47 protein-coding genes and 1 pseudogene (2 of these 48 cut by a window edge) are annotated in these 57,671 nt (G+C 60.7%); 24 read left to right on the forward strand and 24 right to left on the reverse strand.

The features are described from left to right. The 5 genes from ACQKP4_RS03080 to ACQKP4_RS03100 form a co-directional block, all read left to right on the forward strand. Positions 1-777, forward strand: the 3' portion of a protein-coding gene (locus ACQKP4_RS03080; RefSeq protein ID WP_427630299.1) for a LysR substrate-binding domain-containing protein. Its footprint begins 171 nt before the window's first position; 777 of the gene's 948 nt are visible here — the last part of the coding sequence; its start codon lies off the left edge, out of view; its stop codon occupies positions 775-777. A 213-nt stretch (positions 778-990) separates the two neighbouring features. Beyond that, a complete protein-coding gene (locus ACQKP4_RS03085; protein ID WP_054049780.1) occupies positions 991-1,398 on the forward strand; it encodes an HPF/RaiA family ribosome-associated protein in 408 nt (135 codons plus the stop codon). A gap of 452 nt (positions 1,399-1,850) precedes the next feature. Further along, complete coding sequence (locus tag ACQKP4_RS03090) at positions 1,851-2,156, forward strand: DUF3649 domain-containing protein (RefSeq protein ID WP_427630301.1); 306 nt, start codon at positions 1,851-1,853, stop codon at positions 2,154-2,156. Continuing rightward, on the forward strand, positions 2,153-3,733 hold the full coding sequence (locus tag ACQKP4_RS03095; RefSeq protein ID WP_427630303.1) for a PepSY-associated TM helix domain-containing protein: 1,581 nt from the start codon (positions 2,153-2,155) through the stop codon (positions 3,731-3,733). The genes ACQKP4_RS03090 and ACQKP4_RS03095 overlap by 4 nt, the downstream gene beginning before the upstream one ends. Beyond that, positions 3,734-4,060: a DUF3325 domain-containing protein gene (locus tag ACQKP4_RS03100; protein WP_427630305.1), complete on the forward strand. Its 327-nt coding sequence runs from the start codon at positions 3,734-3,736 to the stop codon at positions 4,058-4,060. Between the two features lie 218 nt (positions 4,061-4,278). Here the strand turns inward: ACQKP4_RS03100 and ACQKP4_RS03105 are convergent, their stop codons facing one another. Next, positions 4,279-5,154: a helix-turn-helix domain-containing protein gene (locus ACQKP4_RS03105; RefSeq protein ID WP_427630307.1), complete on the reverse strand. Its 876-nt coding sequence runs from the start codon at positions 5,152-5,154 to the stop codon at positions 4,279-4,281. A 139-nt stretch (positions 5,155-5,293) separates the two neighbouring features. On the opposite strand from ACQKP4_RS03105, the gene ACQKP4_RS03110 reads away from it, so the two are divergent. Beyond that, positions 5,294-6,196 carry a DMT family transporter gene (locus ACQKP4_RS03110; protein ID WP_427630308.1) on the forward strand — a complete coding sequence of 301 codons (903 nt, stop codon included), beginning with the start codon at positions 5,294-5,296 and terminating at the stop codon, positions 6,194-6,196. 39 nt (positions 6,197-6,235) lie between these two features. Here the strand turns inward: ACQKP4_RS03110 and ACQKP4_RS03115 are convergent, their stop codons facing one another. Together ACQKP4_RS03115 and ACQKP4_RS03120 are read right to left on the reverse strand one after the other, a co-directional pair. Then, entirely contained in the window at positions 6,236-7,210 is a 975-nt protein-coding gene (locus tag ACQKP4_RS03115; RefSeq protein WP_427630310.1) for a 2-hydroxyacid dehydrogenase, read from the reverse strand. A 300-nt stretch (positions 7,211-7,510) separates the two neighbouring features. Next, the gene (locus tag ACQKP4_RS03120) at positions 7,511-8,479 is read right to left on the reverse strand and encodes a LysR family transcriptional regulator (protein WP_427630312.1); all 969 of its coding nucleotides are present in this window, start codon (positions 8,477-8,479) and stop codon (positions 7,511-7,513) included. Positions 8,480-8,918: 439 nt separating this feature from the next. On the opposite strand from ACQKP4_RS03120, the gene ACQKP4_RS03125 reads away from it, so the two are divergent. The 4 genes from ACQKP4_RS03125 (at position 8,919) to ACQKP4_RS03140 (ending at position 13,875) form a co-directional block, all read left to right on the forward strand. After that, positions 8,919-10,427, forward strand: coding sequence for an efflux transporter outer membrane subunit (locus tag ACQKP4_RS03125; protein ID WP_427630313.1), 1,509 nt, complete (start codon positions 8,919-8,921; stop codon positions 10,425-10,427). Between the two features lie 148 nt (positions 10,428-10,575). After that, a complete protein-coding gene (locus ACQKP4_RS03130) occupies positions 10,576-12,768 on the forward strand; it encodes an FUSC family protein (RefSeq protein ID WP_427630315.1) in 2,193 nt (730 codons plus the stop codon). Then, complete coding sequence (locus ACQKP4_RS03135; RefSeq protein WP_007896379.1) at positions 12,758-12,958, forward strand: DUF1656 domain-containing protein; 201 nt, start codon at positions 12,758-12,760, stop codon at positions 12,956-12,958. The genes ACQKP4_RS03130 and ACQKP4_RS03135 overlap by 11 nt, the downstream gene beginning before the upstream one ends. A gap of 53 nt (positions 12,959-13,011) precedes the next feature. Further along, positions 13,012-13,875, forward strand: a complete 864-nt coding sequence (locus tag ACQKP4_RS03140; protein WP_427630317.1) for an efflux RND transporter periplasmic adaptor subunit — start codon at positions 13,012-13,014, stop codon at positions 13,873-13,875. 148 nt (positions 13,876-14,023) lie between these two features. On the opposite strand, the gene ACQKP4_RS03145 is transcribed toward ACQKP4_RS03140, so the two are convergent. The 3 genes from ACQKP4_RS03145 to ACQKP4_RS03155 form a co-directional block, all read right to left on the reverse strand. Further along, positions 14,024-14,422 (reverse strand): DUF4440 domain-containing protein, encoded by a 399-nt coding sequence (locus ACQKP4_RS03145; protein ID WP_427630319.1) that lies wholly within the window; start codon positions 14,420-14,422, stop codon positions 14,024-14,026. 143 nt (positions 14,423-14,565) lie between these two features. Then, positions 14,566-15,390, reverse strand: coding sequence for an SDR family oxidoreductase (locus ACQKP4_RS03150; RefSeq protein ID WP_427630321.1), 825 nt, complete (start codon positions 15,388-15,390; stop codon positions 14,566-14,568). A gap of 34 nt (positions 15,391-15,424) precedes the next feature. After that, positions 15,425-15,889: a multidrug transporter gene (locus tag ACQKP4_RS03155; protein WP_427630322.1), complete on the reverse strand. Its 465-nt coding sequence runs from the start codon at positions 15,887-15,889 to the stop codon at positions 15,425-15,427. Positions 15,890-16,054: 165 nt separating this feature from the next. Between ACQKP4_RS03155 and ACQKP4_RS03160 the strand changes: the two genes are divergently transcribed. Together ACQKP4_RS03160 and ACQKP4_RS03165 are read left to right on the forward strand one after the other, a co-directional pair. Further along, the gene (locus ACQKP4_RS03160; RefSeq protein ID WP_427630324.1) at positions 16,055-18,874 is read left to right on the forward strand and encodes an RHS repeat domain-containing protein; all 2,820 of its coding nucleotides are present in this window, start codon (positions 16,055-16,057) and stop codon (positions 18,872-18,874) included. Positions 18,875-18,969: 95 nt separating this feature from the next. Next, positions 18,970-21,711 (forward strand): RHS repeat domain-containing protein, encoded by a 2,742-nt coding sequence (locus ACQKP4_RS03165; RefSeq protein ID WP_427630326.1) that lies wholly within the window; start codon positions 18,970-18,972, stop codon positions 21,709-21,711. A gap of 74 nt (positions 21,712-21,785) precedes the next feature. Here ACQKP4_RS03165 and ACQKP4_RS03170 read toward each other — a convergent pair whose 3' ends face one another. From ACQKP4_RS03170 to yaaA, 13 genes and pseudogenes are all read right to left on the reverse strand, one after another. Further along, on the reverse strand, positions 21,786-23,237 hold the full coding sequence (locus ACQKP4_RS03170; protein WP_427630328.1) for a mannose-1-phosphate guanylyltransferase/mannose-6-phosphate isomerase: 1,452 nt from the start codon (positions 23,235-23,237) through the stop codon (positions 21,786-21,788). A gap of 209 nt (positions 23,238-23,446) precedes the next feature. Further along, positions 23,447-24,103 carry an alginate O-acetyltransferase AlgF gene (locus ACQKP4_RS03175; RefSeq protein WP_427630330.1) on the reverse strand — a complete coding sequence of 219 codons (657 nt, stop codon included), beginning with the start codon at positions 24,101-24,103 and terminating at the stop codon, positions 23,447-23,449. Positions 24,104-24,120: 17 nt separating this feature from the next. After that, a complete protein-coding gene (locus ACQKP4_RS03180) occupies positions 24,121-25,296 on the reverse strand; it encodes an alginate O-acetyltransferase (RefSeq protein ID WP_427630332.1) in 1,176 nt (391 codons plus the stop codon). A gap of 11 nt (positions 25,297-25,307) precedes the next feature. Next, complete coding sequence (locus ACQKP4_RS03185; RefSeq protein ID WP_427630334.1) at positions 25,308-26,873, reverse strand: MBOAT family O-acyltransferase; 1,566 nt, start codon at positions 26,871-26,873, stop codon at positions 25,308-25,310. Positions 26,874-27,134: 261 nt separating this feature from the next. Next, positions 27,135-28,256, reverse strand: a complete 1,122-nt coding sequence (locus tag ACQKP4_RS03190) for a mannuronate-specific alginate lyase (RefSeq protein ID WP_427630336.1) — start codon at positions 28,254-28,256, stop codon at positions 27,135-27,137. A gap of 8 nt (positions 28,257-28,264) precedes the next feature. After that, positions 28,265-29,713 (reverse strand): alginate O-acetyltransferase, encoded by a 1,449-nt coding sequence (locus ACQKP4_RS03195; RefSeq protein WP_427630337.1) that lies wholly within the window; start codon positions 29,711-29,713, stop codon positions 28,265-28,267. A 10-nt stretch (positions 29,714-29,723) separates the two neighbouring features. After that, a pseudogene (gene algG / locus ACQKP4_RS03200) lies at positions 29,724-31,319 on the reverse strand (mannuronan 5-epimerase AlgG). 26 nt (positions 31,320-31,345) lie between these two features. Further along, positions 31,346-32,833 carry an alginate export family protein gene (locus ACQKP4_RS03205; RefSeq protein ID WP_427630339.1) on the reverse strand — a complete coding sequence of 496 codons (1,488 nt, stop codon included), beginning with the start codon at positions 32,831-32,833 and terminating at the stop codon, positions 31,346-31,348. Then, entirely contained in the window at positions 32,830-34,329 is a 1,500-nt protein-coding gene (algK, locus tag ACQKP4_RS03210; protein ID WP_427630341.1) for an alginate biosynthesis TPR repeat lipoprotein AlgK, read from the reverse strand. The genes ACQKP4_RS03205 and algK overlap by 4 nt, the downstream gene beginning before the upstream one ends. A gap of 15 nt (positions 34,330-34,344) precedes the next feature. After that, positions 34,345-35,514 carry a PilZ domain-containing protein gene (locus tag ACQKP4_RS03215; protein ID WP_427630342.1) on the reverse strand — a complete coding sequence of 390 codons (1,170 nt, stop codon included), beginning with the start codon at positions 35,512-35,514 and terminating at the stop codon, positions 34,345-34,347. A 36-nt stretch (positions 35,515-35,550) separates the two neighbouring features. Continuing rightward, positions 35,551-37,032, reverse strand: coding sequence for a mannuronan synthase (gene alg8 / locus ACQKP4_RS03220; RefSeq protein WP_427630344.1), 1,482 nt, complete (start codon positions 37,030-37,032; stop codon positions 35,551-35,553). Positions 37,033-37,135: 103 nt separating this feature from the next. Beyond that, the gene (locus tag ACQKP4_RS03225) at positions 37,136-38,452 is read right to left on the reverse strand and encodes a nucleotide sugar dehydrogenase (protein ID WP_427630346.1); all 1,317 of its coding nucleotides are present in this window, start codon (positions 38,450-38,452) and stop codon (positions 37,136-37,138) included. 813 nt (positions 38,453-39,265) lie between these two features. Continuing rightward, positions 39,266-40,045, reverse strand: a complete 780-nt coding sequence (yaaA, locus tag ACQKP4_RS03230) for a peroxide stress protein YaaA (protein WP_427630347.1) — start codon at positions 40,043-40,045, stop codon at positions 39,266-39,268. A 255-nt stretch (positions 40,046-40,300) separates the two neighbouring features. On the opposite strand from yaaA, the gene ACQKP4_RS03235 reads away from it, so the two are divergent. The 6 genes from ACQKP4_RS03235 (at position 40,301) to ACQKP4_RS03260 (ending at position 45,547) form a co-directional block, all read left to right on the forward strand. Next, positions 40,301-41,425, forward strand: coding sequence for a polysaccharide deacetylase family protein (locus ACQKP4_RS03235; RefSeq protein WP_427630349.1), 1,125 nt, complete (start codon positions 40,301-40,303; stop codon positions 41,423-41,425). Positions 41,426-41,762: 337 nt separating this feature from the next. Next, positions 41,763-43,157, forward strand: coding sequence for a PhoH family protein (locus ACQKP4_RS03240; protein ID WP_427630351.1), 1,395 nt, complete (start codon positions 41,763-41,765; stop codon positions 43,155-43,157). 159 nt (positions 43,158-43,316) lie between these two features. Next, on the forward strand, positions 43,317-43,790 hold the full coding sequence (gene moaC / locus ACQKP4_RS03245; protein WP_178129077.1) for a cyclic pyranopterin monophosphate synthase MoaC: 474 nt from the start codon (positions 43,317-43,319) through the stop codon (positions 43,788-43,790). Beyond that, positions 43,787-44,029, forward strand: coding sequence for a molybdopterin converting factor subunit 1 (gene moaD / locus ACQKP4_RS03250; protein ID WP_427630353.1), 243 nt, complete (start codon positions 43,787-43,789; stop codon positions 44,027-44,029). The genes moaC and moaD overlap by 4 nt, the downstream gene beginning before the upstream one ends. A 3-nt stretch (positions 44,030-44,032) precedes the next feature. Further along, the gene (gene moaE, locus ACQKP4_RS03255) at positions 44,033-44,485 is read left to right on the forward strand and encodes a molybdopterin synthase catalytic subunit MoaE (RefSeq protein WP_427630355.1); all 453 of its coding nucleotides are present in this window, start codon (positions 44,033-44,035) and stop codon (positions 44,483-44,485) included. Between the two features lie 285 nt (positions 44,486-44,770). Next, positions 44,771-45,547, forward strand: a complete 777-nt coding sequence (locus tag ACQKP4_RS03260) for an ABC transporter substrate-binding protein (protein WP_427630357.1) — start codon at positions 44,771-44,773, stop codon at positions 45,545-45,547. A 142-nt stretch (positions 45,548-45,689) separates the two neighbouring features. Here ACQKP4_RS03260 and ACQKP4_RS03265 read toward each other — a convergent pair whose 3' ends face one another. The 5 genes from ACQKP4_RS03265 to ACQKP4_RS03285 all read right to left on the reverse strand — a co-directional run bounded on the left by ACQKP4_RS03265 (position 45,690) and on the right by ACQKP4_RS03285 (position 51,011). Next, the gene (locus tag ACQKP4_RS03265) at positions 45,690-46,331 is read right to left on the reverse strand and encodes a helix-turn-helix transcriptional regulator (RefSeq protein WP_427630359.1); all 642 of its coding nucleotides are present in this window, start codon (positions 46,329-46,331) and stop codon (positions 45,690-45,692) included. A gap of 90 nt (positions 46,332-46,421) precedes the next feature. Then, complete coding sequence (locus ACQKP4_RS03270; RefSeq protein ID WP_427630361.1) at positions 46,422-47,549, reverse strand: NAD(P)/FAD-dependent oxidoreductase; 1,128 nt, start codon at positions 47,547-47,549, stop codon at positions 46,422-46,424. Between the two features lie 145 nt (positions 47,550-47,694). Continuing rightward, positions 47,695-48,642 (reverse strand): ornithine cyclodeaminase family protein, encoded by a 948-nt coding sequence (locus tag ACQKP4_RS03275; protein WP_427630363.1) that lies wholly within the window; start codon positions 48,640-48,642, stop codon positions 47,695-47,697. 128 nt (positions 48,643-48,770) lie between these two features. After that, entirely contained in the window at positions 48,771-50,258 is a 1,488-nt protein-coding gene (gene rhlB, locus ACQKP4_RS03280) for an ATP-dependent RNA helicase RhlB (RefSeq protein WP_427630364.1), read from the reverse strand. Between the two features lie 96 nt (positions 50,259-50,354). Then, complete coding sequence (locus tag ACQKP4_RS03285; RefSeq protein ID WP_427630366.1) at positions 50,355-51,011, reverse strand: alpha/beta hydrolase; 657 nt, start codon at positions 51,009-51,011, stop codon at positions 50,355-50,357. 466 nt (positions 51,012-51,477) lie between these two features. On the opposite strand from ACQKP4_RS03285, the gene ACQKP4_RS03290 reads away from it, so the two are divergent. From ACQKP4_RS03290 to ACQKP4_RS03315, 6 genes are all read left to right on the forward strand, one after another. After that, entirely contained in the window at positions 51,478-52,509 is a 1,032-nt protein-coding gene (locus ACQKP4_RS03290) for an amino acid ABC transporter substrate-binding protein (RefSeq protein WP_427630368.1), read from the forward strand. Positions 52,510-52,574: 65 nt separating this feature from the next. After that, a complete protein-coding gene (locus tag ACQKP4_RS03295; RefSeq protein ID WP_427630370.1) occupies positions 52,575-53,756 on the forward strand; it encodes an amino acid ABC transporter permease in 1,182 nt (393 codons plus the stop codon). A 10-nt stretch (positions 53,757-53,766) separates the two neighbouring features. Further along, positions 53,767-54,864 carry an amino acid ABC transporter permease gene (locus ACQKP4_RS03300; RefSeq protein WP_427630372.1) on the forward strand — a complete coding sequence of 366 codons (1,098 nt, stop codon included), beginning with the start codon at positions 53,767-53,769 and terminating at the stop codon, positions 54,862-54,864. An 11-nt stretch (positions 54,865-54,875) separates the two neighbouring features. Beyond that, positions 54,876-55,640 (forward strand): amino acid ABC transporter ATP-binding protein, encoded by a 765-nt coding sequence (locus tag ACQKP4_RS03305; protein ID WP_427630374.1) that lies wholly within the window; start codon positions 54,876-54,878, stop codon positions 55,638-55,640. Positions 55,641-55,908: 268 nt separating this feature from the next. Further along, positions 55,909-56,568: a FadR/GntR family transcriptional regulator gene (locus tag ACQKP4_RS03310; RefSeq protein ID WP_427630376.1), complete on the forward strand. Its 660-nt coding sequence runs from the start codon at positions 55,909-55,911 to the stop codon at positions 56,566-56,568. Then, positions 56,558-57,671, forward strand: the 5' portion of a protein-coding gene (locus ACQKP4_RS03315) for a CynX/NimT family MFS transporter (RefSeq protein ID WP_427630377.1). It continues 200 nt past the right edge of the window; only the first 1,114 of its 1,314 coding nucleotides appear in the window; it begins with the start codon at positions 56,558-56,560; its stop codon lies off the right edge, out of view. The genes ACQKP4_RS03310 and ACQKP4_RS03315 overlap by 11 nt, the downstream gene beginning before the upstream one ends.

A 57,671-nucleotide genomic window follows, 5' to 3' on the forward strand; every position in this document is an offset into this window, starting at 1 on the left:
CGCGCGCGCGGCGTGGAGCTGAGCGCCGAAGGCCAGCGACTGGCCATCACGGTCAATGAGGCTTACGGCAGCATCGATGCAGAGTTGCGGCGCCTGGACGCGGGCATGATCAGCGGGATTTTGCGGCTGCGTTCGATTCCCTCATTCCTCAGTAAATGGCTCACCCCGCGCTTACCGCGTTTGCAGCAACGTTTTCCGGACATTCAGTTGCGGCTTGTTGCCGAGGACAGCAGCGTGCCGTTGCATGAGGGCGACTTTGACCTGGCCGTCGATCTGAATGACGGCAGCTACCCCGGCCTGTTATCCACAACCTTGCTCGACGAACAGATTTTCCCGGTGTGCGCCCCGAGTCTGCTGCGCGGGCGACCGCCGCTGCACGGTCCTGCCGACCTTTCGCACTTTCCATTGCTGCACGACATCACCGCCTGGCGCGGCAGTTATGAGTACGCGGAGTGGGAGTTCTACCTCAACGCCATCGGCTTCGAAGGTGCGGACGTGCGGCGCGGGCACACCTTCAATCGCAATCACCTGACCATCGAGGCGGCGATCGCGGGCATGGGCGTGGCGATTGCGCGGCGAACCCTGTTGAACGATGAGCTGGAGCGGGGGACGTTGATCGTGCCGTTCGGACTGGCGGTGCCCAATCACAAACGTTATGTGCTGCTGTATGCACCGGGGGCGCTGAGCCATCCGGGGGTGCGTGCGGTGCATGACTGGCTGGTGGAAGAGGCGGGGATTTTTCGCAGCCTGCACCCGCTGGCGGAGCAGCAGATGTGAGCAATTGTGACTGAGGAGCGGGGCGACCCAACTCCCGACCTTAACAGCGCTTTTGCCGGTTGTCCGGCTTTTTTTGCGAATCGAAATTTATCTTTTTTTAGGGGTTGAAATGTTCTTCGCGCAGACCGATTGTGTAAGCAAGAGGTCACGGTGATGACGCCCAAGGGCCAGCCGACCGGCCTCTCGCGAGCTAGCTGAAATAAGGGATGAACTATGCAAATCCAAGTCAACAGCGATAACCATATTCAAAGCAGCATCCGACTGGAGGAGTGGGTACGTACTACCATCGAGAGCACGCTCGAACGTTATGAAGAGGACCTGACCCGCGTCGAGGTCCACCTGCGGGACGAGAACGGCGACAAGCCCGGTCCGCACGACATGCGCTGCCAGCTGGAAGCGCGGCCAAAAGGCCACCAACCAATTTCCGTCACTCACAAAGCGGACACCCTGGAGCAAGCGATCGACGGTGCCGCCGAAAAACTCGAACATGCGCTAGAGCATCTGTTCGGCAAACTGCGGGGCAAACCACGTGCCGCGGTAGTGCCGTTCGAACGAGTAGCCGCCGATGCGCTGCTTGAAGACGAGTTTCTCGAGAACGAACAGGCTGCACAAAATGGCTGACGCCTGATTCACTTTTTACCTTTCCACTGACAAACGGGTCTGCTTATGCAGGCCCGTTTTTGTTTCAGCTTTTTGTGATTCTCTGCTGGTTGGCGAATACCTGTGGCAAGGGGGCTTGCCTGTGGTTAGGAGTTGGCCTGTGGTGAGGGGGCTTGCCCCCGTTCGGCTGCGCCAGCAGTCGTAAGCTTTTGGGGTCGCTTCGCAACCCAACGGGGGCAAGCCCCCTCGCCACAGCAAGCCCCATCACCACAGGCAAACTCATAACCACTGGCAAGCCCCCTCACCACAGGCAAGCCCCACCACCAAAGGCAAGCCCCCCTCACCCCAAGGTTTCAGTCCCTCCCACATCCGGCAATCCGATCTATTTTGCGTATGAGAATATTTATCATTAATATTGCGCGCTTGCTGGTCCCGTGACGTTCACGGGCCTCACCCGGTTTCAAGGTCGAAACATGAAAGGCAAAACCCGTACGCTTCCCGTTTCCTACCGATTGGCCGTCGCGTCTCGCGTGCTGGCGGCGTTGTTGGGCGGTTACATCCTCTCGGCGCTTGCCAGTGTGAGCCTGGCGCTGTGGTTGCCGATGGCCCGCGCCGAAGCCGTGGTGACGGGCATGATGAGTTCGTTCCTGGTGTATCTGGTGGCGGTGCTCTGGTGTTTTGCCTGCCGCAGTGCGTGGCAAGCCTGGTTCGGGTTGATCCTGCCGAGCCTGGTGCTGGCGGCGGTGTCCGGCGTCGCGTACTGGATGGGCCGGGTATGAAAGAGGGATTTCGTCAGGCGATGGCCTGGTTGCACACCTGGACCGGGCTGATCTTCGGCTGGTTGCTGTTCGCGATTTTCCTGACCGGGACCCTCGCGTATTTCAAGGACGAGATCAGCCACTGGATGCAGCCCGAAGTGCCCGCACGTTCCGTCAGTTCCGAAACCAGTCTGACGCTGGCACAGAACTACCTTCAGCAACACGCTGGCGGTGCCTCGCGCTGGCTGATCGATTTGCCCAGTGCCCGCGAGCCGGGCCTGTCGGTGCGCTGGCAGCAGTCGCCGGCCAAACCGGGCGAGCGCGGCAAATTCACCGAAAAACTCCTCGACGCGCAAACCGGTGCCGAAGTGCAGGGCCGCGAGACCATGGGCGGCGAGTTCTTTTATCGCTTCCACTTCCAATTGCAGATGCCCTATCCGTGGGGCCGCTGGTTGTCGACGATGGCGGCGATGGTGATGTTCATCGGCCTGATTACCGGGATCATCACCCACAAGAAAATCTTCAAGGACTTCTTCACCTTCCGCCCGCGCAAGGGCCAGCGTTCCTGGCTGGACGGGCACAATGCGGTGGGCGTCCTGGTGCTGCCGTTTCACCTGATGATCACCTACAGCAGCCTGGTGATTTTCATGGCGATGGTCATGCCGGCCAGCATCCTCGCCTCGTACAAAGGTGATGTGCAAACGTTTTACGCGGAGGTGTTCCCGGCTGCCATTACGCCGGAACTTGCCGGCAAACCGGGCGAGCTGGCACCGCTGGCGCCGTTGCTGGAACGGGCGCGGGCGCAGTGGTCGGGCGGTCGTGTGGACCGTTTGACGGTGAATAATCCGGGGGATGCAAATGCCTCGGTCGTTGCTTCAAGGGACGACGCCGACCGGGTGATTTACGACGCCAGCAGCGCAGTGACCTTCAACGGCGTGACCGGCCAGCAACTCAGTGCCACGCCGCAGCAACCGGTGCCAATGGCTATCGCCGGCAGTTTCTATGGCTTGCACATGGGGCATTTTGCGAGCCCGGTGCTGCGCTGGTTGTACTTCGTTTTCGGCTTGGCGAGCACCGCGTTGATCGGCACCGGGCTGGTGATCTGGCTCGGCAAGCGTCAGCTCAAACACGCAAAAAGCGGCGTCATGCCGTTCGAGTTGCGGCTGGTGGAAGTGTTGAACATTGCCAGCATGTCCGGGCTGGTGGTCGCGGTGGCGGCGTTCTTCTGGGCCAATCGCCTGCTGCCGGCCGAGATGGCCGCGCGCTCGGATTGGGAAGTGAACAGCTTCTTCATCGTCTGGGGCTTGAGCGTGATTCATGCGCTGATCCGCCGTGGTCGCGCCGCGTGGGTCGAGCAATTGGCGCTGGCCGCGCTGCTGTTTTGCGCCATACCGCTGCTCAACGCGTTGACCACGCCGTACCACATGGGCGTGACGCTGGCGCAGGGTGACTGGACCCTCGCCGGTTTCGACCTGACGTGCCTGGGCAGCGGTCTGTTTCTGGCCTGGGCCGCGTGGAAAATGCGGCGTGCCGGGCAGGTCGCGCGCGTCACCAAAGAACGCGCCCGACCGATCACGCTTGAGCAGGAGGCGAACTGAATGTTGCTGGCCTTGCTCTTGTGTTACGGCGGTTTCACTGCCCTGTGTTTGTCGATGGACCGGCATCACTCCGAACTGTTGGGGCGCAAAGCGTCGCTCCAGCGCCGCCGGATTTTCAAACTGACTGGATGGGCGTTGCTTACGGTTTCGTTGTGGGCGGCGGTGTCGAAAACCGGCTGGGGCCTTGGGCTGGTGCAGTGGTGTGCGGTGTTGATGCTCAGCGGTTTGACGCTGGTGCTGTTGCTGCCGTATCGCCCGCGCCTGGCGCTGTCATTGGCCGGGTTGAGCCTGCTCGTCAGCCCCGTCGCCGCGATGGCGCAGTGCTGAACGGATGATCGCCAGCCTACACCGACGCCGAAGTCACCGAAGACCCGGACTACAAGGGCAGGTGATGGAGTTGAGCACGCTGGAGTGCTGATCCCAAACCGCGTCATCGTTCTTCGCGGGCAAGCCCGCTCCCACAGTTGATCTGTATCGCTCACAAACCAATGTGGGAGCGGGCTTGCTCGCGAAGAGGCCCTGACAGGCACCGATGATCTTCGGGCCTAGCGCAAAAACGCCTGCCGATACTCCCCAGGTGTCCCCCCCAGCACCTGTCGAAACCGGTTGGTGAAATGACTCGCACTGGCAAACCCGCACGCCAGCGCAATCTCTCCCAACGGCTGCGAGGTCGAGCGCAGCAGCTCCCGCGCCCGACTCAGCCTGCGCGCCAACACATATTGATGCGGCGGCAAGCCAAAACTCTCCCGGAACATCCGCGCAAAGTGGTATTCCGACAACGCGCACAGGGCCGCCAATTGCCCCAGGCTGATGGCCTCGGCGAGCCGGGTGTCGATGAACTCCACCAACTGCCGCCGCTGATGCGCCGCCAGCCCACCTTTAAGCCGTAACCCTTCACGCATGCCGACCTGACTCAGTAACGCATGGCTGAGCATCTCGTGGGCCAGGCTGCTGGTGAGCACGCGTTCGCCGGGCTCATCCCAATTGAGGGTGAGCATCTGCCGAAAACGTCGGGCTTGCGCCGGATCATCGAGAAAGGTCGCTTCGCGCAATTGCACTTCGCGCGGTTCGCGGTCCAGCAGCGTGACGCAGCCGAGGGCGAATTGTTCGGGGCTGAAATACAGATGGGCCAGGCGAATGTCGCCGTTGATCACCCACCCTGATTGATGCTCGGCCGGCAAGATGCACAACTTGTCGGGGCCGCCCTTGGTGCCGGGCTGGCCGCGGCGAAAGGTGCCGGTGCCGCCAGCGATGTAGCACGACAACGTGTGATGGCTGGGCGCTTCGTATTCCTGGGCGTCGTGATGGTTGCTCCACAAAGCGGCAGACAGGCCGTCACCCAGCTCCGCGCTGTGCTCAAGACGAGCATTGGGCGAGCGGTTGAGGGCTTGAAAGACTTGCAGGGTTTCCAGTGCGGGCATGATCGTTTTCTCTCCAACGCTTCGCATCCTACTCCGTAGACGTTGCCCTGCCAGCCTGCGCGCCGACAAAAGCGCAAGTTTATGCAAGTGCGAGAAGTGCCGACGCAGGACACTGAGCCCCTATTGAGGAGCGTTTGCCATGAACCTGTCGTTGTATTTGCTGACCGTGTTGATCTGGGGCACCACCTGGATTGCCTTGAAATGGCAACTGGGCGTGGTCGCCATTCCGGTGTCGATCGTCTATCGCTTCGGTCTCGCGGCGCTGGTGTTGTTCGTGGTGTTGCTGCTCAGCCGGCGCCTGCAAGTGATGAACCGTCGCGGGCATTTGATCTGTCTGGCGCAGGGGTTGTGCCTGTTCTGCGTCAACTTCATGTGCTTCCTGACCGCCAGTCAGTGGATTCCCAGCGGTCTGGTGGCCGTGGTGTTTTCCACCGCCACCCTATGGAACGCGCTGAATGCGCGGGTGTTCTTTGGCCAGAAAATCGCCCGCAATGTGTTGATGGGGGGCGCGTTGGGCTTGTCTGGACTGGGCCTGCTGTTTTGGCCTGAGCTGGCGGGGCACACCGCGAGCCCGGAAACCTTGCTCGGCCTGGGCCTGGCGCTGCTCGGCACCCTGTGTTTCTCGGCCGGCAACATGCTGTCGAGTTTGCAGCAGAAGGCGGGGCTGAAGCCGTTGACCACCAACGCCTGGGGCATGGCCTATGGCGCGGCGATGCTGTCGGTGTGGTGCCTGGTCAAAGGCATTCCGTTCGACATCGAATGGAACGCGCGTTACATCGGTTCGCTGCTGTACCTGGTCATTCCCGGTTCGGTGATCGGCTTCACCGCCTACCTGACGCTGGTCGGACGTATGGGCCCGGAGCGTGCGGCGTATTGCACGGTGCTATTCCCGGTGGTGGCGTTGAACGTGTCGGCATTTGCCGAAGGCTACCAATGGACCGCACCGGCGCTGATCGGATTGGTGCTGGTGATGCTGGGTAACGTGCTGGTGTTTCGCAAACCCAAGGCGCCGACGGTGCATGGCGAAGGAAAACTGGCTTGATCGTACGGGCAGGCGTTTAACAACGTCTGCCCGTTTTATTCAGCCTTTCCAGACTTGCGGGTTGACCAGATCCTGCGGCCGCTCGCCCAGCAGCGCGCTGCGCAAGTTAGCCAAGGCACGGTTGGCCATGGCCTCACGGGTTTCGTGGGTGGCGGAACCGATGTGCGGCAAGGTCACCGCGTTTTTCAGTTGGAACAATGGCGACTCGGCCAGCGGTTCTTTCTCGTAGACGTCCAGCCCGGCGCCACGAATGCGGTTGGTCTGCAGCGCTTCGATCAGCGCCGGTTCGTCGACGACCGGACCACGGGCGATGTTGATCAGGATCGCGCTCGGCTTCATCAGCGCCAGTTCGCGGTGACTGATCAGGTGCCGGGTTTTTTCACTGAGCGGCACCACCAGGCAGACGAAATCGGCTTCGGCCAGCAGTTGATCGAGGGTGCGGAACTGCGCGCCGAGTTCTTGCTCAAGTTCGGTCTTGCGGCTGTTGCCGCTGTAGAGAATCGGCATGTTGAAACCCAGGCGACCGCGACGGGCGATGGCTGCACCGATGTTGCCCATGCCGACGATGCCCAGGGTCTTGCCGTGCACATCGGTGCCGAACAGCGGTGCGCCGACGGTGGCCTGCCACTGACCGGCCTTGGTCCAGGCGTCCAGTTCGGCGACGCGGCGGGCACTGCTCATGAGCAGGGAAAACGCCAGGTCGGCGGTGCTTTCGGTGAGCACGTCGGGGGTGTTGGTGAGCATGATCCCGCGTTCGTTGAAGTAGGCGACATCGTAGTTGTCATAGCCGACGGAGACGCTGGACACCACTTCGAGTTTGCCGGCGGTTGCCAGTTGTTCGCGCCCGAGTTTGCGACCGACGCCGATCAGGCCATGCGCGTGGGGCAGGGCTTCGTTGAATTGGGCGTTGATGTCGCCGTTTTTCGGGTTGGGCACGATGACGTCGAAGTCTTGCTGAAGGCGCTCGACCATTTCGGGGCTGACGCGGCTGAACGCGAGGACGGTCTTTTTCATGGGAGGAGGGCTCGTCGGGCTTGGAGAATGCCAAGCACGCTAACATTCTTCCCCGACCTTGTGCGAGCCCCCGGATTACCGGATGTACTCCATTCAAAACCGTGGGAGCGGGCTTGCTAGCGAATGCGGTGGGTCATTGACAAAAATGTTGACTGATACACCGTATTCGCTAGCAAGCCCGCTCCCACAGGGGATTGGCGTTTGTTTCGCTGATGTGGCAGCGACTGACAAAGCCTGCCCAACCGACAGAACCCGTCGGAGTCCTTCCCGAAAATCAGCGCGTCTATAGGGACCGTGAACTCAGTTTGCCAGCCGAGCCCCGCCCAGACTCCCGCTCAATTCGTAGGCTGCCAATTCCGCCTGATGCGCCGCCAGAATCTCCGGCAATGAGCCACGCAAGTACTCGACCCAGGTTTTGATTTTCGCGTCCAGATACTGCCGCGAAGGGTAGATCGCGTAGAGGTTCAGTTCCTGCGACCGGTAGTCGGGCATCACTCGCACCAGCGAACCGTTGCGCAAACCTTCAATCGCCGCGTACACCGGCAGCACGCCAACGCCCATGCCGCTGGTGATCGCCGTTTTCATCGCGTCCGCCGAATTGACCAGGAACGGTGAGCTGTTGATGGTCACGGTCTCTTGGCCGTCGGGACCGTCGAAGGCCCATTTTTCCAGCGGGATCACCGGGCTCACCAGCCGCAGGCACATGTGGTTCAGCAAATCGCTGGGCTTTTGCGCGCAGCCGTTGGCCTTCACGTAGGCCGGCGAGGCGCAGACGATGCTGTAGGTGATGCCCAGGCGCTGGGAGACGAAGCCCGAGTCCGGCAATTCGCTGGCGAGCACGATGGACACGTCGTAGCCCTCGTCGAGCAGGTCCGGCACGCGGTTGGCCATGGTCAGGTCGAAGGTCACGTCGGGGTGGGTCTTGCGGTAGCGGGCGATGGCGTCGATCACGAAGTGCTGACCGATGCCGGTCATGGTGTGCACTTTCAGTTGGCCGGCGGGGCGGGCGTGGGCGTCACTGGCCTCGGCTTCGGCTTCTTCGACATAGGCCAGGATTTGCTCGCAGCGCAACAGGTAGCGCTTGCCGGCCTCGGTCAGGGCGATGCGGCGGGTGGTGCGGTTGAGCAGGCGGGTTTGCAGATGGGCTTCCAGGTTGGAGACCGCGCGCGAGACGTTGGCCGTGGTGGTGTCGAGTTGCACGGCGGCGGCGGTGAAACTGCCGGCCTCGGCCACGTAACTGAAGGCGCGCATGTTTTGCAAAGTGTCCATGGGGTGCTCTCGGGTGCGGTGGCAAATTGTGACACAAGGTTGCGGGGCGCAGACCCCGACCAAGGGATTATCGCGCCAACGGTAACAAAGATTCACAGGAATCCCGGCTTATCGCCATTCGGGCCGCCCCCTAGAATTGCGCCCAGTACGGCACCCACCCTGTGGAAGCAGGCCTTTGTGGTGAGCAGGCTTTGTGGCAAGGGGCCTTGTGGTGAAGGGCCTTGTGGCGAGGGGACTTTGTGGCGAGGGGGCTTGCCCCCGTTGGGTTGCGAAGCAACCCTGAGTCAGGTGAACGCGTTCTTCAGTCCGAATACTGTGAACTGTATACGACTGCTTCGCAGCCGGACGGGGGCAAGCCCCCTCGCCACGAAACCCCTCCCCACAAAAGCCGGCTCCCACATGAACCTTGTGCCTCCCCCACTCTCAGGAAATCGCAGCAGTGCCGCGTCGCATCAACAGAGCGCTTCAGACGCTCAGTGTTTTGGCTTTAACCCTGGCCATCGGCGGCTGCCTCGGCACCGCAGGTATTGCGCCACAAGGCAAGGCACTGGAGGCCGATTCACTGGCCACCGACGAGGCTATCCAGAACGCCGCGCAGGACGCTCATTGGCCCACCGCACAATGGTGGCAGGCCTATGGCGACCCGCAATTGAACCGTTGGATCAAGCTTGCCGTGCAGGGCAGCCCGACCATGGCCATGGCCACCGCGCGAGTGCGCCAGGCCAAGTCCATGGCCGGCATTGCCGAAGCCGCCGAGTCGTTGCAGATCAACGGCGAATCGACCCTCAAACGCCATAACTGGCCGACCGATCAGTTCTACGGGCCGGGCGAGTTGGCCGACACGACAACGTGGGACAACAACGCCGCGCTGGGTTTCAGCTACGCCCTCGACCTCTGGGGCCGTGAAACCAATGCCAGCGAGCGCGCGGTGGACATGGCGCACACGAGCGTTGCTGAAGCGCGTCTGGCGCAGCTCGAATTGCAGAACAACATCGTGCGCGCCTACATCGAGTTGTCGCTGCATTACGCCCAGCGCGACATCGTCCTGGCGACGCTAAAGCAGCAACAGCAGATTCTCGACCTCGCGCAAAAACGCCTGAGCGGCGGCATCGGCACTCATTTCGAAGTCAGCCAGGCGCAAACGCCGCTGCCGGAAACCCATCGCCAGATCGATGCGCTGGACGAAGCCATCGCCCTCAGCCGTAACCAACTCGCGGCCCTGGCAGGCAAGGGACCGGGAGACGGCGCGCAATTGCAGCGGCCGACGCTGTCGTTGGCCGCACCGCTGAAACTGCCGTCGTCGCTGCCCGCGCAACTGCTCGGCCAGCGCCCGGACGTGGTCGCCAGTCGCTGGCAGGTGGCGGCACAGGCGCGGGGCATTGACGTTGCTCACGCCGGTTTTTATCCCAATGTCGATCTGGTCGGCAGCCTCGGCTACATGGCCACGGGCGGCGGCGCGCTGGCGTTTTTGAGCGGCAACAAACTCAACTACAGCGTCGGCCCGGCGATTTCCTTGCCGATCTTCGACGGCGGACGGTTGCGCTCCGAGCTGGGCGAAGCCTCGGCCGGGTATGACATCGCCGTGGCCAGGTACAACCGGACGCTGGTCAATGCCCTGAAAAGCATCTCCGACCAGTTGATCCGCCGCGAGTCCATGGACAAACAGCAAGCCTTCGCCGCCGAGTCGGTGGCCACGGCGCAGAAGACCTACGACATCGCGATGATCGCCTACCAGCGCGGGCTCACCGATTACCTCAACGTACTCAACGCCCAGACCTTGTTGTTCAAACAGCAGCAAGTCGAGCAACAGGTTCAGGCGGCGCGCCTCAGTGTTCACGCGCAATTGGTGACGGCGCTCGGTGGCGGGCTGGGCGCGGGCAACGATGTGCCGAAAGACCGCCAGACCGCCGCGCCGAAAACCCCGGCCACCCTGAAGAGCCTGAATTGAACACTCATCCTGTGGGACCTGTGGGAGCGGGCTTGCTCGCGAATGCGCTGTGTCAGGCGACATCTGCATTGACTGACCCACCGCTTTCGCGAGCAAGCCCGCTCCCACAGGTTCTTGGTCCCCGCAGACATTTCCCCGGCAGGATTTCATGACGCCCTTGCCCGCACCGCTGCGCTGGCTGTCCACCCTTGAATGGCGCCGGGGTTTTTATGAGTGGGCACGCAGCGATGGCGTGACCTGGGTCTACCTGTTCAAGGTGTTGTTCGCCGCGTTCCTGACCCTCTGGTTGGCGATGCGCCTGGAATTGCCGCAACCGCGCACGGCGATGATCACCGTGTTCATCGTCATGCAGCCGCAAAGCGGTCAGGTGTTCGCCAAGAGCTTTTACCGTTTCCTGGGCACGTTGGCCGGGTCGGCGGTGATGGTCGCGCTGATTGCCTTGTTCGCGCAGAACACCGAGCTGTTCCTCGGTGCGCTGGCGATCTGGGTCGGTATTTGTACAGCCGGCGCAGCGCGGTATCGCAACTTTCGCGCCTACGGTTTTGTGCTGGCCGGGTACACCGCGGCGATGGTCGGTTTGCCCGCGCTGGCGCACCCGGACGGCGCGTTCATGGCGGCGGTCTGGCGCGTGCTGGAAATCTCGCTGGGCATTCTGTGCGCCACGGTCGTCAGCGCGGCGATCCTGCCGCAAACCGCCAGCGCGGCGATGCGCAATGCCTTGTATCAGCGCTTCGGCGTGTTTGCCTTGTTTGTCACCGATGGCCTGCGCGGTCGCAGCCAACGGGAGGCGTTTGAAGCGAGCAACGTGCGCTTCATCGCCGAGGCGGTCGGGCTGGAAGGGCTGCGCAGCGTGACCGTGTTCGAAGACCCGCACATGCGTCGGCGCAACGGGCGGCTGAGCCGCTTGAACAGCGAGTTCATGGGCATCACCACCCGCTTCAATGCCCTGCACCAATTGCTCGAACGCTTGCACAGCAGCGGCGCCGATCAGGTGGTCGCGGCGATCAAACCCGGCTTGCAAGACCTCGCCGAAGTGCTCGACGGTTTCAGCGCTCGCGCCCTGACCAGTGCCGATGCCGCGCGTCTGAGCGCCGCATTGACGGTCTACAAGGAACAGCTGCCGACGCAGGTCCGCAGCCTGCGGGCGATTTTCCAGGAGAGCGCCCCGAGCGACGCCGACCAGCTGGATTTCCACACCGCGTACGAGTTGCTCTATCGCTTTGTCGAAGACTTGCACAGTTATGCACAGACCCACGCTTCGCTCGCCGATCACCGCCATGCCCGGGAGCAATGGGATGAGCCGTTCACCCCGCAAACCAACTGGATGGCCTCGGCGGCATCGGGCATTCGGGCGGCGTTCATTCTGGTGGTGCTCGGCAGCTATTGGGTGGCGACCGCGTGGCCAAGCGGCGCGACCATGACCCTGATCGCGGCGGCGACCGTGGGCCTTAGCGCCGCGACGCCAAATCCGAAACGCATGGCCTTTCAAATGGCTTGCGGAACATTACTCGGGGCGCTGATCGGCTTCGTCGAGATGTTTTTCATTTTCCCGTGGATCGATGGTTTTCCATTGCTGTGCGTGATGCTCGCGCCGGTCATCGTATTGGGTTCGTTCCTGACCTCACGCCCGCAATACGCCGGTGTCGGCCTCGGCTTGCTGATCTTCTTCAGCACCGGTTCGGTGCCGGACAATCTCACCGTCTACAACCCGTACGCGTTCATCAACGACTACATCGCCATGGTCCTCGGCATGCTGGTGTGCGCGGCGGCGGGGGCAATCATCCTGCCGCCGAACAGCCGCTGGTTGTGGCGCCGACTGGAGCAGGATTTGCGTGGGCAAGTGGTGTATGCAATCGGCGGCAAACTGAAGGGGCTGGCCTCGAGTTTCGAAAGCCGTACGCGGGACTTGCTGCACCAGGCCTACGGTCTGGCGGCGGGGCAGCCGCAGGTGCAACGGGACTTGTTGCGCTGGATGTTTGTGGTGCTGGAAGTCGGCCACGCGATCATCGAATTGCGCAAGGAACAGGCGATCTTGCCGGTCCATCCGGCCTACGCCGAATCACAGCCGTGGCGCCAGGCAATCCGGGTGATGGGTCGCTCGCTGGTGCGCCTGTTTCTGCAACCGGGGCAGCACAATCTGGAGCGCAGCCTGATCGCGGTGGACCATGCGCTCAGCCGCGTGCAGGCCACCGACGAACCGTTCGCACCGCACTTCGACACCTCGGCATTGCGCCGGGTGAAGAGCTATCTGCACTTCATCCGCACTTCGTTGCTGGACCCGCAATCGCCGCTTGCCGGCTACCTCAACGCTACGAACAAAGGGCCTGAACATGCCGCGTGAAATCGCCTTCCACGGCGTGTACATGCCGACCATGACGCTGATGTTTTTCATCGCCGCCGCACTGGCCTGGGCCCTGGACCGGTTTTTGTCCGGGTTCGATCTGTACCGCTTCTTCTGGCACCCGGCGTTGCTGCGCCTGAGTCTGTTTACCTGTCTGTTCGGCGCTCTGGCGCTGACCGTCTACCGGTGACGCGCCATCGCTGACTCTCAATCACTGACGCTTTATTACTGAAGAAGGCCCTGATGAAAAAGCTTTTCAGCCTGCTCGCCACGTTGTTGGTGCTGGCCCTCGCGATTTGGATCGGCCGCACGCTGTGGGTGCATTACATGGATACGCCGTGGACCCGCGACGGCCGGGTGCGCGCCGACATCATCAACGTCGCCGCCGACGTCACCGGGCAAGTGGTGGACGTGCCGGTGCGCGACAACCAATTGGTCAAGAAGGGTGATTTGCTGATGCAGATCGACCCCGAGCACTACCGCATCGCGGTCAAACAGGCGCAGTCACTGGTGGCGTCACGCAAGTCGACGTGGGAGATGCGCAAGGTCAACGCCCGGCGCCGCGCCGACCTGGATGCCTTGGTGATCTCCAGGGAAAACCGCGACGACGCCAGCAACATTGCCGACGCGGCACTGGCCGATTATCAACACGCCCAGGCCCAACTCGAAGCCGCCGAACTCAACCTCAAACGCACCGAAGTGCGGGCGGCGGTCGACGGTTATGTGACCAACCTCAATGTGCATCGCGGCGACTACGCGCGCATCGGCGAAGCGAAAATGGCCGTGGTCGATATGAACTCGTTCTGGGTGTATGGCTTCTTCGAAGAAACCAAACTGCCGCACGTGCGGGTCGGCGATAAAGCCGACATGCAGTTGATGAGCGGCGAAATACTCAAGGGGCATGTGGAGAGCATTTCTCGCGGCATCTACGACCGGGATAATTCGGAGAGTCGCGAGCTGATTGCCGATGTGAACCCGACCTTCAACTGGGTGCGCCTGGCGCAGCGAGTGCCGGTGCGGATTCACCTTGATGAAGTGCCCGTCGGGGTGCTGTTGGCGGCGGGGATTACGTGCACGGTGGTGGTCAACCAGACAGTTGGCAAGTAACCCTGTGGCGAGTGGACTTGCCCCCGTTGGATTGCGTAGCTGTCCCAAAACCTGCAAACCGGTGCTGTCAGGTAGAACACATGCTCTGGTTTTACGACGGCTTCGCCCTCGAACGGGGGCAAGCCCCCTCGCCACAAGAGCGATCGAGTCAGCCCTTGCAAAACGTCTCATGCAAATGCCGCCAGATCACTTTGCCACCGGCCGCTTTCTCGAACACCACGGTCGAACGCCGATCCGAGTGCAGCCCCGTTGCATCGGTCTGTTGCTCGCGATAACTGACCACCGCGCCAGCATCATGCAAGGCGATACCGAGCAGTTCGCCGAGTTCAATCCTGAACCCGAGCTTCTTCCCGCCGGCCATTTGAAACAACTCCCGCAACGCGTCGAAATCCAGCGCCCGACCCAGCGGCGAGACCATGGAAAACTGCGGCGAGAAACGCGTCAGTAATTGTTCCAGCTCAGCCGCGTCGCGCTCCTCGGCCAGCCATTGTTCGATTGCGACGTGGGCCTGGATCACTTCGTCGAAGTATTCGGTGTAGTCGGTCATGGGCATGTGGTCACTGTTGGGTTTGCGAATGAATGCGAATTTCCGGTGAATGTTCCAATGCTTTCGCGAGCAAGCCCGCTCCCACAGGGGAATGCATTCCAAATGTGGGAGCGGGCTTGCTCGCGAAGAACGATGACACGGTCTCAGAGCTGCCCGCGCAACCCGAACCGCTTCATCAGCCCTGCCTCCAGCAGGCCTTTGGGCAACAACGCCGCCAGCAACGGCAACGCCCGGCAGCCATTGCCCAAACGAATCAGACGCGGTGGTTTGCTTTGCTGCACAGCCTTGAGCAGGCCTTCGGCAAATTCCCTGGCCGGTGTCGGTTTGTCCTGAGACGCGTTGGCCCGCGCGCGAATGCCTTCACGCAGGGGAAACCACGGCGATTGTTCGGTGATCAATTGCTCGGCTTCATGGCCGGCGTTCTTGGCGAAGCTGGATTCGATGGCGCCAGGCTGGACTTCCATCACGCGGATGCCGAACGGTGCCAGCTCCATGCGCAACGCGTCGGTCAACGCGTGGACGGCGGCTTTGGACGCGCAATAGGCGCCGGCAAACGGCGTCACCAACACCCCGGAAACGCTGCCGATATTCACCACCAGGCCTTTGGCGCGGCGCAGTACCGGGAACAGGGCGCGGGTGACACCGACGACCGAGAACACATTGGTTTCGAACTGGCGCTGCATCGCCGGCACACCGCCGTCGAGCAGCGGCCCTATGGCGCCGTAACCGGCATTGTTGATCAGCACGTCGAGGCCGCCAGTTTGCAGATTGATCCGCTCGCTCAACAGTTCGAGCGCCGCGCCGTCGTTAACGTCCAGTTGCACGGCGGTGAATCCGGCGGCGGCCAGTGCGGCCACGTCTTCAATTTTTCGGGCGCTGGCCCAGACATCGTATCCAGCGTTTTTGAACACATCGGCCAGCGCGCGGCCAATGCCGCTGGAGCAACCGGTAATCAATGCAACGGGCATGGCGCGGTCCTTGTGCAAAACGTTAAAGGGCACATCAATCGGAGAAACTACCCTGCAAACGCTCGGCGCGAAACTCCAATGTTTGCGGGCGATACCCAGGGCGCAGCGGCGGCAGGGGCAAGCAGTCTTCCCAGTTGGCGCCGGCCTGCAATTCACCGGGGCCGTGATAGCGCGGGGCGGTGTATTGATTGTCAGCCAGGTTTACCATGTCGCCCGGCGCATACGCCGCAATGCGCCAGCGCAACTCGGTCAGCGGCACGCTGTTGCCGTTGTTCATTTTCAGCTGTAGCGGACGGTCTGCCGGGCACTGCGCTGGTGCATAGGTGATGCGCAATTCCAGGCGCTCGAGTTGCTTGACCTCGCGGTTGTCCAGCCAGATGACCCACGTAGCGACCAGGCCCAGGCCGATGGCGGCCGCGATAGAGACTGGCAGGGCCTTGGCCGGGTAGCGCAACAATAAAACCAGCCAGGTGATGACCAGCAGGACGCCGATGAACATGTCGTGTGCTCCGTGAACGCATGGCGACCATCGTACCGAAGGGCCGCGGGAATGGACATTCACCGTTCGAGGTCGGCTGCCGTTGGTCGGGACTGTAATTTCTGACAGTAGCCCGCTGTCGCCGTGAACGATTAGATCAGTGCTGGCCTTCAGGGATGCGCCGGTATGCACTCCAAAACCCCCAGATTGTCGGTCGTCGATCCACGAGAGTTGCCGATCTGTTCGGTGGATTATTGGCGTGGAGACCGGGGTGCCATTCCCGAGGCGCGGATGAACCGCATCCTCCACAACGCCGCCGGGCACGCCGTCAAACAGTGGGACCCACGGCTTTGGTTACGGCAGGAACACGACCCGCTGACACCGGCCAATCTCGAGACGGTGTACTCACTGTCAGGAAATGCCGTGTCGATGATCAGCGTCGACGCCGGTTCGCAGATCAATCTTTTCGGCGTGGCCGATCAAGTGCTGCTCGGCTGGGACAGTCGTGGCACACGACGGGAGGTGACTTATGACGACAGGCTGCGCCCCGTGGCGGTGTTCGAGCACCTCCACACGCAGCCGGCGCGGTGTGCCGAGCGCATGGAATATGGTCGTCCCGGTCACGGCAGCCAGGTGCGCAACCAATACGGCGAGTTGATTCGCCAGGATGACCCCGGCGGGAGTGTGCTGTTTGAGTCGTTTGCGATCACCGGTCAATGCACCGCGCACGCTCGACACTTCACGCTGGAGGCGGCTGCAGCGGATTGGCCGCAATCGCTCGTGGATCGACAAAAACTGCTCGAACCCGGTGACGGCGCTGTCTCGACGTGGCGTTTCGGTCCGCTGGGCGATGTACTGGAAAAGCTCGATGCCGGGCAAAACGGCCAGACGTTTGGCTTCTCCCTTGATGGACGGCTTCTGCACTGCGCGTTGAAGCTCGCCGGCAAGCCCGATTGGCAAATGCTCGTCAGCGGGATCGAGTACAACGCCGAGGGACAAATCACTCGCGAGGTGGCGGGCAACGGCGTGCACACGACCCTCACGTATTGCCCTGAAGACGGTCGACTGATGGCGCGACGGGCGCACAGCGATCACAGCGGATGGCTGCAACACCTGCTTTACGCCTATGACCGAATGGGCAACGTCTTGAGCATTGAAGACAAGGCACTGCCGGTGCGCTACTTCAACAACCAGCGCATCGAGCCCCTCAGCCGGTTCAGCTACGACAGTCTTTATCAATTGATCGAGGCGTCTGGCTGGGAGGCGGGCGCCGCGAAGCAAGGGCCGCGCTCGGTCGGGCGCGACGATCCGGCGGCGCTCGGTAATTACCACCAAAGCTATTGTTACGACGCGGGCGGCAATCTGCTGAAGCTGAACCACCTCGGGGCGCAAAGCCCAGGCCGTGAATTGCAAGCCGCCCGCTACAGCAATCGCTGTTTGCCATGGCGCGACGGTGTGCCGCCGAGCGAAGACGACATCGCCGACGCATTCGACGCCAGAGGCAATCTGCTGGCGCTGGATCAGGGCCGGTTTCTGAGCTGGAACCGGCGTGACCAATTGCACGCGGTCAGCCCGGTGGAGCGCGATTCCGGGCTCGACGACCGTGAGGTTTACCTCTATGACGGCGGCGGTCGGCGGGTGCGCAAAGTCCGTTCATTGCAGACCCGCGCCCGGACGGTGACGAGCGAAGTTCGTTACCTCGATGGCCTCGAAGTGCGCACCGACAGCGGCACCGGGCAAAGGCTGCACGTCATCCTGGCCGAGGCCGGGCTGAATGCCGTGCGGGTGCTGCATTGGCAGAGCAACCCGCCGTCCGGGGTCAACGATCAGTATCGCTACACCTTGGTCGACCACCTTGATTCCTGCGCCGTGGAACTGGACGCCGAGGCGCAGATCGTCAGTCAGGAACACTTTTATCCGTTCGGCGAAACGGCCTGGTCCAGTGGCCCGCAGACGTATAAAACCCTGCGCTACTCGGGCAAGGAACAGGATGCGACGGGGCTTTATTACTATGGTTTTCGCTACTACGTGCCGTGGTTGCAACGCTGGTTGAATCCGGACCCGGCGGGGGCGGTGGATGGGTTGAATCTGTTTTGGATGACCCGAAATAATCCGGTCAGCCTGGTCGATGACCACGGCGCCGTCAGCAAGGTGCCGCAGCCGAACGGGTTGCGGCAGCCGATTATTGCGGCGGGTGCGGAGCGTAACGTCCCGGGAGCACGGTATATCGACCGGGGCAAACCCAACCTTGGCGTACCGGCGACCGGTAAGCCCACCAACATCCACAAGGCCCTGGACACCCGCGAGTTCAGGCAGGTCGAGGTCAGCGCAAAATTTATCGAGCCGTTTCCCGGGCGATATTCAGCCACTACGGCGTCCGGGTTGAAAAACAGCCGCGGCGGCGAGTTTATTTTCACGATGGACAAACTGAGTTATTCGGGCGCGGGCAAGGGCGCTTTCAATATGTTGCGGGTGGTCGACATCCCGAAAGGCGAGATCCCCGACAAAGACAACGCGGTCGCCGGATTCTGGGCGCCCCAGGGCGGTTATGTGGACATTCCCCTCAACCCCACCGGCACCGAACCGACCTATGTGTTCACGGCAAACTTCAGCGGTTGCTCCCTGACCGTGGATCAGCTCAACGACAACGTGCTGCGGGTGCGTCATGTCGAGGGCGCGAAGGAGAACGCGCAGTACAACGACCTGCCTGCAACGCAGCACGGCATGGGGCTCGCCGGGGCAATGGAATATCGGGACTACGGCTTTGACCTGGACGAGCAGGGGCAGCCGGAAGAAGTCATATCCGGCTTCGCCTTCATGAAGTTCGACCAAAAACTGCAGGTCTGGAATATTCATTACCAAACCGTCCAGGGCGCGAGCGGCATCGACCGCTACGCACCCGGCAAGGTGGGGCTGCTGAGTCGCTCGAACGCAGCCGTCTCGGTGTATTCACAGACGAAGATCCGCAAAACCATGGCCAAACAGGTGGTCACGGCCAAACGTTGAGCCGAAACCGCTGGTCGCCACTGTAATTTCTGACAGTAGCCAGCCCTGGCCGCCGGCAGTTAGATGACGGCTGGCCAGACAGGGGCGCCAGCGGCATGCAGGCCTTGACGATGCAGATGCACCACCACACACCGACACTCACCGTTGTCGATCCGCGGGGTCTGGCAGTGCGGTCGGTGGCGTATTGGCGCGAGGTCGAGGGCGTCGACGCGCGGCGGCGGGTCAATCGCACCGTTTACGACGCCTCAGGTCGAGCGGTGCTGCGCTGGGACCCTCGGTTGTGGGCGTTGCAGGCAGAAAATCCGTCGGCCCCGGCCAACCTCCGGTCGGTGTATTCGCTCTCCGGCAATCCGCTGTGCACGGTGAGCGTGGATGCGGGCGTGCGGATCAGCCTGTTGGGGCCTGGCCATGAACAGCGGCTGAGCTGGGACGGGCGCGGCACGCAACGCGGGGTCGATTACGACGCGCTGCTTCGCCCGGTCTCGGTGGTCGAGCGCTGCGCCGGGGACGCGAGCGGAAAGTGCGTCGAGCGCCTGACCTATGGTGGTCCCGCCCAAGGCCGCCAGGACTGCAACCAGTACGGACAATTGATACGCCACGACGATCCGGCTGGCACGCTGATCTTCGAATCGTTTGCACTCGGTGGACAGCGCCGCGCGCAAGTGCGGCACTTCACCCTGGCCCCGGTTGATCCCGATTGGCCGGTGCAGGAAGCCGATCGCCAGGCCCTGCTTGAGCCGGGGGAAGGCGCGAGATCGCAATGGACCTCGGGACCGTTGGGCCATGTGCTGGCGCAGGTCGATGCCAAGGGCAACAGACAGGCGTTCAGTCTGACCGTTGACGGACAGTTGCGCGCGACCTGCCTGCAACTTCACGCCACGAACACCTGGCAGCCCGTGGTGCGCGACATCCGCTACGACGCGCGAGGACAGATCGAACAGGAAACCGCGGGTAACGGCGTACACACCACCCTGGTTTACCGCGCCGAAGATGGTCTGCTGCTGACGCGGCAGGCGCGGGATTCCAACGACCGGCTGCTGCAACACCTGATCTACGAATACGACCGGATGGGCAACGTCTTGAGCATTGAGGGCAGGGCGCTGCCGGTGCGCTACTTCAACAACCAGCGCATCGAGCCGGTCAGTCGTTTTACCTACGACAGTCTTTCGCAGTTGATCGGCGCCCAAGGCTGGGAGGCGGGCACTCCCAATCAGGGGCCCGATTCGGTGGGGCGTATTGATCCGGCAGCGCTCAGCAACTATCACCAGACTTACCACTACGACGCGGGCGGCAACCTGCTGACGCTCAACCACCTCGGTGCACAACGCCCTGGCCGTGAATTGCAAGCCGCCCGCTACAGCAATCACTGTTTGCCGTGGCGCGACGGAGTGCCGCCGAGCGAAGACGACATCGCCGAAGCATTCGACGCCAGAGGCAATCTGCTGGCGCTGGATCAGGGCCGGTTGCTGAGCTGGAACCGGCGTGACCAGTTGCACGCGGTCAGTCCGGTGGAACGCGACGCCGGGCTCGACGACCGTGAGGTTTACCTCTATGACGGCGGCGGTCGACGGGTGCGCAAAGTCCGTTCATTGCAGACCCGCGCCCGGACGGTGACGAGCGAAGTTCGTTACCTCGACGGCCTCGAATTGCGCACCGACAGCGGCACCGGGCAAAGTCTGCACGTCATCCTGGCCGAGGCCGGGCTGAACGCCGTGCGGGTGCTGCATTGGCACAGCAACCCGCCGTCCGGGGTCAACGATCAGTACCGCTACACCCTGGTCGACCACCTCGATTCCTGCGCCGTGGAGCTGGACGCCGAGGCGCAGATCATCAGCCAGGAACACTTTTATCCGTTCGGCGAGACGGCCTGGTTCAGTGGCCCGCAGACGTATAAAACCCTGCGCTACTCGGGCAAGGAACAGGATGCGACGGGGCTTTATTACTATGGTTTTCGCTACTACGTGCCGTGGTTACAACGCTGGTTGAGTCCGGACCCTGCGGGGGCGGTGGATGGGCTGAATCTGTTCACGATGGTGCGGAACAACCCGATGACGTTCGTTGATTTATTCGGTCTTCAGCACGATGCCGTGGGGGAGTACGAGATCGACATCGGCGTGCTTCAGCGGATGGGATTGAAGGTCAAGGCCATGACGGCAAAGGTCGTGATGTTTGACGAGAAAACCGGCAAGTACAAACCCAGCTCCGGGTTCAAAGCGGTGGAAGTGGGTGTGGACCTTGGATACGCGGTTGGCAAGGATGAGCTGAAACGCAGCTTGAAGGAGTACAGACGCGCGTTCAAACACGCGTCGAGGATGTTTCCGGATTCCCAGTCAGGCGAGACCCAGATGAATCTGGAACTTGGCGAGTCGATTGCCGCCGAGATGCTGGAACTCGCGGCGTTGGGTTTTCAGAAGACTCAGGTCATCGAGCCGGTTGCCGGGAGTTCCGGCCCACAAAAAATCCTCGAGAGCCGGTTCTTCGCGATTCTGAAGAAAGAAGACAAGCTGAAAACGGCGGGCACCCGACAGATCTACGCCATCGCAGCGATTTCCACCGCGACGCAAATCGGCACGGCCAGCAATGACACCGAGGTCAGGATGGATTTTCTGGTGGCTAACCCGGCCTCCCAGCTGAAACCGAACGAACTGCGGATAGCCGCGGACGCCGGGGTCATGCCCAAGGATGTGTTGAACGTACGCGGCGTGGGCAACTTCCTGACGCTCAAATCGTTGAACAAGATCAACCAGACCAGCAAGGTGGTTAAAATCACCACGCGAGCGATTAACCCGAAGTCAGCGGCGATTGCCTCAAGAACAGGGGCGATCTGGAAGGGATAAAAAAGCCCCCGGCCAACCCGCTGCGGATAGGGAACGCAACGGGCTGGGCGAGGGCTTCTTGTATTACCGGTCAATCACTGCGCAATGGTTTTCACCGACACGCCGCGTTCAATCGGGGTGGAGCGACCGTAGATATCTTCAAAGCGCTCGATATCGTCTTCACCCAGGTAGCTGCCCGATTGCACTTCGATGATCTCGAGTGGAATCTTGCCCGGGTTGCGCAGACGGTGGACCGACGCAATCGGAATGTAGGTCGACTGGTTCTCGCAGAGCAGGAACACGTTTTCGTCACAGGTCACTTCGGCGGTGCCGCTGACCACGATCCAGTGTTCGGCGCGGTGGTGGTGCATCTGCAGTGACAGGCACGCCCCCGGTTTGACCGAGATGTGCTTGACCTGGAAGCGCCCGCCCATGTCCACCGAGTCATACGAACCCCACGGACGATAGACTTCGCAGTGGTTCTGCGTTTCGCTGCGGCCCTGTTCGTTGAGGGTGTTGACCATTTGCTTCACGCCTTGGACCGAGTCCTTGTGGGCGATCATCATGGCGTCCTTGGTTTCGACGACGACGATGTTTTCCAGGCCGATCACCGACACCAGTTTGCCGTTGCCGTGGATCATGCAGTTCTTGCTGTCCTGGATGACCACGTCACCTTTGGACACGTTGCCGTTGGCGTCTTTTTCATTCACTTCCCACAACGACGCCCAGCAACCGACGTCGCTCCAGCCGGCGGTCAGCGGCACGACGCAGGCGCGCTGGGTTTTTTCCATCACCGCGTAGTCGATGGAATTGTCCGGGCAGCAGGCGAACGTGGCTTCGTCGAAGGTGATGGTGTCGGCATCTTGCTCGCTGCGCTCCAGGGTCAGCAGGCAGGTGTCGTAGATGTCCGGGTCGTGCTTTTTCAGCTCTTCGAGGAAGCGGCTGGCGCGGAACAGGAACATGCCGCTGTTCCAGAAATAACCGCCGGACTGAACGTATTCGGTGGCGCGCTTGACGTCGGGTTTCTCGACGAAGTGCGAGACGCGGCTGACACCTTCGGGCAGCAGCGAATCGTTGGTCGACTTGATGTAGCCATAACCGGTTTCCGGTTTGGTGGCCGGGACGCCGAACAGCACCATTTCGCCGTTTTCCGCCGCCACGGTCGCCAGGGCCAGCGCGCGTTGCAGGGCTTTCTGGTCTTCCAGCACGTGGTCGGCCGGCAGCACCAGCATCAACTCGTCGCGACCTTCATTGACCAGCATCATCGCGGTCAAGGCCACGGCAGGTGCGGTGTTGCGACCGAACGGTTCCATCAGGATGCGCTGCACTTCCAGGTTACGGTTGCTCAGCTGTTCGTTGACGATGAAGCGGTGGTCCTTGTTGCAGACCACGATGGGGCTGTCCATGCCGTCGAACACCAGGCGTTCCAGGGTTTGCTGGAACAGCGTGTGTTCGCCGGTCAGGGCCAGGAATTGCTTCGGGAATTGCTTACGCGAAAGCGGCCAAAGACGTGAGCCGCTACCACCTGACAAGATCACCGGAATCATGTTGTTACTCCTTTAAAATCGATTGGTTAGAGCCACGAACGTTCTGTCGTTTCACTCTTGTTGTTGTCTCGTTCTGAGCGCTCACCTCGGCTCCTGTGGGAGCCTGGCTTGCCAGCGATGCAGACGACTCGGTTTTTCAGATTCACCGAGGTGATGCCATCGCTGACAAGCCAGCTCCCACAGAGAGCCGGGTCAGTTCAGAGAATTGATCAGCGTGTCGAAACCGGGCGTTTTACCCAGACTGGCGACAGGCTGCTGCCGCTGCCGGTGACGTACAGCACGGCGGCTTCACCGCGTTCCAGGGCAACCGGTTTGACGTCGCCGACTTTGGTCGCGCCGTCGTACAGCGCCAGGCTGACTTTCACCGGGTTGATTTCACGCTCGCCACGGCCCTTGGCGGCGACGTTCGGCACCACCTCGGTCTTGCCGTCGGCGGTCTTCAGGGTCAGCGCCTTGTCGCTCAGGTTCTGTACGCGCACCAGGGATTTCTGTTTGTTCTTGAACGGTGGTTCTTCGATCAGTTGCGGCGCGCCGCTGGCGTTGTTGACCAGGGTGTAATAGTGATCGCCGGCCAGTTTCACCGGCAGGGTCTGGCTGCCAACCTTGGCGCTGTAGTCGCCGCCGGGCATGAAGCTGAAGTCGCTGCTGGACAGCGGCGCGACGTCGCTCAGCGCGGTGGTGCCGACGGTGGCGCTGACTTCAGCGTTACTGGCGTTGTAGATCCGGACGAAGCTCGAACCTTTCGGTGCGGTCGGGCCGTAGAGTGCGGCGTCGCCAGCGAAGGCGGACATCGACAACACGCTCATGCCTGCAACGAGTGCGAAGGTCTTGGCGAGACGACGAGGAGTAGTTTTAGTGAAAGTCATGGAATTACCTCTCTCTTTCAGTTTTGCGCCCGGTCGGGCGTCTCGGATTTAGTGGTTGCGGCTACGTTTTGTTGGCGCACGCCGGCTTCTTTGAGCTCTGCGACCCACTGCGGGTCGGCGTCACCGATTTCGTTGTTCACAGGCAGATAACGTTCAGGAAATTCCCAGATCAGCACCTGTGGCGGGCTGTTCTTGAAAGCATCGCTTTTGAGGTAGCTGAGCATCGGCAGAATCGGGCCGTGGCCGTCTTCGGCGTAATTGACCACGTCGCTGTGCAGCGCCTGTTTCAGCGCACCGACGAAGTTCCAGTTGGGGTTGGCGCTGTAGCTGGTGCCGATCAGGGCCACCGGCACTTCGGTGTTGGCGAACAACGCGTCATCACCGGCCGGCTGACCTTCAGCCACCACGGTGTTGCGCTTCTGCAGCGGTTCTTGCGCCGGCATCATGTTTTCGAACAGCGGGTCCAGCGGCAGGAACAAGCGCAGGTCGCCCTTGTGCGTGACTTTTTCCGCTGGCGTGGTGACGAATTTTTGCGGTTCGCCACTCAACGGGGATTTTTCAGCGATGGTGCTGGCCAGGGTCTCGGCGGCGATTTGCGCGCCTTCCGGGGTCCAGTGGGTGTCGGTGCGCAGGAACACTTGCTGACCGTTCTGCTTGGCCTGTTGCAACGGGCCGAGCAGGTCGGGGGCGAGGATCTTGTCGGCCGCCACACGGGCGTGGAAGTCCTGATAAAGGTTGGCGTGAATGCTCGACGGCTTCACTTCACCCAAGTGCTCCGGATAGAGGCGCGTCTTGGCCGGCACAATCGCCATCACCAATTTGATGCCTTTCTCTTTCAGGGTCTGACGCACGCCTTCGACCAGCGCGTAGTTGCCTTGCAGGTTCAGCTCTTCATTGACGATCGGGTTGAACTCTTCATCGCTGTAGAGCCACTGATCGCGCCCGAGCACCACGCCCGGACGACCTTCGTTGAACAGTTTGAAATCCAGCGCGGCCCAGAGGTTGGTGCCCAGACGCTTGATCGGAAACTCGGCGTCGTAGTGCGTCTCCACGGCTTTGGCCCAGCGGCCGTTGAGCACCGTCGCGTCGGCGTTGGTGCTGAAGCCCAGGAAACTGCGCGTCGACCACAGGCCCAGTGCCAACAAGGTCACCAGAAACAGGGCGATGTAGAAAATGCGTAATGAGCGGGTCATGGTCAGATCCCTCAGAACTGGAAGTAAAGGAACGGCGAGAAGCTTTGCGCCGAGAGTTTGAAAATCGAGGCGATGAACAACAGCAAGATCAAGCCGCGCATCACGTAACGCGACCAGTCCGCCGTCCAGTAAGCCGGTTGTACGCTGGCTTCAACGCCCACGGTGTAGCCCGGTTCGTGGATGCTGGCCGGGTCGTCGCCGGGTACGGCCTTGATCATTCCCGGGGTCGCGGTGGCCGGGCCATCGGCCTCGACATTGGCAACAGGCTTGCTCTTCTCTGGCGGCAGGTTGCTGTAGAAATCACGGATGCCGAAGAACGCCAGGGTGGCGTACGCCACCACCATGGTTGCGATCTGCAAACCGGTGAGGCTGGCCTGGTTGAGTTCCGACAGCGACCATTCGCCGAAGCTGAACATCGCGTGGTACATGCGGCCGGCGACGTGCAGGTTTTCCGAGCGGAAGATCACCCAGCCCATCACCACCAGCAGGAAGGTCAGCGCCCAGCGGATCGGGTTGATGCTGCGCGGCGAAGTGTTCAGGCCCAGCGCTTTTTCAATCGCCAGCCACATGCCGTGCCACGCACCCCACACGATGTAAGTGATGTTCGCGCCGTGCCACAGACCACCGAGCAGCATGGTCAGGAACAGGTTGCGATAGGTCATCAGCGTGCCTTTGCGGTTACCGCCGAGCGTGATGTAGAGGTAGTCACGCAGCCAAGTGGAGAGGCTGATGTGCCAGCGCCGCCAGAACTCGGTGATCGACTGGCTGATGTACGGCTGCTTGAAGTTTTCCATGAAGCGGAAACCCATCATCAAACCCAGGCCGATGGCCATGTCGCTGTAACCGGAGAAGTCGAAATACAGCTGCGCGGTGTAGGCCAGTGCGCCGAGCCAGGCATCGCCCGTGGTCGGGTTTTGCAAGGCGAAGCAATGGTCCGCCACCACCGCGAGGGTGTCGGCAATGAAGACCTTTTTGATGAAACCCTGCATGAACCGCGTGCAGCCCTCGGAGAATTTGTCGAGGGTGTGCGTGCGGTTGTTGAACTGGTCGGCGAGGTCGCGAAAGCGCAACACCGGGCCAGCGATCAAGTGCGGGAAAATTGCCACGAAGGCCGCGAAGTCGATCAGGTTGCGGGTGGCCGGGGTATCGCCACGGTAGACGTCGATGATGTAGCTGATGGACTCGAAGATGTAGAACGAGATCCCGATCGGCAACAGCACGTGGGTCAGGATGAACGGCGACAAGCCGACCGACGTCATCATCGCGTTGATGCTGTCGACCCCGAAGTTGGCGTACTTGAAGTAGCCTAGGATGCACAAGTCGACCGCCACGCCGAGCAGCAGCCAGCGCTGCGCCGGTTTGGTCCGCACGCCGGCGGCACCGACTTTGAGGCCGATCCAGTAGTTCCACAGCGTGACGGCGGCGAACAGCGCCAGGAAGTCCACCCGCCACCAGGCATAGAACACATAGCTGGCGAGCAGCAGCAGCAAGTTGCGATAGCGTATTCCGCTCAAGTAGTACATGCCGAGAAAGATCGGCAAGAACAGAAACAGGAACACGTTGGATGAAAATACCATCCCGATCTCTCCATGTTTAACCAACAGTCAAGGGCCAACGGCCCCCCCAAACCCCCCACCGAAAAACCGGGGGAATACAACTCAACTCACGTCTTGCACTTACCCGTACCCTGTGGCGAGGGGGCTCGCCCCCGTTCGGCTGCGAAGCAGTCGTAAAACCAGCAAACGCGTTTTTCCTGATTTACCGCGTTGTCGGGTTTTGGGGGCGCTGCGCACCCCAACGGGGGCAAGCCCCCTCGCCACAATGGATCGCGTTGAGCCTTAAGAACCTTTGCCTTTTTCGTTGGCCGGGTCGTAGACCTTGGTCAGGTCACCGCCGAGGCGGAAGGTCTTGAACGGTTGCATCCCGTGCTTTTTCTCGAGCACGTCGGGCGGGCAGGTGTAGAGCGAGCAGAACGGTTCAAGCCAGGCAAACTTGGAGTCGACCTTGAGGTCGGTCATGTCCTGATCCTTGCCGTTCTTTTTCTCGAATTCGTCCGGGTCTTTGACCCCCGCGAGCACTCGGTCACCCAGGCGTTTGAGCGCGCCGTTGTTTTCCTGACGCACATCCACACCGTTGACCTGGGCGAAACTGGCGATCATCGCGAGCGGCGGCAGGGCGTAGTTGTGGTAGGCGAGGGCGCGTTGCTGGCGCTTGAGTTCGTTGGGCAGGAAACCTTGCGCGTCGACCTGGTTGGCGCCGACTTTGTATTCCTTCACGGCCCAGTCAAACAGGTCGCGGCGGTTGGTCGCGACGGACGTTGCCATCACCGACCAGGCGGCCCAGTACGAGTGGTTGTTGGTTTTATCGAGCGGCAGGTTGTCCCAGTCGCTGACCACTTGATCCGCCATTTTGCTGAACCAGGCTTCGATCAGTTGCGACTCCTGTTGGTGGTTGGCCAACGGATGGGAATCGGAGAACTTCAGGCGAATGTACGACGAAGCCATGCTGCCCAATGCCCATTTGCGCATCGACTTGCCGGTGTGGTTGAAGTCCTTCGACATCAGCGCATCGGCCTTGGCCCAGGCGGTCAACCAATTGAGCGTGCATTCGAGCTGTTCCGGGCGACCGTCACGCATGAACTGCATCACGCGCTTGCTGGTGCCGCGCTCCATTTTGGTGATGTCGGCGGTGGTGTCGCGAAAGGCTTTTTCCGACTGCACGTTCAGGGTTGAACGAGCCTTGTCGGAGCCTTCGTATTTGCTGCGAAATTGCAGCGAGCCGGTGTACGGCGTCGGCATCGCCTCGCAGCCTTCGCTGCTGTCGCCGGTTTTGACTTTTTCAATCGGCGCGAAGTAACCCTGTGGCGGGCGCAGTGGCGCGGCGGCCTGGGTTGCGCCGGCGAACATCGCCAGGCTCAACAGGGTCGGTGCCAACAGTTTTTTCAAGTTCGGATTTCGCATAGCAGACCTCATTGCCCGACCGAAGCAGTACGCTGCTCGGCACTCGGGAATACGTTGCGTTTGCAGATTTTCGCTTCGACTTTTTGCGGCGCGGCACCGGCTTCAGGGCCTTGGACTTCGACGGCCAGCAGATTCTGCGAGGCCCAGTCTTCATCCGTGCGCAACTCAAAGGCGAAACGCCCGTCGGTGTCGGAGGTTTCCGGTTTTTCGATTTTGATGTCCTCGTGGCGACCGTTCATGTACCAGAGGGTGGCTTGCAGAGTTTTCACCGATGGATCGGCGAAGCGGATGTCGACCTGGTGACTGCTGTTTTGCAGGTTCAGGTTTTTGCTGTTGACCATCAATTCGTTCTTGCCCGGTTTCAATGTGGTGCTGCCGGTCATCTGTGCATCCTTTCCTTCGCAACCGTTGTCCAGCAGCGCCATCATCTGGCGGTAGATGGTTTCCTGGTCGAGGCGATAGAGCGGCGAGAATTCCCAGATCAGAATCTTCGGCGGCTTGGTCTGGAATTCTTCGCTGCCCAGGTACTGCAGCATCGAACCTTCCAGGCCACCGCCGGGGAACGCCACGTTGAGGATGTCGGCGCCGATGGCCTCTTCGAGGAAACCGGCGAAGTTGTAGTTCTTGCCACTGTGGCTGGTGCCGACCAGGGTGATTTCCGGATTGCCGGCGTCGCTGAACAAGTCACCATCGGCGGCTTCGCCTTTGGGCTCGGTGGTGAATTGATCCATGTACTGGATCGCGTAGCTGGTGCCACAGAGTTGACCGGCCATGTTGTGCAATGTTCCGGTCTTGCCCATGCGACCCGACCTGTGGCTCTCGAATTCGCGTTTCGGAATGTCCGCAAATTCAGGCATTTGCTTGATTTTCTCGCCGACGATTTTCGCCGTGCGCTGGGCGCCATACGGCGTCCAGTGCTGGTCGCCGCGGAAGTAGAAGTCATGCGCCGGCAGGGTGTCGGGCAGCGATTCGTTGGTCAGCGGCGACAGGTCCGGCACGGTGTAGCCCATGGCGGCGAAACGCCCGAGCATGGTTTTGTAATTCTTCAGCGCCTTGTCGAAATCGAATCGGGCCTTGTCTTCCGGGTTGAGCTTGTTGCGGTTCACCAGGCCACGGGTGGGCTGATAAACCACCACCAGTTCCACGCCTTTGCTCTTGAACGCATCGTGCAGTTCTTTCATGCGTTTGTAGCCGGCGGGGGAGGTGTCGAACTCGGTGCGCAAGTCTTCTTGCGTACGGAACAACCAATCGCCCTGCGCCTGCACCAGCGTGGTGAAGTTCTGCTGATAACGCGTGGTGTAGTTCTTCGCGTCGTGAGCTTCAGGACACAGGTTGCAGCACGGGTCGGCGGTGAATGTCGGCGGTTGGACTTCATCCGCGCGCGCACCGTTGCTGGCCGCGAGAATCCCAAGCGTCAGGCCCGACAGGCTGAGTAATTTGATCAAGTGTGGGTGCATAAAATTATCCTCAGTCCCGCATTTCGGTCTGGCGTTCGACGGGGTCGATCAGCACGGCTTTCTGCTGGCGCACCAGCAGGTCGAGAATTTCGTCCTGACGCTCGCCCAGAATCCCGTTGAAGCTGATGCCGCTGGATTTGGTCGGGGCGAGCATGGACACGCGATACAACTCGACGCTCAGCGGCGAGTCGATGGACAGCGGGCCGCTGCCGTTACCGGCCAGTTCGCCGCCAACGATGATCAGCGACACCTGGGCATCGAACGGGTCGAGCTTGATGTCGCGGTCGGTGTCGCTCAGGTCTTTGATGTGGCCGTAGACGCCGGTCAGGCCGTTGGCCATCGACAGGTTTTCGTAGAGGCGGATATTCACGCTGTTACGAATGCGGATGCCGTGGCGACGGTTGCTGATCACCTTGTTGGCGTACAGCAGATTGTCGCCACTCTCGTAGAGGGTGATGCCGTCGGTGTGGTTCCTGTAGATCTCGTTGTAGGCGATCAGGTTGTTCACGCTGTTACGGTCGATCACCAGGCCCGAGAGTTTGTTGTCAAAGCTGCGGTTGTTGAAGATGAAGCTGTCGTTGACCTCACGGGAAATAATGATCCCGTGCTTCTTCTTCGTGCCGTACACCGTGTTGTCGGCAATGATCAGACCGTGGGAACGGTCATGCGGGTCGATGCCGTAGACAATGTTGTCTTTGTAGGTGTTGCCCTTGACCACGAAGTCGCGGGTCTCGTAGCAGTAGAAGCCGTACCACATGTCGGAGAACTCGGAGCCGACGATCCAGCCGGTCGGCTCAGGGCGCTTGAGGACCTTGGCCATGTTCGGCGTGTACTGGGAAATACTCACGCCGTAGGACTTGCTGTTGGCGTAACCGAAGCTGGCGATCTTGCTGTTGGCGATGTAGGTCTCGGTGCCGCCCCAGGACAGCAGGAACGGACGGAATTCCTTGGGCGACTTGAAGGCCGCCGGGCCGTTTGCCTTTTAGCTCCAGCCGGTGATTTTTCTATAACGCACGAACAGCTGGCCGTCGTTGACCAGGAACGAGCCGGCCTCTTGCGACAGGCGCAATTCCTGGGTCTGTCGGTCGATTTCGAGGATGCCGTGACGGCCCACCACAATCGGCAATTTCGCCAGGAACACGCCCGGCGAGGTTTCGCTGAAGTACTGCTTGGGCAGTTTTTTCGCCAGGTCCTTGAGGTTCATGTAGCCGTCGTCGACGAAGATCGCCTGGGGGATGCCGTGCTGACGCACTACCCATTCGGCCATCTTGTTGTCGCCGCCGATGAAGTCCTTCAGCGCGTCTTCCTGCATCATCCGGCGCACGCTGATCTTGCCGGCCTTGGTGCGCACGACTTTCTTGGCGATGGCTTCGGCGGTGTAGCCGGAGGTGTCCGGCAATTTCGGCTTTTCAAGCTCCAGCGGCGCGGTCGGTGCGCTGCTGACGGTGTAGGTCTTGGCCTGTTGCAGTTCCTTGGCCATGGTCGCCGGCTTTTGCGTCGCCGCCGGCTCCACGTTGGCCTGCGCCACGCTGGCAAAACCGGCCGAGCTGGCCAGCAGCAGCGCGAGAGCCAGCAAGGTCAACGCGCCTCTCTTCGGACTGTTCATGTCAGGAACTCCCTTCGCGGTTCGCATCAGAAGCGCCAGATCACGTCGATGAATGCGCGGTGCATGTACGAGTCGACGCCTTTGCCGTAAGCGTCGCCAGGCTTGAACACCCCTCCACGCAACCGCACGAGGGCCGAAGGCTCATCAATCGACTGGCTCAGCGAGGCCGGCAGCAAGCCTTGCTTGAAGTACTTGGTGACGACCACGTCCATTTCCTGGCCGAGGTCTTTGTTGCCGTCTTCCAGCGGCAGCGCCGTGCTGGAAAGAATGGCGCCGGTGGCGTCGTCGGTGTTGTTCTCGACGGCGTCGATGCCGTTGCTGCCGACGGGCTTGTTGCCGTCGACGCGCCAGAATTTGTGGTAGATCAGGCTGGCGTCGTATTCGTCGTTGAGCATCCACGAACCGAACAACGTCGCGCTTTGCATGTTTTGCATTTCGCCACGGAAGGCTTCACCGAAACGGTGAGCGCGCGAGCGGGTGCCGGTGTAAGTCGAGCGGTTGCTTTCCAGGCCGTTCTGTTCGTAATCGGCGCTGGCTCGGGCATAGGCGGCACCGACTTGCCATTGCGGATCGAGGCGCAGGCGCACGCCAAGGTCGGTGGCCCAGCCATCGATGTTGCCGCTGGTTTTGGCTTGGGCCGGCGCGGTGCCGTCGGCGTTCAACGGGTTGACCTTGTCGCGGTCGCCGCTCATGCCCGTGATGCTGCCCCAGTAATTGACGGTGTTGGTGTTGCGCCAGTTGTAGGCGTCGCTGTCGGCGGTGAGGCCGAGCCAGCTGATGTCGCCATTTTGTTTCTTGTCCAGCGTATCGGCAGGCACGCCAGGCTCTGCGTAGTCCAGCTTGCCGTCATCGTGGGTGTGATGACCGCGAATGCCGACCCAGTTGCCCGGCGTCCACTGATACGCCGCATCGCCGTAGACATGCAGGCGATCTTTATCGTTGGGCGACAGTTCGGTCAGGTCGGTGCGGTATTCGCTGAAGCGTTCAGCCACACCGGCGTTGGCGCGCAACAGCGTGGTGTCGAAGGTCCAGTTCAGGGCTTCGATGTTGGTGTCGCGCCATTGGCCGTCGTCGTTGCGCAGGCGTTGACGACCGAGCTTGAGCATCTCGCCGGGATACGGCGTCAGGCCGCTGTAGCCGACCCAGAATTCGCGCATCGCCAGGTAGTTTTTCTTGGTCTTGCGATCACCGTTGTCGGTGGTCTGGGTGCCGTCGCCGTTGGTCCCTTGCAGGGTGTCGGTTTCGATGATGTCGGTGGCCGTCACGGCCTGGCCCATGGCGTAGGCGCTCCAGGCACCGCTCTCGCCGTAGATCCACGGACGCAGGTCGAGACCGACGCCGTTGACGTCGCCACCTTTCTGCGTGCCGAGGTCGGTGTCGTCTTCAGACTGCGCGGTGATTTTCGCGTCAAGCCCGTAGTTCTTGGTTTCGGTCATGGCCGCGAGGGTCGGACACGACCACAACAGGGCGAATGTCAGGCCAATGCCGGCCTGTACAAAGGGATTCAACTTCATAGGGATTCCTCGCCGTCTTCTTCTTGCAGGGCGTGCAGTTCCAGCGTGTTCTGGCTCAAGGCGCCACGAACGGCCTGTTCTTGTTTCAACAGGCGTTGGGCCTCGGCGAGCTGGGCAGGCGGCAGTTGGGCTTCGAGTGTTTGTGCAAGCTCGGTGGCTTGCGGGGTGTCTTGGGCCTTGGCCAACTGGCTGAAGACATACGCGTTGAGCGGGTTGGGCTTGGTGCCCTTGCCTTGGGAAAACAGTTGGGCGATGGCGAAGTCGGCGCTGTTCTGGCCGTTGCGCGCAGCGGTCAGCAGGTGATCCAGCGCTTTCTGCGAATAGACTTTGCCCAGGTAACCACGGCGGTAGATCTGGCCGAGGTAGTAATCGGCGGCGACTTCTTTGCCGACGGCTTTCTGGAAGTGGGCTTCGGCGACCTTGGCGTCGGCCGGCACCCACTTGCCTTCGTAGTAGAGCTTGCCGAGCAACAGTTCGGCGCGCGGCTGGTCAGCGGCGCGGCCGTTCTCCAGGTACTTCATCATCGTGTCGACGTCGCCCAGTTCCGGGAAGTCGTAGAGCAATTGCGCGAGGCTGACCCACGACGCCGGGTAGCCCGGCGCGATGCCTTCGAGCAGCGACTGCGCGGTTTTTTCGTCAGTCTTGCCCAAGGTGGCGTCGCCGAGGACGCGAGCGACGCTGTCGATCCGCTGCGCGGAAACGCTGCCCCGCGCATGCGCGGCTTGCATCTGCTTGATCAGCTCGGCTTGTTGCTCCGGTTTCGCTTGTTTCTGGTACACCGTGGCCAGTTCGACGTAACAGATGTCGGTGCTGTTCAACGCGGCTTTGCAGATGCTTTCGACTTCGTCCAGGTGCTGGTCGTAAGTGCCTTGGGTGCGGTAGAGCAGCACCTGGGCCAGGCCCGCTTCCGGTTTGCCTTCGGCGCGCCACTTGCTGATCTGCTGCTGGGCGTTGATGTTCGGGAAACTGTGCGGGTATTGCAGGTACAGCATGGCCAGCGGGATCAGGGTGTTGCCTTCGCCATTGGCCGAGGCTTTTTTCAACAGGCCTTCGGCTTCGTGCTGTTCAGCTTCGGTGGAACCGGGCTTGGCCACCAGCAGGCGACCGAGGCGCGCCTGAGCCCGCGGCGAAACGTCGGCCGCGGCGCGGTAAGTCGCCTCGGCTTGCTTGATCTGCGCCGGGTCACGGCTGTCGACCTGGATATCGGCCAGGCCAACCTGTGCTTCGCTGTAGCCCAGGTCTGCCAGTTGCTGGTAATTCTGCGCCGCCAGTGCGGTGTCGCCGCGCTTCAGGGCTTCGTTGGCCAGACGCTGGTCGGGCAGGCCGGCGCAACCGCCGAGGCTGACCGCCAATGCAACGGCACACAGCGATCCAATGTGGGAGCGAGCTTGCTCGCGATGCAGGCGGCTCGGTGTATCAGACAGACCGCGTGGATCCCATCGCGAGCAAGCTCGCTCCCACAGGGTCGGCGGTGTGTTGGAAATAGGAGTCGTCACAGGCAGGTCCTCGACTTAAAGGCCAGAAGCCATGGCTTTGTCGATCAGCCAGTTGAGGTTCGGGCCACGGTCGCTGTTCACTTCAACCGGGCGACCGGCGAACTTGCTGTCCAGTGGTTCGTCCGGCTGGATCAGCACGCGGATGTCGGACGACAGGTCGGCGCTTTTCAGGCTGGTGCTGCTGACGATTTTGCCGCTGCGGGTCTGGTCTTCGCCGGCGATCTGGAAGCTGACCGAAGTGCCTGGGCGTACATCGCCGAACTGGCGATAGGAGAAGCGCGCTTCAACGTTGGCTTCGCTGTTACGCGGCACCAGGGAGAAGATCACGTCGCCCTTGCTGGCGTACTGACCGTTGGCGACCAGTTGCTGGGCCACGGTGCAATCGCATGGCGAGGTCAGGGTGCCGGTCATTTGCTTGCCGAACAGTTCTTCAACCTTGGCCGGTTGCAGTTGTTCTTCGTCCAGATGCCCTTTGAGCACGTCGAGCATGCTGGTGCTGAACGTGGCGAGCGGGGCGCCTTTGGCGGCAACGCCGTCGGCCTTGATCAGGCTCTGCACGGTGCCGTCACGCGGCATGGTGATGTTCATCCCCGGCACGCTGACCAGCCCAGCTTGTGCATGGCTGACGAAGTACATGCCGTACACCGATTTGAAAATGAAACCGAACGCCGCCAGGCCCACGAGGAAAATCGCCAGGCTGAACGTCACGGCACGCAAGCGCCCGAACGCGGTCATGCCGTGGCCGCCGTCCTTGACCTTGCGCGCCTTGGTGAAGTTGTCGCGCTGCAGGGTCGCCAGCACTTCACCCATGCTGACGATGTCGCCGGCCAGGTGCGAGGTGATCAAGTGGCGCAGGGTCGAGATGTCTTGCGGTTCCAGGTTCTGGAACTGGCAACCGGCGCGACCGGTCTGGCGATCGAAGGAGCGGATCTGCAGCTCCACGTCCATCGCCAGGCCGAGGTTATCGATGACGAATTGCAGGCGAGCCTTGTGCACATCGCCGACCTTCAGCGGCAGCTGACCGGCGTTGAACGCCAGGCCGCCGGCGGAGAGGTCGATCACTCGGGCTTCGACCGGAGTCCGGTCAGGGCCGAAAAAACGCAGCCTGGCCGGGATTTTCACTCGGGCGTGTTGGCGCTGGGCTTCGGATTCATGCACTACGTTGGCGTTGACGGCGGTATTCATAAGGGCTATTTCCTGGCTAATTCAATAAGGGGGCGGTCAGACCATCATCAGCAGCACGGCGACAAAAATGCTGCCGGCGGAGAAGGTCATGGTCCGAGACGACCAGGTGTTGAACCAACGTTGAAAGCTGGCGAGATCACGGGTCAATTTGGTGTCCTGGCGAGTCCAGGATTGTTGGTCGAGGCGGAAGAACACGTAGATCTTCACCAGCGCGCCGACGATCTGGTTGTAATAGAGAATCGCCGGGTAGGCCGGGCCGATCCGGTGACCGGAGCAGGACAGCAGCAGGGTCAGGATCAGGCGGGTGATGCCGATCCACAGCAGGTAAACCAGGATGAACGCGGTGCCGTATTTGAAGCTGGCGATGATCGCGACGGTCAGGCCCAGTAGCGAAGTCCACATCGACACACGCTGGTCGAACAGCACCACCGAGGTGAACAGGCCGAGGCGTTTCATCCCCAGGCCCAGCGCGCGGGAGTTCTGGCGCAGGTTGTTGCCGTACCAGCGGAACATCAGCTTGCGGCTGGCCTTGATGAAGCTCTTTTCCGGCGGGTGTTCCACGGTGTGGATCGCGGCGTCCGGCACGTAGAACGTGTCGTAGCCCAGGCGCATCAGGCTGAACCAGCTCGACTTGTCGTCACCGGTGAGAAACTTGAAGCGGCCCAGGCGCCAGTGTTGCAGCGAGTCGCTTTCGACGTCGGCGATGAAGTCCGGGTCGGTCACGACGCTGGCGCGAAACACCGACATGCGGCCGGTCATGGTCAGTACGCGTTTGGACAGGGCCATCGAGCACATGTTGATGTGGCGCTGGGCGAAACGCAGTTTGTGCCATTCGCTCATGATGTAGCCGCCGCGCACTTCGCAGAACTCGTTGGTGGTCAGGCCGCCGACGTTGCCGAACAGCTGGAACCAGGGCACGGTCTTGAGCACGACGCCCTCGGCGAGCACGGTGTCGCCATCGATCACGGCCACCACGGCACGGTCGTCCGGCAGGTGACGCGAGATGGCGCGGAAGCCGTAGGCCAGGCCATCGCGTTTGCCGGTGCCGGGAATGCGCACGAAGTCGAGCTTGACCCGGTCCGGCGGATTCATCCGCGCCCAGAGGCTTTTCACCAGCAATTCGTCGGACATTTCCACGATCGAGCAGACCATGGTGGCTGGCAGGCCGCAGTCGATCGCTTCGCGAATCACCGAGCTGTAGACCTGCGCGGTGGTCAGCGCGTCGATGCGGAAACTGGTGACCATCAAGTAAACGTGAGACGGGTCTGCCGCTTTGCCCAGCTTGCGCACTTTGCGCCGCAGGTGCGGGTAGACCACGTACAGAAACAGCATCCCGCGCAGAAAGTGCGTGGCACCCATCGAGTAACGCCAGATCCCGATGAAGCCGATCAGGAAGATAAAGTCCTTCGACTCGGCGTCGAACGTGGACGCGGGCAACACCATGGCGATGCCCATCAATAAACTGAGGTAAAACAGCCAACCGGCGGCCTGAAGCAGGCCGTGCTTTAGCCTGTGCATAGTCAACATCCTAAAGTCAGTTGCAAGCCCCAAGCTCCAAGCGACAAGCCTGGAGCGAGGCGCTTTTGAACGTGCGGCTTGGAGCTTGAAGCTTGCGGCTGCTTTACCAGCAGATGCCTTCGGTGCGGCCGCTGACACTGGTGGCTTTGGCCATGAAGCCAACCAGGTCGACCACTTGCTTGCCGTGCGGAGCGTTCTGCGCCAGGGCGCGGAATTTCTCGTCACGGTTGCCGAGGATGATCACGTCGGAGTTGTTGATCACGTCGTCAAAGTCGGAATTGAGCAAGGACGAGACGTGCGGGATTTTCGACTCGATGTAATCCTTGTTCGCACCGTGGACACGGGCGTATTCGACGTTGCTGTCGTAGATGCTCAGGTCGTAACCCTTGCCGATCAGCATTTCCGCCAGATCCACCAGCGGGCTTTCGCGCAGGTCATCGGTGCCGGCCTTGAAGCTCAGGCCCAGCAGGGCAACCCTGCGCTTGTCGTGGCTGGAGACGATGTCGAAGGCGTTTTGCACCTGGGATTCGTTGCTGCGCATCAGCGAGTTCAGCAACGGTGCTTCCACGTCCAGCGAACTGGCGCGATAGGTCAGGGCGCGCACGTCTTTTGGCAGGCAAGAGCCGCCGAACGCGAAACCTGGGCGCATGTAGTACTGGGACAGGTTGAGTGTCTTGTCCTGGCAGACCACTTCCATCACTTCACGACCGTCGACGCCGACCGCCTTGGCGATGTTGCCGATTTCGTTGGCGAAGGTGACCTTGGTGGCGTGCCACACGTTGCAGGTGTACTTGATCATCTCGGCAACGGCGATGTCCTTGCGGATGATCGGGGCGTCGAGCTCTTCGTACAGCGATTGCAGAACGTCGCCCGAGGCTTTGTCGAACTCGCCGATGACGGTCATCGGCGGCAGGTCGTAGTCGGCGATCGCGGTGCTTTCACGCAGGAACTCAGGGTTGACCGCGACGCCGAAATCGACACCGGCTTTCTTGCCGGAGCAGTCTTCGAGGATCGGGATCACGACATTGGCCACGGTGCCCGGCAGCACAGTGCTGCGTACCACGATGGTGTGGCGGGTGGTCTTGTCGCGCAGGACAAAACCGATCTCGCGGCACACCGCTTCGATGTAGTTCAGTTCCAGGTCGCCGTTCTTCTTGCTCGGCGTACCGACGCAGATCATCGACAGGTCGGTGTCGCGAATCGCTTCGGCGAAGTTGGTCGTACCGCGCAATTTGCCCGTCTCGATGCCCTTCTGCAGCAGCTCGCCCAGACCCGGCTCAACGATCGGTGATTTACCGGCGTTGATCATATCGATTTTGTCCTTGGCAACATCGACGCCAACGACGTCATGGCCCCGTGCAGACAGGCAACCGGCACAGACTGCGCCGACGTAACCCAAACCAAATATGCTGATGCGCATCGCAATTACCTCTGTGTTTTAACAAGCCATTAGATGGCCGGAGTTAATGGTGTTCTGCGTTAATAGTGCACTCGAAAGTGCGGCTTACAGGCGCGACAATGCCCCGTGCAGGCAAACTAAGTTCCGAGTGTCTAAATAAGTGCACTCAAGGTGTGCGCAACGAGGCCTTATTATTATGAGGTGCCCTGTTATGCAGCCGATCCTCTGGTCAAAGGACGCTTGTGCAAAGTTACTGCGCGCTCGAAGTCAGGATAAACTCCTTGAAATCAAGCGGTTGGGTGCTCAGGTGAGCACGTTTATAGGGGCGCAGCCTTGGCCGTATAGGGGATATTAATGGTGCGTATCTCCTGTCCTTAATGTGCTGCCCAAATAAGTGGTTCAGGGGCGGAAGTTAATGTGACAACTTCGCTGCGTGAATCGCTAGTCTGCGTAAGTTATCTCGTACAACCGCTGTGAGAATCGTTACCGGTGGTATGAACTACGCATTTGGACATAGTTCCGACCCACTCATCGCGAATTTTGAAATTTCTTGAAATATTGACAAAGATGGCACTGCTTTCAATTTGATGGCACGTGCTGTTTCACCCTTGATACATAGGGGGATCGCCGAGTTCGATAGTTATAGGCCACTACTGTTTAAAAAAGTCAGTGCCACTACTGAAAAAAATGACAGAAGTCGAGTGAAACAATAGTCATAAATTAGAGTGATATATTTTTGGCGCCAATAAGATGGCGAATAAGGCGGGAAATTGTTCGACGATCAGACGTCGACGCACGGTCCGGTTATTCAAAACCGTGCGCCGGTCAGGGGCGTTATTGCGGCGCGTGATCGCGCAGGAAAACCAGATGGTCCGGTTTGGACTGTTCGGCGCTGTAGCGATAACCCTGCACGTCAAATTGCTTGAGGTCGGCAGGGTTGTCGATGCGCTCTTCAATGACGAAACGGCTCATCATGCCGCGCGCTTTTTTCGCGTAGAAACTGATGATTTTGTACTGGCCGTTCTTCAGGTCCTTGAAGTCGGTATTGATGATGCGCGCGTTCAATGCACTGCGTTTGACCGCCGAGAAGTACTCGTTGGACGCCAGGTTCAGCAGCACGTCGTCGCCTTGTTCCTGCAAGGCTTCGTTCAGCCATTCGCTGATACGCGTGCCCCAGAAGGCATACAGGTCCTTGCCACGGGCATTCGCCAGTTTGGTGCCCATTTCCAGCCGATACGGTTGCATGAGGTCCAGCGGACGCAGCAACCCATATAGGCCGGACAGCATGCGCAAATGTTGCTGGGCGTAATCGAAATCGGCTTCGCTGAAGGTCTGGGCGTCGAGGCCGGTGTACACGTCACCTTTAAAGGCCAGCAGCGCTTGCTTGGCATTATCCGGGGTGAACGCGGGCGTCCAGCTGCCGAATCGCGCGGCATTGAGCCCGCCGATCTTGTCGGAGACGTGCATCAATTCGCTGATCTGCGCCGGGCTCAGCTCGCGCAACTGCATGATCAGTTCCTGGGAATGATCGAGGTACTGCGGCTGGGTAAAGCGTTGGGTCGCCGGCGGTGTTTCGTAATCGAGGGTCTTGGCGGGGGAAATCACCATCAGCATGAAGTCGTCTCCTTTAATCGTGGGCGCGATTCTAGGGGGTTGTCCTCGCTGACTCCAGCTATCAAGTCCATAGGTGATCGGTGGCTGTCCACAACTCCTTGTGGGAGCGGGCTTGCTCGCGAAAGCGGTCTGTCAGTTAACGAAGAGGCCGACTGACACGCCGCTTTCGCGAACAAGCCCGCTCCCACAGGAGGTCGTGGCGCTGGTGCCGGATCGGCTATAGTGCCGCGCGGGTTTTGTTATGGAGACATCCCATTGCGTATCGTTTTTCTATTATCGGTCTGGCTGTTGAGCGTCGGTGCCATGGCGGCGCCCGGCGATATGGCGACAGTTGATCGCGGCACCTGGCCTGAACAGCTCAGCAACCCCACGCTGTTCGATGTGGCGTCGCGGGCGGAAATCCTCATGTTCGCGCGGGTGCTGCTGGCCAGCGAATCGCTGGACGAACCGGCGCTGGCCCAGCGCCTGGGCTTGCGCACGATCAATCTGGAGTCGGTCAACGGCCTGCGCCAGCGCATGTGGCAGCGGTTGCTCGCCAATTACAACTTTGCCCAGCAAAGCTGCGATCAGGATGCGTCCTTCTGTTTTCTGGTCGAAGACATGGAAACCCTGCGCGGGCAGGCCGCCAAATTCCAGGTCAGCGACGACAGCTATTACACCAAGTGGTCTGAACCGAGCCGTTTGTTCCACGCGCAATACCTCGACGAACAGTTGCGCAAGGCCGCGCTGTTCCCGCAGACCAGCAGCGAAGTCGATCGTTTTGGCGACTATGAACGCAATGGCGAGGAGATGCATGACCGGCTGTTTCTGCTGAGTTTCGACAGCGCGGCCAATGTCGCCCCGGACAACACCGGCTGGATCGCCGACTACCTGCGCAAGTCGAACATGAGCGGCACGTTCTTCGTGCTGGGCAAAGACATTCAGGCACGGCTGGCCGAGCGCTCGGTGGCCAGCCTGCAAGCGATGTACTCGCAGCAATGCATCGGCGTGCAAGGCTGGGAGTTCCGCTCCCACAGCCACTGGCAGGACTGGCAGGATTCGGTCAAACGCAGCGTCGAACTGGTGAAAAGCAAACTGCCGGAAAATTATGTTCCGCTGTTTCGTCCGCCCGATGGGCAGCGGCGTTCGGATGCGCAAGGTTTCTTCAAGGCTCAGGGCTTGCAGGTGGCGTTGTGGGACATCGATGCCCAGGACGGTGCCGGCAAGCTCAAGGGCAATCAGAGCGCGCAGCGGGTGCTGACGTTGATGCTGCTGTGGCGGCATGGCGTGATCAACTTCAATGTGAAGCAGGACGCGGTGAAAACGGCGCTGCCTTGGCTGATTACGCAAACGGCGCAAAGCGGAATCGGTTGGGAGGACTGTCAGGACGGTTTTCGCTGAAACGCGCAAACCCCAATGATCATTGGGTTTGGAGCGGTTTTGGGCGGGATTTCGATGCAGGCGGACTTCCGACTTTAACGGGGTGATGGCAGTCCGCCAAGTGCTATTGGTCACTCTGAAAAATAAACTTCAAAAAAACGTCAAAGTGCTTTTTTCTGTCACACGTTTTGGAGTATTACGAAGACAGACCGCCGAAACCTGCAACACAGGTGGCGTCTTCCAAGACCCCGCTATGGATGCAGTTCACTTGATCCCTCGCAGGTGAATTCGGCAGTCACTTCGCGGCGCAGCACTGTCACGGTATTGCGTCGAATGGCTCCCACAAAGGTGACCGAGTATGGATGATCACGGACGTAGTTCTTCCTCCAACCAGCCAATCCTTTATGTACTCGATACCAACGTACTGATTCACGATCCAAACGCCCTGCTGAACTTCGAAGAACACCACGTCGCGATCCCGATGACCGTGCTTGAGGAGCTGGACAAGCTCAAGAGCGGGCATCACAGCGTGGCCGCGGAATGCCGTCAGGCCATTCGCCTGATCGACAAGACGCTGGGCGATGCCAGCCCGGAAGACGTTGAACTCGGCGTGCCGATCCAGCGTGGCAAAAGTGGGCCCAAGGGTTTGCTGTCAATTCTGATGAGCAAGCGCGCCGAACCGAACATCATTCTTCCCGAACACCTGAACGACAACATCATCATCAACCAGTTGATCGACCTGCACGCGCGGGACAAGGAACTGCGCCTGGTGCTGGTGACCAAAGACATCAACATGCGGCTCAAGGCCCGGGCCTGCGGGATCGCATCCGAGGATTACAGCACCGACCAACTGGTCGACGACGTGTCGCTGCTGCCCAACGGTTATCACAACATGACCGGCTCCTTCTGGGACCGTGTGAGCAAGGTCGAAACCCGTCAGGACCATGGCCGCACGTGGCACCAGGTGCAACTGATCGACAACCTGCCGGCGGTGCACATCAACGAGTTCATCATTGATGAGCAGGGCTTTGTCGGCTGGATCAAGGAAATCCAGAGCGACAAACTGCTGATTCTCGACCTGCACCAGGAACCCCTGTTGCACCAGGAAGCCTGGGGCCTGAAACCGCGTGACATCTATCAGAGCCTGGCGCTGTACGCGTTGCTCGATCCGGACATTCACCTGGTCAATCTGTCCGGTGCGGCCGGTTCCGGCAAAACCATCCTGGCCCTGGCCGCTGCCATCGAGCAGACCATGGTCAGCAAGCGCTATCGCCGCATCATTGCCACCCGCAGCGTGCAGGGCCTGGACCAGGAAATCGGCTTCCTGCCCGGCACCGAAGCAGAAAAAATGGAGCCCTGGCTGGGCGCCATCACCGACAACCTCGAAGCCTTGCACATGGATGACGAAAACACCCATGGCAGCGTCGATTACATCCTCAGCAAAGTGCCGTTGCAGTTCAAATCCCTCAACTACATCCGGGGTCGCAGCTTTCAGCAGAGTCTGATTTTGATCGATGAATGCCAGAACCTCACCCCGCACCAGATGAAAACCATCATCACCCGTGCCGGCGCCGGTTCCAAAGTGGTGTGCCTGGGTAACCTGGCGCAGATCGATACCCCTTACCTGTCCGCGACCAGCTCCGGGCTGACGTACCTGACCGAACGCTTCAAGGATTTCCCGAACGGTGTACACATCACCCTGCAAGGGGTGCCACGTTCGATTCTGGCCGAATACGCCGAAACGCATCTGTAACCGTCAGCACAAAACCGGGCGACCGCAAAGTCGCCCGGTTTTTTGTGCCCGACACAAAAACCTGTGTTCCCACAGGAGGATTCGGCTGGGCCGATAATCAAACGTGCGGAAAATTGACCCGCAGGTTTACAATCCACGCTCCTGATCAGGAGTAACCCTGTGCTGACTCATCTCGATTCCCAAGGTCGCGCCAATATGGTCGACGTCACCGAAAAAGCCGTGACGTTCCGTGAAGCGACGGCCCAAGCGCTGGTGCGCATGCTGCCCGAAACCCTGCAGATGATCGTCAGCGGCGGTCACCCCAAGGGGGATGTGTTCGCCGTGGCGCGCATCGCCGGGATTCAAGCGGCGAAGAAAACCAGTGATCTGATCCCGCTCTGCCATCCGCTGATGCTCACCGGCGTCAAAGTCGAACTGAGTGCCGAAGGCGACGACGCCGTGCGCATCGTCGCGCGCTGCAAGTTGTCCGGGCAGACCGGCGTCGAAATGGAAGCGTTGACCGCCGCCAGCGTCGCTGCACTGACGATCTACGACATGTGCAAGGCCGTGGACCGTGGCATGACCATCGAAAGCGTGCGCCTGCTGGAAAAGATCGGCGGCAAGAGCGGTCACTTCCAGGCGGATCAGCCATGAACGTCACGGTGAAGTTTTTTGCCCGTTACCGCGAAGCGCTTGGCGTGGATTCGGTGAAGGTGGAAGGTGATTTCGCCACGGTCGATGACGTGCGTGCGTTGCTGGCACAGCGCGAGGGCGCCGAGGTGTTGAGCGAGCAAAACCTGATGTGTGCGCGCAACGAAGACCTCTGCCAGCTCGACGAGCCACTGAGCGATGGCGATGAAGTGGCCTTTTTTCCGACCGTGACCGGGGGCTGACCGATGGCGATTCGCGTGCAGTCCACGGCGTTCGACCCGGGTGCTGAAGTCAATGCGATGCACGCTGCCAATGTCGGCGTCGGTGCGGTGGTGAGTTTTGTCGGCTACGTGCGTGACTTCAACGACGGGCTCGAGGTGGCCGGGATGTTTCTGGAACACTATCCCGGCATGACCGAAAAGGCCCTCGGCAAAATCGCCATCGAAGCCGAGCAGCGTTGGCCGCTGCTCAAGCTCGAAGTGCTGCACCGCATTGGCGCTCTGGAACCGGGTGAGCCAATCGTCTTCGTCGGCGCCGCCAGCGCTCACCGTCAGGCTGCGTTTGATGCGTGCGCATTCGTCATGGATTACCTGAAAACCCGCGCGCCGTTCTGGAAGAAAGAAAACACCAGTGACGGACCGCGATGGGTGGAAGGGCGTGACAGCGATCATGCGGCGGCGGATCGCTGGAAGCAGTAATCCTGTCGCGCTCATCAGTACGCCTTCGCGAGCAAGCCCGCTCCCACATTTATCCTGCGAACACAGGTCCACTGTGGGAGCGGGCTTGCTCGCGAATGGGCCATCCGCTTCACAAAAAAACTCCCTGATACAAACCCGACCATCAGTCGGCCGCAACCCATTTGCCCGATTGACGATCTATACGTAAAAGTCCAGTATGGAATTATAAGTACAAAAAAGACTTTTCCCGGTTTCAACTCTTTCTTCTGTCTTGCCAAACCAACAACAACCCGCGAGAGAACGAACATGAAGAAATTCCCCCTCATCACCGGTCTGGCCCTGGGCCTGTTGGCGTGCAGCACTGTGTTTGCCGCTGAGAAAACCCTGCGTATCGGTATCGAAGCGGCTTATCCGCCGTTCGCCTCGAAAACCGATAAAGGCGAGATCGTCGGTTTCGACTACGACATCGGCAATGCCCTGTGCGCGCAGATGAAGGTCAAGTGCGTGTGGGTCGAAGGTGAATTCGATGGTCTGATTCCTTCACTGAAAGTGAAGAAAATCGACATGGCGCTGTCATCCATGACCATCAATGAAGACCGCAAGAAGTCGGTGGATTTCAGCCACAAGTATTACTTCACTTCCTCGCGCCTGGTGATGAAGGACGGTGCGGTGGTCGATGATCAATACGCCAGCCTCAAAGGCAAAACCGTCGGCGTGCAGCGCGCCACCACCACCGACCGTTATGCCACCGAGGTGTTCGAGCCGAAGGGCGTCAACGTCAAGCGCTACGGCAACAATGAAGAAATCTACATGGACCTGGCGGCCGGTCGCCTCGACGCCATTTTCGCTGACACCATTCCCCTGAGTGATTTCCTGTCGATGCCGCGCGGCAAGGGCTACGCATTTGTCGGGCCCGAGCTCAAGGATCCGAAGTACGTCGGCGAGGGCGCCGGGATTGCGGTGCGCAAGGGCAATACCGAATTGGTTCGCCAACTGAATACGGCCATCGATGGCATCCGCGCGAATGGCGAATATCAGAAGATCTCGCAGAACTACTTCAAGTCAGACATCTACGGTGACTAATCGATAGCTATGGTCGAAACGCCGCCCGGAGCAAGCTCGCTCCCACAATGGATCTGTGTACGCAGGGCCAATGTGGGAGCGGCGGTGCGACGCTTCGACTTGCTCGCGAAGAGGCCCGCTCAATCAACACACCTGCAAATGCCTAGCCTTTCAATTCCTTCAAATGCTTGTAAACCGTCGCCCGCCCCATGTTCAGCACGTTGGCCACGTAGTTCGACGCGCTTTTACCCTTGAAGGCGCCTTCAGCGTGCAACGCCAGCACCAGCTCGCGTTTGTGGTCGCGCGTCAGCAGGTTCAGGCTCAACTGACGCTCGCGCAGCCAGGCGTGCAGGAAGGTGTTGATGCGCTCCTGCCAGTCATCGCGAAACAGTGAGTCGGGTTGCGGGATCAGTTTGCTCGGCGACAAGAACAGGTCCAGCGCCGCTTTCGCATTTTCGAACAGCGAGATGTTCAGGTTGATGCACAACACTGCCAGCGGATGCCCCTCGCCGTCGCGCAGCACGGTGCTCAAACTGCGAATCTTGCGGCCGTCCCAATTAAGTTTTTCGTACGGCCCGATGTTGGTTTCGCTGACGTCGTCGCTGAGCATGTCCTCCAGCGCCGCGTCATCGCCGATTTCGCGCTTGGACAGGTTGTTGGCGATGTAGTCGATCCTCTGCGTGCGCAAGTCATGCAGCACCACCTCGGCGTGGGGAAAGAACAGCGTGGCGATGGCATCGGCAATCGCGCGGTAGTTGTTCAGGGAAACATCATCCAGGGCCGAGTCTTTTTCAGGTGCGTTCATACAATGGAGCTCCAGGCAGCGTCAGCGCCCTGCAAAAAGGGCGCTGGAAGTGTGCCGTAATCGGCTCGACACGTCACCTGAGGCAGCGCTTCAGCCCAGGCGGGCGGGGGAGAGCATTGCGGCGTCGAGGCCAAAGCGGGTGAGCTGCTCGGGCAAGGCTTGACCGCGCACCAGTGCCGCACTGGCCTGGCCCATGGCCGGTGACGTCTGGATGCCGTAGCCGCCTTGGGCTGCCACCCAGAACAGCCCGGGCACCTGCGGATCGAAGCCGGACAGCAAATCACCGTCGCTGACGAAGCTGCGCAAACCGGCCCAGGTACGGGTCGGACGGCGGATGGTCAGGGTGGTCGCTTCTTCGATCTGGTAGATGCCCATGGCGATGTCCAGCTCTTCGGGCTGCACGTCATGCGGCTCGACCGGGTCGGCGTTGGCCGGCGAGCCGAGGAACATGCCGGCGTCGGGTTTCATGTAAAAGGTTTCGTCGAGGCTGACCAGCATCGGCCAGTGGTGGATATCCACGCCCTCGGGGCCGGCGAAGATAAATGCCGCACGCCGCTTGGGTTGCAGGCCCAGCGGTCGGGCACCGGCCAGCGCGCCGACATGGTCGGCCCACGCGCCAGCCGCGTTGATGATGATCGGCGCACTGAAGGTTTGGCCGCTGGTTTGAACTTGCCACACACCTTCGGCGTCACGGCTCAGGCTCAGCACTTGCGTGTCGGTATGGACCGCGCCCTGGTTGCGCCGGATACCGCGCAGATAACCCTGGTGCAGCGCATCGGTGTCGATGTCGCTGGCGGTAGGGTCGTAGATCGCACCGTGGACTTTCTCCCGGCGCAGGATCGGCAGGCGCGCGCAGGCTTCGTCGGCGGTGAGCCGTTGCATCTGTGGCACCGTCGCTTTGGCGCTCAGGTATTGATTGTTCAGCTCGGTCGGGTTGCCGGTGAAGTCGACAGTCATTTCACCGCGCGGGGTCAGCAGCGGATGTTCGCAGAAAGCGGCGGGCGGGGCGTCGAAGAAATCGCGGCTGGCCTGGGTCAGTGCCCGAACCTGCGGCGTGCCGTAAGCGGCGGTGTACAGCGCGGCGGAACGTCCGGTGGAGTGATAGGCCGGGTGCGATTCACGCTCCAGCACGATCACTCGACCGTGTTGCGACAGCCAGAAACCGGTGGAAGCACCGGCAATCCCGCCGCCGATGATGATGAAGTCTGCCTGACTCATGAGTCTCTCCTGAAGGCGCACATCTGGAAATTGTGGAATCCCCTGTGGGAGCGGGCTTGCTCGCGAAAGCGGTGCATCAGTCGGCATCTTCGTTAACTGACGGACCGCCTTCGCGAGCAAGCCCGCTCCCACAGGGGCCGTGGTGTTAGTGCTGGAGTTGGTAGATCGCATTGGCCAGCGCGATGTCTTCCAGGCCCAGGCCAATGGAGCGGAAGAACACGTGACGGTCGTAGCCTGGGCGCGGCACTCTGCCGCTCAGCAGATCGGGCAAGTCGCCGACAATCGCGCTGTTGTCCCAGCCATGCTGTTCGCCGGCGATCAGCATCTCACCGGCCGAGCCCGGCGTGGTCAGACGATAGTCGCAGAAAACCTGCATGTCATTGAGGCTCTGCGGCGGCACTTCGTGGGCGCGCGGGGCGTTGGTGCTGATAGAGGTGATCAGCGCCGGTTTGCTCAGTGTCGACGGATCGATCACCGGCCCGGCGGACGAGGTGCACAGCATAATCACGTCGGCGTCCTGGAGAGCGGCATCGCGACTGTCGACGATGCTCAGGCGCGAATCGAGGCCTTTGAGTCGGGTCAGTTCCTGCGGGGGCTTGTCGCGCAAGCTCGGCGAGTAGAGCGTGATGCTGCTCCAGTCGCGCAGAGCCTTGACGTAGTGGAGGTGCGCCTGGGCAACCTTGCCACTGCCGATGATCGCCAGGCGCCGCGCGTTCAACGGTGCCAGTGCGTCGACCGCGACCGCGGTCGTGGCGGCGGTGCGCGCGGTGGTCAGTTCGCCGGCGTCGCAAAGCAGCAGCGGCTGGCCGGTTTGCATCGACATCAACAGCGTCCATGCCGTCACCAGCGGCCCTTGTTCGCGCACGATGTACGGCGAGGTTTTCACCCCGTAGACCCCGTCTTGCGCGAGTACGCCGAGGTAGTTGATGAAGTCGCCAGCGCCTTTCGGGAATTCCACCAGTTGCTGTGCCGGTTGCACCGCTTGTCCAGCCGCCAGGTCGCGGAACAGTGTGCGCAGGATTTGCGGCACGTCGACCTGTGCCAACAACTCGCGCGCTTGAGGTTGGGTGATCACGTAGGGCGTACTGGACATGGTCGGCTCCCGGAGTTGCAATTAAACTAATTTGTCCATTATGGACTTTTAGATCTTTCGAGCAACATCGGGGCGAAAAAAAAAAGCGCAGTCCGTTTCCGGCTGCGCCTTTCTCTGCCAGTGCCCGGTTACGGGCGCTTGCGCTCAACCGGCCGCAGTAGATGCGTCGGCGGTGTTTCACAGCTGATTTTGCGACCCAGCAGCGCCTCGATGGACGGTAGCTGGTAGGAGTCATCTTCACCGGCGAAGCTGATGGACACGCCATCGGCGCCCGCCCGACCGGTACGACCGATGCGGTGCACGTAGTCGTCCGGCACTTCCGGCAAGGTGAAGTTGATCACGTGGCTGATGCCGTCGATGTGAATGCCGCGACCGGCCACATCGGTGGCAACCAGCACGCGAATCTTGCCTTCGCGGAAACCTTCCAGGGTCTTGATGCGTTTGTGCTGCGGCACATCGCCGGACAATTGCGCGGCGTTGACGCCATCGCGCACCAGACGCTCTTCGATGCGGCGCACTTCATCCTTGCGGTTGGCAAATACCATCACCCGCTCCCAACCGTTGTCGGTGACCAGGTTGTAGAGCAGTTTGTATTTGTCGGCACCCGCCACGGCGTAGATGTGTTGCTCGACGTTTTCGCTGGCCACGTTCTGCGCTTCGATCTCGACGATCGACGGCTCGGTGGTCCATTGCTTGGCGAGGTTCATCACGTCTTCAGTGAAGGTCGCGGAGAACAGCAGCGTCTGACGCTCGTTCTTCGGTGGGGTCTGGCGAATGATCTGACGCACTTGCGGGATGAAACCCATGTCGAGCATACGGTCGGCTTCGTCCAGCACCATCACTTCAACCATGTCCAGGTGCACGTCGCCGCGCTGGTTGAAATCGAGCAGACGGCCAGGGGTAGCGACGAGGATGTCGCAGTGACGGGCTTCGAGGTGCTTGAGCTGCTTGTCGAAGTCCATGCCGCCGACAAACGTCATGACGTTGAGGCCGGTGTACTTGGTCAGGTCGGCGGCGTCCTTGGCGATCTGCACCACCAGTTCACGCGTCGGTGCAATGATCAGCGCTCGCGGTTCACCCATGTAGCGCTCTTTCGGCGGCGGGGTTTGCAGCAGTTGCGTGATGATCGAAATCAGGAACGCCGCGGTTTTGCCGGTGCCGGTCTGCGCACGACCGATGGCGTCTTTGCCCGCGAGGGTGAAGCCGAGGACTTGCGCCTGGATCGGCGTGCAATACGGGAAGCCCAGGTCCTGGATGGCGTGCATCAGTTCCGGGGCAAGTTTGAAATCGTGGAAACGGGTTTTGCCTTCCTGGGGCTCGACGGCGAAGTCTTCGAGTTTCCAGGGAATAACCGGCGCCTTTGGCTTTGGTTCGCGACGCGGTTTTGCCGGTTGCGGCGCTTCGCTGCGCGGCTGTTCAGAGGCAATGGCCTCGTCAGAGGGGGTGGCCGGTGTGGTCATCGGCTCGTGCTTCGGTACCGCTACGGTCGCGGTCCGACCAGACTGATTACCGTCGGTGCGGTGGCTGGGGGTGTGAGACGGAGCGCTGGGAACTGGCGCGAGCTGCTCAGTCTCGCTTTTACCGAACATTTTCTTGAGTGCTTTGAGCACGGTCATCTCATCAATTGATTAAGGAATGTACGCCGGCCAGTGTAATGCAAGAATCGGGCGCGGCGTAGTGGGATGATCAAAGGGCTACCTTCGGCCTGTCGATTAGCGCAAGCGTTCGCCAAGCCAGACGCCGATGTCACGAATCTCCTCGGGTAACACTTCGTGGCCCATTGGGTATTCCTGCCATGTCACGGTGACACCACGTTGCTTCAGATGCTCGTAGGCGCTGCGACCCATGGCGTTCTGCACCACGTCATCGTACTGGCCGTGTAAAGACAGGACAGGCGTGCGCTGCTGGCTGGCTGAAAGCTCGAGTTCATCGCTGAACGTCGGTGCATAGGTGGAGAGGGCAAGTACGCCACCCAGCGGCCCCTGCCACTTCAGAAACGCGGTGTGCAACACCACGGCGCCGCCTTGGGAAAAGCCCGCCAGAAAAATACGCGAGGCGTCTATTCCGCTGGTTTTCTGGGTTTCTATCAGCGCGATGACCCTTTGCGCCGACGCTTCCAATTGCTCGCGATTGATCGCGCGCGCCGGGTTCATGGCCAATATGTCGTACCAGCTCGGCATCTCGTAGCCACCATTGATGGTGACGGCGCAGGTCGGCGCCTGGGGCAGTACGAACCGGGTGGTCAGCAGGTTTTCCTGCAACGCTTCCGCCACGGGCAGGAAGTCATAGCGGTCGGCGCCCAGGCCGTGCAGCCATATAACGCAGGCGTCTGCGGGCTTCACGGGTTCAAGAATGAGGGGCTCGGTCATGGCTGCTCCATTGTTGTGCGTGCGCTCTCAATAAGTGCGTGATCTGAGGGCGTCGCCGGTTGATCAGTTAATAAGATGTCGCAAGGCTACAAGTTTTGCTATTGACCTGTCGCTTAATCACCTCGGTGACCGGTCTGGTACGGGCTTTGCTACGGGAAAAAGGTGCAACCCTTCAAGCGCCTTGCGGTAACACTATCAGTGTACTGCTGAGGACGGGATAGCAAAGAATCCGGTGATGGATGTTCGCCAGTGGCCGCTACGGGCTTCGCGAACGTGAAAGGGCTACCGCCCGTTCGGCCGATTGGTGAGAAGTGAGTTGTCCATGATGTGGATTTTCTCCTACTAGACTCATAGCGAAGGTCCTACGTCGGTTGACCCCAAAAAAAGCCAACACGGGTCAATTACGCCTCATAAGGGTGCGACTGGGCTCAGCTCCGACACAACAAGAGCAAAACTGGAGGTTTGAATGAAGATGTTGAAATCCACCCTGGCCATCGTGACTGCAGCCGCAGTACTCGGTGTCAGCGGGTTCGCTCAGGCGGGTGCAACCCTGGATGCAGTGCAGAAGAAAGGTTTCGTACAGTGCGGCGTGAGTGACGGTCTGCCGGGTTTCTCGGTTCCGGACGCCACTGGCAAGATCCTCGGGATCGACGCTGACGTCTGCCGCGCTGTGGCAGCTGCCGTATTCGGCGACGCGACCAAGGTCAAGTTCAGCCAGTTGAACGCCAAAGAGCGCTTCACCGCGCTGCAGTCCGGCGAAATCGACATTCTGTCGCGTAACACCACCATGACCAGTTCCCGTGACGCGGGCATGGGCCTGAAATTCCCTGGCTTCATCACTTACTACGACGGCGTGGGCTTCCTGGCCAACAGCAAGCTGGGCGTGAAAAGTGCCAAGGAACTGGACGGCGCAACCATCTGCATTCAAGCCGGTACCACCACCGAGCTGAACGTGTCCGACTACTTCCGCGCCAACGGCCTGAAGTACACCCCGATCACTTTCGACACCTCCGATGAAAGCGCCAAGTCGCTGGAATCCGGTCGTTGCGACGTGCTGACTTCCGACAAGTCGCAGCTGTACGCACAGCGCAGCAAACTGGCTTCGCCGAAAGACTACGTGGTACTGCCGGAAACCATCTCCAAAGAACCGCTGGGCCCGGTCGTGCGTAACGGCGACGACGAGTGGCTGGCGATCGTTCGCTGGGTTGGCTACGCAATGCTGAACGCTGAAGAAGCCGGCATCACCTCGAAAAACGTGCTTGAAGAAGCCAAGTCGACCAAGAACCCGGATGTTGCTCGTCTGTTGGGCGCTGACGGCGAGTACGGCAAAGACCTGAAACTGCCACGGGACTGGGTCGTCAAGATCGTTTCCCAAGTGGGTAACTACGGCGAAATCTTCGATAAAAACCTCGGCAAATCCACTCCGCTGGAAATTGACCGTGGCATGAACGCGCTGTGGACCAACGGCGGCATTCAATACGCACCACCAGTGCGCTGATGGTTCTGTCACCCGGTGGGCCAACCACCGGGTGATGTTCTGTTCCATTACATCCGGGGCACTTCATGCAAAATTCTATCGGCGCACCAAAGCAGAGGCTCAGCCTCAGCGATCCAAAAGTGCGCGCGTGGCTATTCCAGATCATCACGATTGTCGCGGTCGTCGCGATGGGCTGGTATCTGTTCGACAATACGCAAACCAATCTGCAACACCGGGGCATTACTTCCGGTTTCGACTTTCTGGAGCGCAGTGCCGGTTTCGGCATCGCTCAAACCCTGATCGACTACACCGAAGCGGACAGCTACACCCGCGTGTTTGTCATCGGCCTGCTCAACACGTTGCTGGTGAGCTTTATCGGCGTGATCCTGGCGACGATCCTCGGGTTTATCGTCGGCATATCACGGCTGTCGAAGAACTGGATCATCAATAAGCTGGCGACGGTCTATGTGGAAATCTTCCGCAACATCCCGCCGCTGCTGCAAATCCTGTTCTGGTACTTCGCGGTGTTCCTGACCATGCCGGGGCCACGCGCGAGCCATAACTTTGGCGACACCTTCTTTGTCAGCAGCCGTGGCTTGAACATGCCGGCGGCGCTGGCGGCAGACGGTTTCTGGCCGTTTGTGGTCAGTGTCGTGGTGGCGATTGTCGCCATCGTGCTGATGAGCCGCTGGGCGACCAAGCGCTTCGAAGCGACCGGCGTACCGTTTCACAAGTTCTGGGCCGGCCTGGCGCTGTTGCTGGTGATCCCGGCACTGTGCGCACTGATCTTCGGCGCGCCCTTGCACTGGGAAATGCCCAAGTTGCAAGGCTTCAACTTTGTCGGCGGCTGGGTACTGATCCCTGAATTGCTGGCGCTGACACTGGCCCTGACCGTGTACACCGCGGCATTCATCGCCGAGATCGTGCGTTCGGGCATCAAGTCGGTCAGCCACGGCCAGACCGAGGCGGCGCACTCGCTCGGGCTGCGCAACGGCCCGACTCTGCGCAAGGTGATCATCCCGCAAGCCCTGCGCGTGATCATTCCGCCGCTGACCAGCCAATACCTGAACCTGGTGAAGAACTCCTCGCTGGCGGCCGGTATCGGTTACCCGGAAATGGTGTCGTTGTTCGCCGGTACGGTGCTGAACCAGACCGGGCAGGCGATCGAAGTCATTGCCATCACCATGAGCGTGTACCTGGCGATCAGCATCAGCATTTCCCTGTTGATGAACTGGTACAACAAGCGCATTGCGCTGATCGAGCGGTAAGGAAAAGCGCATGAGCATACATACTTTCAAACCTGACATGCCGCCACCGAGCAAAGTCTTCGGGCCGGTGGCATGGATGCGCGCCAACATGTTCTCCAGCTGGATCAACACCCTGCTGACCCTGTTCGCGTTCTACCTGATCTACCTGGTGCTTCCGCCGCTGCTGCACTGGGCGATCCTGGACGCCAACTGGGTCGGCACCACCCGCGCCGACTGCACCAAGGAGGGCGCCTGCTGGGTGTTCATCCAACAGCGTTTTGGCCAGTTCATGTACGGCTACTACCCGCCGGAGCTGCGCTGGCGCGTGGACCTGACCGTGTGGCTGGCGGTCATCGGCGTGGCGCCACTGTTCATCTCGCGCTTTCATCGCAAAGCGGTGTATGGGCTGAGCTTCCTGGTGGTGTACCCGATCGTTGCCTACTTCCTGTTGCATGGCGGCGTCTTCGGCATGACCAGCGTGGCGACCAGCCAATGGGGCGGCCTGATGCTGACCCTGGTGATCGCCACCGTCGGTATCGCCGGTGCGCTGCCGCTGGGCATCGTGCTGGCCCTGGGCCGTCGTTCGAACATGCCGGCGATTCGAGTGGTCTGCGTGACCTTCATCGAATTCTGGCGCGGCGTGCCGTTGATCACGGTGCTGTTCATGTCCTCGGTGATGCTGCCGTTGTTCCTGCCCGAAGGCATGAACTTCGACAAACTCCTGCGGGCGTTGATCGGCGTGATCCTGTTCCAGTCGGCCTACGTGGCCGAAGTGGTGCGCGGTGGTCTGCAAGCGATTCCCAAAGGTCAGTACGAAGCGGCCGCCGCAATGGGCCTCGGCTACTGGCGCAGCATGGGCCTGGTGATTCTGCCGCAAGCCCTGAAGCTGGTAATCCCCGGCATCGTCAACACCTTCATTGCGCTGTTCAAGGACACAAGCCTGGTGATCATCATCGGCCTGTTCGACCTGCTCAACAGCGTCAAACAAGCTGCCGCCGACCCGAAATGGTTGGGCATGGCCACTGAAGGCTATGTGTTCGCGGCCCTGGTGTTCTGGATTTTCTGTTTTGGTATGTCCCGCTATTCCATGCATTTGGAACGCAAGCTGGACACTGGCCACAAGCGTTAGGAGTTTTTGTGATGACTGAAGCGATCAAAAAGCCTGTGAGCCCTGAAGGCATTATCCAGATGCAGGGCGTGAACAAGTGGTACGGCCAGTTCCACGTGCTCAAAGACATCAACCTGAACGTCAAGCAGGGCGAGCGTATCGTGCTGTGCGGTCCGTCGGGTTCCGGCAAGTCGACGACCATTCGCTGCCTCAATCGTCTGGAAGAACACCAGCAGGGCCGCATCGTGGTCGATGGCGTGGAACTGACCAACGACCTCAAGCAGATCGAAACGGTCCGCCGTGAAGTCGGCATGGTGTTCCAGCACTTCAACCTGTTTCCGCACCTGACCATTCTGCAGAACTGCACGCTGGCGCCGATGTGGGTGCGTAAGATGCCCAAGCGCCAGGCCGAAGAAATCGCCATGCATTACCTGGAGCGCGTACGCATTCCGGAGCAGGCGCACAAGTTTCCGGGGCAATTGTCCGGCGGTCAGCAACAGCGTGTGGCGATTGCCCGTGCACTGTGCATGAAACCGAAAATCATGCTGTTCGACGAACCGACTTCGGCACTCGACCCCGAGATGGTGAAAGAGGTACTGGACACCATGATCGGCCTGGCCGAAGACGGCATGACCATGCTGTGCGTGACCCACGAAATGGGCTTCGCCCGCACCGTGGCCAACCGCGTGATCTTCATGGACAAAGGCGAAATCGTCGAACAGGCTGCGCCGAACGACTTCTTCGACAACCCGCAGAATGAGCGGACCAAGCTGTTCCTGAGCCAGATCCTGCATTGATCTTGCGCAAGCGTTGAAATAAACCCGGACCTGTTCCGGGTTTATTTTTGCCTGCAATTAAACGATGAAGAACAACTGCGGGAGCGGGTTTGCTCGCGAAAGCGGCGTGTCAGCGAAAGTTGAAGTCAACTGACACGCCGCCTTCGCGAGCAAGCCCGCTACCACCCGTTCGCGTTCACCGCGCCATCCGCCGACGGTTGCCCTGTCGGACATTGCTGACTAAGATGTCCGAAAATTCATCCTATGATTGGATGAAAGGGCGAATTCCATGTCAGACATTTCTCCATTAGTGAAACGATCCCTGGTCGATCAGGCGCTTGAGCAGCTACGCCTGCGGATTCACCAAGGCGTTTGGGCCGTCGGTCAGCGCCTGCCCACCGAGCCTGAGCTCAGCGCCGAGCTGGGCATCAGCCGCAACACCGTGCGTGAAGCGATGCGCGTACTGGCGTTTTCGGGGTTGATTGAAATCCGCCAGGGCGATGGCAGTTATCTGCGCGCGGTGGTCGATCCGATGGACACCCTCAAGGCGTTATCGCGCTGCTCTCCGGAACATGCCCGCGAGACCCGGCACATTCTGGAAGTCGAAGCCTTTGGCCTGGCCGCGCTGCGTCGCACCGATGAAGACCTCAAAGAGCTACGCGAAGCCTTAGTCATCAGCGGCAGCCACTACCACGGCGATCTCGACAGCTACATCGCCTGCGACCTGGTGTTCCATCGTCGATTGGTCGATGCCGCGCACAACCCCTCGCTCAGCGAGTTGTATCGCTACTTCTCCAGCATCGTCGGCGCGCAGTTGCGCCAGACCCTGAACATCAATCCGCGGCGCCAGGAAGTGTTCGATCTGCATATCGAACTGCTGGACGCCGTCGAACAGCGTGACCCGGAACGGGCCAAAGCCCTGTCGAGGCAGTTGATCAATGAACCTTGAAACCGAGAAATCCATGGCCGGCAACCACAGCAAAAACCTCACGCAACCCAAACGTTCGGCAGAGCTCGAAGAGCAGCTGATCGATGCCGAGGCCGATGACGAACAGGTCCAGCAAAGTCACCCGGTCCTGGGGCGGCCCTGGCTGTTGCTGCTGGGGCTGATTCTGGTGGCGCTGAACCTGCGTCCGGCGTTGTCGAGCATGGCGCCGATGCTCAGTGAGGTCTCCAAAAGCCTCGGATTGTCGGCGGCCGAGGCCGGATTGCTGACGACGTTACCGGTGTTGTGCCTCGGCTTGTTCGCGCCGCTGGCGCCGTTGCTGGCCCGACGTTTCGGTGCCGAGCGGGTGGTGTTGGGGATTCTTCTGCTGCTCGCCGGCGGGATCATTTTGCGCAGTTCGTTGGGCCAGGTCGGCTTGTTTGCAGGCAGTGTGCTGGCGGGCGCCAGCATCGGTGTGATTGGGGTGTTGTTACCGGGCATCGTCAAACGTGACTTTGCGAAACACGCCGGCACCATGACCGGCGTCTACACCATGGCCCTGTGCCTGGGCGCGGCGCTGGCCGCGGGCGCGACCGTGCCATTGAGTCAATATTTCGACAAGAGCTGGGCCCTGGGCCTCGGCTTCTGGGTAATACCTGCGCTGGTCGCAGCCGTCTTCTGGCTGCCGCAAACGGGTGGTCAGAAACACGGCGCGCACAGGGTCGCCTACCGGGTTCGCGGGTTGTTGCGTGATCCGCTGGCCTGGCAAGTGACGTTGTACATGGGCCTGCAATCATCCCTGGCGTACATCGTATTCGGCTGGTTGCCGTCGATCCTGATCGGTCGCGGCCTGACGCCGACCCAGGCCGGCCTGGTGTTGTCCGGCTCGGTGATCGTTCAGTTGGCCAGTTCACTCGCGGCGCCATGGCTGTCTACTCGCGGCAAGGATCAGCGCCTGGCCATCGTGGTGGTCATGCTGCTGACCCTCGGCGGCCTGTTTGGCTGTCTATATGCGCCGATTGAAGGCTTGTGGGGCTGGGCGATTCTGCTGGGTCTGGGGCAGGGCGGCACGTTCAGCCTGGCGCTGACGCTGATCGTGCTGCGCTCGCGCGACTCCCATGTCGCGG

Source organism: Pseudomonas sp. NPDC086278, from assembly GCF_050280905.1.
Taxonomy (GTDB): Bacteria; Pseudomonadota; Gammaproteobacteria; order Pseudomonadales; family Pseudomonadaceae; genus Aquipseudomonas.

Coding starts and splice junctions, on each gene's coding strand:
- ACQKP4_RS03110 (WP_427630308.1), top strand. CDS start 5,294: ATGAACCTGTCGTTGTATTTGCTGACCGTGTTGATCTGGGGCACCACC.
- ACQKP4_RS03140 (WP_427630317.1), top strand. CDS start 13,012: ATGAAAAAGCTTTTCAGCCTGCTCGCCACGTTGTTGGTGCTGGCCCTC.
- ACQKP4_RS03205 (WP_427630339.1), bottom strand. CDS start 32,833: ATGAAGTTGAATCCCTTTGTACAGGCCGGCATTGGCCTGACATTCGCC.
- ACQKP4_RS03170 (WP_427630328.1), bottom strand. CDS start 23,237: ATGATTCCGGTGATCTTGTCAGGTGGTAGCGGCTCACGTCTTTGGCCG.
- ACQKP4_RS03190 (WP_427630336.1), bottom strand. CDS start 28,256: ATGCGAAATCCGAACTTGAAAAAACTGTTGGCACCGACCCTGTTGAGC.
- ACQKP4_RS03295 (WP_427630370.1), top strand. CDS start 52,575: ATGCAAAATTCTATCGGCGCACCAAAGCAGAGGCTCAGCCTCAGCGAT.
- ACQKP4_RS03095 (WP_427630303.1), top strand. CDS start 2,153: ATGAAAGAGGGATTTCGTCAGGCGATGGCCTGGTTGCACACCTGGACC.
- ACQKP4_RS03155 (WP_427630322.1), bottom strand. CDS start 15,889: ATGTTCATCGGCGTCCTGCTGGTCATCACCTGGCTGGTTTTATTGTTG.
- moaD (WP_427630353.1), top strand. CDS start 43,787: ATGAACGTCACGGTGAAGTTTTTTGCCCGTTACCGCGAAGCGCTTGGC.
- moaE (WP_427630355.1), top strand. CDS start 44,033: ATGGCGATTCGCGTGCAGTCCACGGCGTTCGACCCGGGTGCTGAAGTC.
- ACQKP4_RS03180 (WP_427630332.1), bottom strand. CDS start 25,296: ATGACCCGCTCATTACGCATTTTCTACATCGCCCTGTTTCTGGTGACC.
- ACQKP4_RS03090 (WP_427630301.1), top strand. CDS start 1,851: ATGAAAGGCAAAACCCGTACGCTTCCCGTTTCCTACCGATTGGCCGTC.
- ACQKP4_RS03085 (WP_054049780.1), top strand. CDS start 991: ATGCAAATCCAAGTCAACAGCGATAACCATATTCAAAGCAGCATCCGA.
- ACQKP4_RS03120 (WP_427630312.1), bottom strand. CDS start 8,479: ATGGACACTTTGCAAAACATGCGCGCCTTCAGTTACGTGGCCGAGGCC.
- ACQKP4_RS03130 (WP_427630315.1), top strand. CDS start 10,576: ATGACGCCCTTGCCCGCACCGCTGCGCTGGCTGTCCACCCTTGAATGG.
- ACQKP4_RS03100 (WP_427630305.1), top strand. CDS start 3,734: ATGTTGCTGGCCTTGCTCTTGTGTTACGGCGGTTTCACTGCCCTGTGT.
- ACQKP4_RS03300 (WP_427630372.1), top strand. CDS start 53,767: ATGAGCATACATACTTTCAAACCTGACATGCCGCCACCGAGCAAAGTC.
- ACQKP4_RS03225 (WP_427630346.1), bottom strand. CDS start 38,452: ATGCGCATCAGCATATTTGGTTTGGGTTACGTCGGCGCAGTCTGTGCC.
- ACQKP4_RS03310 (WP_427630376.1), top strand. CDS start 55,909: ATGTCAGACATTTCTCCATTAGTGAAACGATCCCTGGTCGATCAGGCG.
- ACQKP4_RS03165 (WP_427630326.1), top strand. CDS start 18,970: ATGCAGGCCTTGACGATGCAGATGCACCACCACACACCGACACTCACC.
- ACQKP4_RS03240 (WP_427630351.1), top strand. CDS start 41,763: ATGGATGATCACGGACGTAGTTCTTCCTCCAACCAGCCAATCCTTTAT.
- rhlB (WP_427630364.1), bottom strand. CDS start 50,258: ATGACCGTGCTCAAAGCACTCAAGAAAATGTTCGGTAAAAGCGAGACT.
- ACQKP4_RS03175 (WP_427630330.1), bottom strand. CDS start 24,103: ATGACTTTCACTAAAACTACTCCTCGTCGTCTCGCCAAGACCTTCGCA.
- yaaA (WP_427630347.1), bottom strand. CDS start 40,045: ATGCTGATGGTGATTTCCCCCGCCAAGACCCTCGATTACGAAACACCG.
- ACQKP4_RS03265 (WP_427630359.1), bottom strand. CDS start 46,331: ATGAACGCACCTGAAAAAGACTCGGCCCTGGATGATGTTTCCCTGAAC.
- ACQKP4_RS03270 (WP_427630361.1), bottom strand. CDS start 47,549: ATGAGTCAGGCAGACTTCATCATCATCGGCGGCGGGATTGCCGGTGCT.
- ACQKP4_RS03275 (WP_427630363.1), bottom strand. CDS start 48,642: ATGTCCAGTACGCCCTACGTGATCACCCAACCTCAAGCGCGCGAGTTG.
- ACQKP4_RS03150 (WP_427630321.1), bottom strand. CDS start 15,390: ATGCCCGTTGCATTGATTACCGGTTGCTCCAGCGGCATTGGCCGCGCG.
- ACQKP4_RS03290 (WP_427630368.1), top strand. CDS start 51,478: ATGAAGATGTTGAAATCCACCCTGGCCATCGTGACTGCAGCCGCAGTA.
- ACQKP4_RS03195 (WP_427630337.1), bottom strand. CDS start 29,713: ATGCACCCACACTTGATCAAATTACTCAGCCTGTCGGGCCTGACGCTT.
- ACQKP4_RS03285 (WP_427630366.1), bottom strand. CDS start 51,011: ATGACCGAGCCCCTCATTCTTGAACCCGTGAAGCCCGCAGACGCCTGC.
- ACQKP4_RS03160 (WP_427630324.1), top strand. CDS start 16,055: ATGCACTCCAAAACCCCCAGATTGTCGGTCGTCGATCCACGAGAGTTG.
- ACQKP4_RS03260 (WP_427630357.1), top strand. CDS start 44,771: ATGAAGAAATTCCCCCTCATCACCGGTCTGGCCCTGGGCCTGTTGGCG.
- ACQKP4_RS03105 (WP_427630307.1), bottom strand. CDS start 5,154: ATGCCCGCACTGGAAACCCTGCAAGTCTTTCAAGCCCTCAACCGCTCG.
- ACQKP4_RS03145 (WP_427630319.1), bottom strand. CDS start 14,422: ATGACCGACTACACCGAATACTTCGACGAAGTGATCCAGGCCCACGTC.
- ACQKP4_RS03215 (WP_427630342.1), bottom strand. CDS start 35,514: ATGAATACCGCCGTCAACGCCAACGTAGTGCATGAATCCGAAGCCCAG.
- alg8 (WP_427630344.1), bottom strand. CDS start 37,032: ATGCACAGGCTAAAGCACGGCCTGCTTCAGGCCGCCGGTTGGCTGTTT.
- ACQKP4_RS03305 (WP_427630374.1), top strand. CDS start 54,876: ATGACTGAAGCGATCAAAAAGCCTGTGAGCCCTGAAGGCATTATCCAG.
- ACQKP4_RS03185 (WP_427630334.1), bottom strand. CDS start 26,873: ATGGTATTTTCATCCAACGTGTTCCTGTTTCTGTTCTTGCCGATCTTT.
- ACQKP4_RS03135 (WP_007896379.1), top strand. CDS start 12,758: ATGCCGCGTGAAATCGCCTTCCACGGCGTGTACATGCCGACCATGACG.
- ACQKP4_RS03115 (WP_427630310.1), bottom strand. CDS start 7,210: ATGAAAAAGACCGTCCTCGCGTTCAGCCGCGTCAGCCCCGAAATGGTC.